Origin of the sequence: Streptomyces sp. PA03-5A (genome assembly GCF_033792725.1) — a bacterium.
GTDB lineage: Bacteria > Actinomycetota > Actinomycetes > Streptomycetales > Streptomycetaceae > Actinacidiphila.
The window spans coordinates 1-57671 of sequence record NZ_JARAVL010000045.1 but is presented as its reverse complement, the minus strand read 5'-3'; the positions used below and the strand labels follow the sequence as shown (position 1 = coordinate 57671).

46 protein-coding genes and 3 pseudogenes are annotated in these 57671 nt (G+C 69.2%); 21 read left to right on the top strand and 28 right to left on the bottom strand.

Annotated elements, in window-relative coordinates; translation table 11 throughout:
* Window positions 1-193: 193 nt before the first annotated feature.
* Both PV410_RS38325 and PV410_RS38320 read right to left on the bottom strand, forming a co-directional pair.
* Complete coding sequence (locus PV410_RS38325; protein WP_500330891.1) at window positions 194-1012, bottom strand: alpha/beta fold hydrolase; 819 nt, start codon at window positions 1010-1012, stop codon at window positions 194-196.
* Window positions 1013-1174: 162 nt separating this feature from the next.
* Complete coding sequence (locus PV410_RS38320; protein WP_500330889.1) at window positions 1175-1840, bottom strand: DUF4097 family beta strand repeat-containing protein; 666 nt, start codon at window positions 1838-1840, stop codon at window positions 1175-1177.
* A 240-nt stretch (window positions 1841-2080) separates the two neighbouring features.
* Between PV410_RS38320 and PV410_RS38315 the strand changes: the two genes are divergently transcribed.
* On the top strand, window positions 2081-2836 hold the full coding sequence (locus PV410_RS38315; RefSeq protein WP_500330887.1) for a helix-turn-helix domain-containing protein: 756 nt from the start codon (window positions 2081-2083) through the stop codon (window positions 2834-2836).
* 136 nt (window positions 2837-2972) lie between these two features.
* Here PV410_RS38315 and PV410_RS38310 read toward each other — a convergent pair whose 3' ends face one another.
* Window positions 2973-3503 carry a hypothetical protein gene (locus tag PV410_RS38310; protein WP_500330885.1) on the bottom strand — a complete coding sequence of 177 codons (531 nt, stop codon included), beginning with the start codon at window positions 3501-3503 and terminating at the stop codon, window positions 2973-2975.
* 297 nt (window positions 3504-3800) lie between these two features.
* On the opposite strand from PV410_RS38310, the gene PV410_RS38305 reads away from it, so the two are divergent.
* Complete coding sequence (locus PV410_RS38305) at window positions 3801-4574, top strand: DUF427 domain-containing protein (RefSeq protein ID WP_500330919.1); 774 nt, start codon at window positions 3801-3803, stop codon at window positions 4572-4574.
* A 194-nt stretch (window positions 4575-4768) separates the two neighbouring features.
* On the opposite strand, the gene PV410_RS38300 is transcribed toward PV410_RS38305, so the two are convergent.
* Window positions 4769-5368 carry a hypothetical protein gene (locus PV410_RS38300; protein WP_500330884.1) on the bottom strand — a complete coding sequence of 200 codons (600 nt, stop codon included), beginning with the start codon at window positions 5366-5368 and terminating at the stop codon, window positions 4769-4771.
* 590 nt (window positions 5369-5958) lie between these two features.
* Window positions 5959-6480 (bottom strand): NUDIX domain-containing protein, encoded by a 522-nt coding sequence (locus PV410_RS38295; RefSeq protein ID WP_500330882.1) that lies wholly within the window; start codon window positions 6478-6480, stop codon window positions 5959-5961.
* 573 nt (window positions 6481-7053) lie between these two features.
* Here PV410_RS38295 and PV410_RS38290 point away from each other — a divergent pair.
* Both PV410_RS38290 and PV410_RS38285 read left to right on the top strand, forming a co-directional pair.
* Complete coding sequence (locus PV410_RS38290) at window positions 7054-11703, top strand: family 78 glycoside hydrolase catalytic domain (RefSeq protein WP_500330881.1); 4650 nt, start codon at window positions 7054-7056, stop codon at window positions 11701-11703.
* 290 nt (window positions 11704-11993) lie between these two features.
* A complete protein-coding gene (locus PV410_RS38285) occupies window positions 11994-12449 on the top strand; it encodes an NUDIX hydrolase (protein WP_500330879.1) in 456 nt (151 codons plus the stop codon).
* 458 nt (window positions 12450-12907) lie between these two features.
* Here the strand turns inward: PV410_RS38285 and PV410_RS38280 are convergent, their stop codons facing one another.
* Window positions 12908-13525, bottom strand: coding sequence for an ABATE domain-containing protein (locus PV410_RS38280; RefSeq protein ID WP_500330878.1), 618 nt, complete (start codon window positions 13523-13525; stop codon window positions 12908-12910).
* Between the two features lie 87 nt (window positions 13526-13612).
* Here PV410_RS38280 and PV410_RS38275 point away from each other — a divergent pair, with 87 nt between their 5' ends.
* On the top strand, window positions 13613-14410 hold the full coding sequence (locus tag PV410_RS38275; RefSeq protein WP_500330876.1) for an MBL fold metallo-hydrolase: 798 nt from the start codon (window positions 13613-13615) through the stop codon (window positions 14408-14410).
* A gap of 445 nt (window positions 14411-14855) precedes the next feature.
* On the opposite strand, the gene PV410_RS38270 is transcribed toward PV410_RS38275, so the two are convergent.
* A complete protein-coding gene (locus tag PV410_RS38270) occupies window positions 14856-15899 on the bottom strand; it encodes a HEAT repeat domain-containing protein (RefSeq protein ID WP_500330875.1) in 1044 nt (347 codons plus the stop codon).
* Between the two features lie 1058 nt (window positions 15900-16957).
* Here PV410_RS38270 and PV410_RS38265 point away from each other — a divergent pair.
* The gene (locus PV410_RS38265) at window positions 16958-17155 is read left to right on the top strand and encodes a hypothetical protein (protein ID WP_500330873.1); all 198 of its coding nucleotides are present in this window, start codon (window positions 16958-16960) and stop codon (window positions 17153-17155) included.
* A gap of 143 nt (window positions 17156-17298) precedes the next feature.
* Here the strand turns inward: PV410_RS38265 and PV410_RS38260 are convergent, their stop codons facing one another.
* The 7 genes from PV410_RS38260 to PV410_RS38230 all read right to left on the bottom strand — a co-directional run bounded on the left by PV410_RS38260 (window position 17299) and on the right by PV410_RS38230 (window position 23049).
* Window positions 17299-17742, bottom strand: a complete 444-nt coding sequence (locus PV410_RS38260; protein WP_500330872.1) for a VOC family protein — start codon at window positions 17740-17742, stop codon at window positions 17299-17301.
* 277 nt (window positions 17743-18019) lie between these two features.
* Window positions 18020-18202, bottom strand: a complete 183-nt coding sequence (locus tag PV410_RS38255; RefSeq protein ID WP_500330870.1) for a hypothetical protein — start codon at window positions 18200-18202, stop codon at window positions 18020-18022.
* Entirely contained in the window at window positions 18199-18621 is a 423-nt protein-coding gene (locus tag PV410_RS38250; RefSeq protein WP_500330868.1) for an MmyB family transcriptional regulator, read from the bottom strand. Before PV410_RS38250 ends, PV410_RS38255 begins: the two co-directional genes overlap by 4 nt.
* Window positions 18622-19116: 495 nt before the next feature.
* Window positions 19117-20319 (bottom strand): hypothetical protein, encoded by a 1203-nt coding sequence (locus PV410_RS38245; RefSeq protein ID WP_500330866.1) that lies wholly within the window; start codon window positions 20317-20319, stop codon window positions 19117-19119.
* A 516-nt stretch (window positions 20320-20835) separates the two neighbouring features.
* Window positions 20836-21915 (bottom strand): hypothetical protein, encoded by a 1080-nt coding sequence (locus tag PV410_RS38240; RefSeq protein ID WP_500330865.1) that lies wholly within the window; start codon window positions 21913-21915, stop codon window positions 20836-20838.
* A 265-nt stretch (window positions 21916-22180) separates the two neighbouring features.
* Window positions 22181-22459 carry a hypothetical protein gene (locus PV410_RS38235; RefSeq protein WP_500330863.1) on the bottom strand — a complete coding sequence of 93 codons (279 nt, stop codon included), beginning with the start codon at window positions 22457-22459 and terminating at the stop codon, window positions 22181-22183.
* 83 nt (window positions 22460-22542) lie between these two features.
* Window positions 22543-23049 carry a GNAT family N-acetyltransferase gene (locus PV410_RS38230; RefSeq protein ID WP_500330917.1) on the bottom strand — a complete coding sequence of 169 codons (507 nt, stop codon included), beginning with the start codon at window positions 23047-23049 and terminating at the stop codon, window positions 22543-22545.
* A 113-nt stretch (window positions 23050-23162) separates the two neighbouring features.
* Between PV410_RS38230 and PV410_RS38225 the strand changes: the two genes are divergently transcribed.
* Window positions 23163-25052, top strand: a complete 1890-nt coding sequence (locus tag PV410_RS38225; protein WP_500330861.1) for an SMI1/KNR4 family protein — start codon at window positions 23163-23165, stop codon at window positions 25050-25052.
* A gap of 631 nt (window positions 25053-25683) precedes the next feature.
* Here the strand turns inward: PV410_RS38225 and PV410_RS38220 are convergent.
* Together PV410_RS38220 and PV410_RS38215 are read right to left on the bottom strand one after the other, a co-directional pair.
* Window positions 25684-26052: a profilin gene (locus PV410_RS38220; RefSeq protein ID WP_500330860.1), complete on the bottom strand. Its 369-nt coding sequence runs from the start codon at window positions 26050-26052 to the stop codon at window positions 25684-25686.
* A gap of 196 nt (window positions 26053-26248) precedes the next feature.
* A complete protein-coding gene (locus PV410_RS38215) occupies window positions 26249-26380 on the bottom strand; it encodes a hypothetical protein (RefSeq protein WP_500330858.1) in 132 nt (43 codons plus the stop codon).
* Between the two features lie 429 nt (window positions 26381-26809).
* Between PV410_RS38215 and PV410_RS38210 the strand changes: the two genes are divergently transcribed.
* Window positions 26810-28009 carry a cysteine desulfurase-like protein gene (locus tag PV410_RS38210; RefSeq protein WP_500330857.1) on the top strand — a complete coding sequence of 400 codons (1200 nt, stop codon included), beginning with the start codon at window positions 26810-26812 and terminating at the stop codon, window positions 28007-28009.
* A 282-nt stretch (window positions 28010-28291) separates the two neighbouring features.
* Complete coding sequence (locus PV410_RS38205) at window positions 28292-29395, top strand: Gfo/Idh/MocA family protein (RefSeq protein WP_500330855.1); 1104 nt, start codon at window positions 28292-28294, stop codon at window positions 29393-29395.
* Window positions 29396-29538: 143 nt separating this feature from the next.
* Here the strand turns inward: PV410_RS38205 and PV410_RS38200 are convergent, their stop codons facing one another.
* Complete coding sequence (locus PV410_RS38200) at window positions 29539-31155, bottom strand: purple acid phosphatase family protein (protein WP_500330853.1); 1617 nt, start codon at window positions 31153-31155, stop codon at window positions 29539-29541.
* A gap of 592 nt (window positions 31156-31747) precedes the next feature.
* Here PV410_RS38200 and PV410_RS38195 point away from each other — a divergent pair.
* Window positions 31748-32127 (top strand): annotated as a pseudogene (locus tag PV410_RS38195) (transposase family protein); the annotation flags it as partial.
* Window positions 32128-32399: 272 nt separating this feature from the next.
* On the opposite strand, the gene PV410_RS38190 reads toward PV410_RS38195, so the two are convergent.
* The 4 genes from PV410_RS38190 to PV410_RS38175 form a co-directional block, all read right to left on the bottom strand.
* Window positions 32400-33218, bottom strand: coding sequence for a hypothetical protein (locus tag PV410_RS38190; RefSeq protein ID WP_500330852.1), 819 nt, complete (start codon window positions 33216-33218; stop codon window positions 32400-32402).
* A complete protein-coding gene (locus PV410_RS38185) occupies window positions 33218-33799 on the bottom strand; it encodes an RNA polymerase sigma factor (RefSeq protein ID WP_500330850.1) in 582 nt (193 codons plus the stop codon). Before PV410_RS38185 ends, PV410_RS38190 begins: the two co-directional genes overlap by 1 nt.
* Window positions 33799-33987: a hypothetical protein gene (locus tag PV410_RS38180; RefSeq protein ID WP_500330848.1), complete on the bottom strand. Its 189-nt coding sequence runs from the start codon at window positions 33985-33987 to the stop codon at window positions 33799-33801. The genes PV410_RS38185 and PV410_RS38180 overlap by 1 nt, the downstream gene beginning before the upstream one ends.
* A 218-nt stretch (window positions 33988-34205) precedes the next feature.
* A complete protein-coding gene (locus PV410_RS38175; protein WP_500330846.1) occupies window positions 34206-34559 on the bottom strand; it encodes a hypothetical protein in 354 nt (117 codons plus the stop codon).
* A gap of 68 nt (window positions 34560-34627) precedes the next feature.
* Here PV410_RS38175 and PV410_RS38170 point away from each other — a divergent pair, with 68 nt between their 5' ends.
* A complete protein-coding gene (locus PV410_RS38170; RefSeq protein ID WP_500330845.1) occupies window positions 34628-34882 on the top strand; it encodes a cupin domain-containing protein in 255 nt (84 codons plus the stop codon).
* A gap of 161 nt (window positions 34883-35043) precedes the next feature.
* On the opposite strand, the gene PV410_RS38165 is transcribed toward PV410_RS38170, so the two are convergent.
* A complete protein-coding gene (locus tag PV410_RS38165) occupies window positions 35044-35778 on the bottom strand; it encodes an alpha/beta hydrolase (RefSeq protein WP_499516426.1) in 735 nt (244 codons plus the stop codon).
* Between the two features lie 1287 nt (window positions 35779-37065).
* Between PV410_RS38165 and PV410_RS38160 the strand changes: the two genes are divergently transcribed.
* The 4 genes from PV410_RS38160 to PV410_RS38145 all read left to right on the top strand — a co-directional run bounded on the left by PV410_RS38160 (window position 37066) and on the right by PV410_RS38145 (window position 43964).
* A complete protein-coding gene (locus PV410_RS38160) occupies window positions 37066-38016 on the top strand; it encodes a hypothetical protein (protein WP_500330843.1) in 951 nt (316 codons plus the stop codon).
* Window positions 38017-38110: 94 nt separating this feature from the next.
* A complete protein-coding gene (locus PV410_RS38155; protein ID WP_500330841.1) occupies window positions 38111-39079 on the top strand; it encodes a sugar phosphate isomerase/epimerase family protein in 969 nt (322 codons plus the stop codon).
* 140 nt (window positions 39080-39219) lie between these two features.
* A complete protein-coding gene (locus PV410_RS38150) occupies window positions 39220-42519 on the top strand; it encodes a PQQ-dependent sugar dehydrogenase (protein WP_500330839.1) in 3300 nt (1099 codons plus the stop codon).
* Window positions 42520-42797: 278 nt separating this feature from the next.
* Window positions 42798-43964: an ROK family protein gene (locus PV410_RS38145; protein ID WP_500330838.1), complete on the top strand. Its 1167-nt coding sequence runs from the start codon at window positions 42798-42800 to the stop codon at window positions 43962-43964.
* Window positions 43965-44096: 132 nt separating this feature from the next.
* Here PV410_RS38145 and PV410_RS38140 read toward each other — a convergent pair whose 3' ends face one another.
* Window positions 44097-44693, bottom strand: coding sequence for a TetR/AcrR family transcriptional regulator (locus PV410_RS38140; RefSeq protein WP_500330836.1), 597 nt, complete (start codon window positions 44691-44693; stop codon window positions 44097-44099).
* A 344-nt stretch (window positions 44694-45037) separates the two neighbouring features.
* Between PV410_RS38140 and PV410_RS38135 the strand changes: the two genes are divergently transcribed.
* On the top strand, window positions 45038-45787 hold the full coding sequence (locus tag PV410_RS38135; RefSeq protein ID WP_500330834.1) for an SDR family oxidoreductase: 750 nt from the start codon (window positions 45038-45040) through the stop codon (window positions 45785-45787).
* Between the two features lie 66 nt (window positions 45788-45853).
* On the opposite strand, the gene PV410_RS38130 is transcribed toward PV410_RS38135, so the two are convergent.
* Window positions 45854-47323, bottom strand: coding sequence for an FAD-dependent monooxygenase (locus PV410_RS38130; RefSeq protein WP_500330833.1), 1470 nt, complete (start codon window positions 47321-47323; stop codon window positions 45854-45856).
* A gap of 709 nt (window positions 47324-48032) precedes the next feature.
* Window positions 48033-48785: a ZIP family metal transporter gene (locus tag PV410_RS38125; protein WP_500330831.1), complete on the bottom strand. Its 753-nt coding sequence runs from the start codon at window positions 48783-48785 to the stop codon at window positions 48033-48035.
* A gap of 109 nt (window positions 48786-48894) precedes the next feature.
* On the opposite strand from PV410_RS38125, the gene PV410_RS38120 reads away from it, so the two are divergent.
* From PV410_RS38120 to PV410_RS38105, 4 genes and pseudogenes are all read left to right on the top strand, one after another.
* Window positions 48895-49059, top strand: a complete 165-nt coding sequence (locus tag PV410_RS38120; RefSeq protein WP_500330829.1) for a hypothetical protein — start codon at window positions 48895-48897, stop codon at window positions 49057-49059.
* Window positions 49060-49559: 500 nt separating this feature from the next.
* A complete protein-coding gene (locus PV410_RS38115) occupies window positions 49560-49832 on the top strand; it encodes a hypothetical protein (RefSeq protein ID WP_500330828.1) in 273 nt (90 codons plus the stop codon).
* Between the two features lie 43 nt (window positions 49833-49875).
* Window positions 49876-50100, top strand: a pseudogene (locus tag PV410_RS38110) (IS701 family transposase); the annotation flags it as partial.
* Between the two features lie 155 nt (window positions 50101-50255).
* The gene (locus PV410_RS38105) at window positions 50256-50972 is read left to right on the top strand and encodes a hypothetical protein (RefSeq protein WP_500330827.1); all 717 of its coding nucleotides are present in this window, start codon (window positions 50256-50258) and stop codon (window positions 50970-50972) included.
* Between the two features lie 232 nt (window positions 50973-51204).
* On the opposite strand, the pseudogene PV410_RS38100 reads toward PV410_RS38105, so the two are convergent.
* The 3 genes and pseudogenes from PV410_RS38100 to PV410_RS38090 form a co-directional block, all read right to left on the bottom strand.
* Window positions 51205-51455, bottom strand: a pseudogene (locus tag PV410_RS38100) (IS110 family transposase); the annotation flags it as partial.
* 27 nt (window positions 51456-51482) lie between these two features.
* On the bottom strand, window positions 51483-52793 hold the full coding sequence (locus PV410_RS38095) for an AfsR/SARP family transcriptional regulator (RefSeq protein WP_500330825.1): 1311 nt from the start codon (window positions 52791-52793) through the stop codon (window positions 51483-51485).
* Between the two features lie 769 nt (window positions 52794-53562).
* A complete protein-coding gene (locus tag PV410_RS38090; RefSeq protein WP_500330824.1) occupies window positions 53563-53976 on the bottom strand; it encodes a hypothetical protein in 414 nt (137 codons plus the stop codon).
* Between the two features lie 1326 nt (window positions 53977-55302).
* Here PV410_RS38090 and PV410_RS38085 point away from each other — a divergent pair.
* Window positions 55303-57671, top strand: a 2369-nt coding sequence (locus tag PV410_RS38085) for a S8 family peptidase (protein WP_500330822.1), incomplete at its 3' end; no start/stop codon positions are given.

The window sequence follows — 57671 nt, the reverse complement described above, 5'->3', positions numbered from 1 at the left end:
AAGGACCGACCCGATCACGCAGGCGCCCGCGTATCCCACACCGACACCCCCGCGGCTACGTCGCGTCGAACGTACCTGTGGCAGGGGGACAGCGAAGCAGGCGCCTGGCTCGCGCCTGCTTCGCTGTCGTCGCCGCGCGGGCCGGTCACCGTGGTGACCGGGTGCCGGTCGCGGCCCTGTCGTGGTGGTGTGGTCAGTGTTCGGCACGGTTCAGGCCGGCGGCTTCGCGTATGGCGTGGGCGATGGCGGGGGCGTCCTTCTTGAGGATGGCACCGTGGTTGCTGGCGACCTTCGCACTGATGCGGATGTTGGGGTTGCGGGTGATGACGGCCTCGAGGCTGGTGCGTATGCGTTCCTGCTCGTCCCCGCGGCTTCCCAGGGAGGTTCCGGAGGCGACGACGTAGCGGACGGGGACGGTGATGGCGTCCAGGACGGGGCCGAGTTCGCGTTCGCGGGAGAGCCGGCCGAGTTCGATGTTGCTGTCGGCCATCTGGTGGGCGGTCATGCGGGGGGTCAGACCGGTGGGGCGCAGTAGCGGGGTGATCCAGCTCATGCGGCGGAACAAGGTGCGGATGCGTTGTTCCATGGCCTCATCCAGCCAGTCGTGGGGGAAGGCGCCGTCGACGAGGACTGCGCCCAGGCTGCGGTCGGGGTTGCGGTGGGCCCAGTGGGCGGCGACGACTGCTCCGTAGGACCAGCCCACCAGCAGTGCCTGGTCCACGTTCCTGGCGGCGAGGACGGCATCCACGTCACGGACGGCGGCTTCGAAGGAGTAGTCCGCCGAGCGCTTCGATCTTCTGCCGCGGGCGCGTTCGTCGTAGGTGATGTGCCGCCACCCGGAGCCCAGTTCGGTGATGACCCGGCGCCAGTAGCCCTGGGTGGCGAACTGGCCGTTGAGGTAGACGACGGGGGTGCCGGGGCCGCCGGTGTCGGTGACGGCCAGGGCGCTGTCGTCGACGGGCACCATGCCGCTCCACGCGGAGCCGGCCGGGGGAGTGCTGTTCTTGGTCATGTCTCTTCCGCCTTGGTGGTGTGAGGGCGTGGTGTGAGGACGTGGGGTGTGGCCAATTGGGGGCCCGCGACGTGGGTCGCAGGGCCCCGAGGGGGGCGGGTTGGTGGCCCGCCGTGCGGGACTTCTTGGTCGGCGCCTGCCCCCCGGGTGGTGCTGCGCCGCTTACAGGCTGCGGGCGGTGATGTTGCCGTGGGGGGTGGTGGCCTGGATGTCGAGGTCGGGGGTTCCGTTGTTCTTCAGGGCGTTGCTGATGCGGCCGTGGCCGGTGCCGGCGTCCAGGGTGGCCGAGACTCCGGCGGCGGCGGCGATGGTGATGTCGCCGGACTGGGTGCGCAGCTCGACGGTGCCGCGCAGGGCCGAGGTGAGGCGGATGTCGCCGCGCTGGGTGCTGATCTTGGCGGAGCCGGTGAGCCGGCCGATCTCGACGTCGCCGTCGGTGGCGGTGAGGCGGACGCCGGCGGCCTCGTCGATCTTGATCTGGCGGTAGGCGCCGTCGAAGTCGATGTCGCCGAGGCGTCCGACGCCGCGCAGTTCGGCGCTTGCGGCCTTGGCCTGGATGCGGGAGCCGGCGGGCAACTGGACGGTGACCTCCAGGGACCCGGAGGGCCCGAAGAGCCGATTGCCGGTCTGGGTGCTGCGGATCTGCAGGACGCCGTCCGCGTAGGTGACGGTGGTCTGCTCGGCGGCCTGGACGTCGCTGTTCTTGGCGGGGTTGGCGGGCAGGACCTCGACGGTGGTGTCGGTGCGGTCGGCGGCGATGAACTGGATGCGTCCGGCGGGGACGTCCAGGACGGCGGAGATGGGGGCGGGGGTGTCGAAGGTGCGCATCGTGGTCTCCCGTGTTCGCTCGTGGTTTCTGACACCGGAAACGCTACGTTGCTTTCCAATTTGTGGCAACAGGATCGTTGCACAACAGCCCTGTTAATGCAGGTAGATGCCAGAAAACTGTTGCAACGGCTCTGTTGAGAACGCAACGCCCATCGCTGCGATCATTGCAATGGCTGTGGCGTGAACGCTATAGTGTCGGGCGTCAGGGACCATCACGCAGGATCACCGAGGGAGACCGCGATGCCGGGCGGCAGGCTCACCCAGACCGAACGTCAGCAGATCGCGCTGGGACTGGCCGACAGCCTCCCCTACGCCGAGATCGCCCGGCGTCTGGACCGTCCGACGTCGACGGTCACGCGGGAGGTGATGCGCAACGGCGGCCCCACCGCCTACCGCGCCGATCTGGCCCACCGGGCGACCGAACGCCGCGCTCACCGGCGCAGGCCCGCCTCGGCGCGGGAGGCGCAGCCGGGTCTTCAGCCGCACGGGCGGGATGCGGAGGCGGTGGCGGAGTACGAGGAGACGTTCACCACCGTGCTGATGGGTTCAGGGCTGAGCAAGATGTCGGCCCGAGTGCTGACGTGTCTGTTCACCACCGATGCGGGCAGCCTGACCGCGTCGGAACTCGCCCAGCGCCTCCAGGTCAGCCCGGCGTCCATCTCCAAGGCGATCGCGTTCCTGGAGAGCCAGAGCCTGGTGCGCCGCGAGCGCGACGAGCGCCGCCGGGACCGCTATGTCGTCGATGACGAGCTGTTCTACCAGGCGACGATCGCCAGCGCCCGGGCCAACGACCAACTGGTGGCGACCGCTCGTCAGGGTGTTGCCGTTCTCGGCGCTGACACGCCTGCCGCCGCCCGGCTGGAGAACATCGCCCGTTTCCTGGACTTCATCAGCGAAAGCATCACCCGCGCTGCCGAGCAGGCCCGCGAAGTCCTCCACACCAGGCCCGGCACCAGCCCCGACGCGACCGCCCCCCCGCGTCCGGACCACGGATAGACAGCCCTCTCGGCGGCGGGGACTGCTGCGGCGGGCGAGCCGGTGGCAGGCGTGCGTGCAGAGCCGGCCCGGCTCTCTGGAAACTGCTCGGGCACGCACGGATGAATGTGCCCAGTCACCAGTACGACAGGCTCGTTCAGGTAGCGTCGAAGCCGCTGCATGCGAGTGCCTGCAGATAGGGGTTCCGTCGTGTCACGGGTTGCTTCGAGAAAATCAGAGCGAGAGCGTCCTTCAGTGACTGCTCCACCAGGCTGTCGAACTCACCCGCGGGGCAGCGCCCCTCTGCTGGGCGGAAGCGCCAGCCCTCCCGGGTGGCGTATCGGGTGCGCAACCCCATGAGTTCCTTGCCCCGTGTGAAGCGCCATTCGCCCTGTCGATCGGACAGTTCGAACACTGCGAGCCCGTCCTCGCGGAGCGTGACCCTCGCGGCGTGAAGCATGAGGACAAAATCCAGAACGCAGACGGAGGCCGCGGCGTCGGAGAAGTCGCCATTGCCGATCCTGAGGCTGACGTCGACCTTGAAGTTGTCCCGGATGAAGGCAGACGGGGTGAGCTCCTCAACCACCGTGGGCTCGCGGAAGGCATCGAGCGGGACCCACTCTGGCCCCCATGACGTGTCTCCAGGGCTGGGAACCAAACCGAGTGAAGGCGTTGCGGGTGTGCTCACCGCTCCAGGATGCCGGACGGGGTGGCGGGATCGGCAGGGTCCCCGCTTCGAGCCAGCCCCTCCGGGGGCTTGTCACGTTTCCCGTGCATCGCCGGTCTGTGCTCGAGAAGACGTGCGTGGCTTCTGCTTGCCTGGTAGGGCGACTGCGCCGCCCGTGGGCGGGTCCGCCTCCGCGACCGTAGAGGATGTGGAGAGGTGCGAGGCGGTGTCACCAGCGCAGGACTCGACCTCGACCACGGGCAGCCTCTGCCGCGGGGCGATGCATGCAAGACGAACGAGAGAACCGAGGTCGGCATTATGGCAAGTGAGAGTGTTGCGCATCCGAGCCTGATTGTCCCGGTGGGGCATGTCGAGCCGGTGCCGCGCAGGGTCCGGGGCGTGGTGGGAAGCCGCGTGGTGTTCGATACGCGTCGTGCGCTGTACGTGTGGGAGTGGCGGGCCTACCCGCAGTTCAGTATCCCGGTGGAGGACCTGGTCGACGGCGTGCTCGTCGATGAGCATCACACGGAGCATCACGGTGCCGGTCCCGCACGCCGGCACGCGCTGCGGGTGGGTTCGCAGGTCCGCGAGGGTGCGGCGTGGGTGTGGGACGAGGGTGCCCCTGGGCCGTTGCGCGGCCAGGTGCGGTTCGAGTGGGAGGCGCTGGACTCCTGGTTCGAGGAGGACGAACCGGTCTTCGTCCACCCGCGGAGTCCGTATTCGCGGGTGGACGCTCTGCGTTCGTCCAGCAGTGTGCGGGTCGAGCTGGACGGGGTGGTGCTGGCCGAGGCGCCCAATTGCGTGAAGTTGTTCGAGACCGGCCTGCCGACCCGCTACTACGTGGAGCGCATGTACGTCGACTGGGCCCGGCTGAAGGCCTCGGAAACGGTATCGCGATGCCCCTACAAGGGGACCACGAGCGCCTACTGGTCCTTCGACAGCGACAGTGACCCGCAGCAGGACATCGCCTGGGCGTACGACTTCCCGACCATTCAGGCCAATCGCATCGCGGGCCTGGTCGCGTTCTACAACGAGCACGTCGACCTGTACGTCGACGGCGTCCTGCTGCCCAGGCCCGCCGCCACCTCCTGAACCCCGGGGCGGCCCGGTCGTCCGGGCCGCCCCACACGGCACGTGCCCCGTTCCCAGCGCGGGCCGGGAGGGCAGGCCCTGGTCCCATCTGAAACCGGGATGGGCGCGGCGCCTGGTGTGTTGGGTGCGGTGGGGCCCCCTCCGGGGTGGAGGGGGCGTGGTGCCGCCGGCGTGCGGGGTGGGCCGTCGCCGGTTCAGATGGTGGGTGTCTCGTCGACGTGTTCCTGGTGGAGTTCGAGGACGAACTTCCAGCCGGCGCTGGCTTCCATGAACCGCACCCGGGTGGGGTAGATATCCAGGGCGCGGCGGTCCCGGTTCTGGCCGGTCGTGCCCTTGCGCCCGCGGGCGGGCTCTTCGAACAGGTCGACCTTGACGTCCGGCACCGCGACGACTTCCTCGTTCCAGCGCTGGACGATTCCCGCGCCGAACGCCTCCCGTGCAGCAGCGTAGAGCGATTCGAGGGATGCGGTGTTGCCGCCGGGCACGAAGAGGGCGAGGTTCAGCAGGACGCCGGCACTGGCCAGGACCTCGATTTCCTCTCCGGCCTCGTCGGCAACCCATATCCCGGGCTGCTCGGCATCGTCGGGGAGGATGTGGACTTCCTCGCCGAAGACCGTCCTTGCGGTGAAGGATCCGCCCTCGAAATTCTTGCCCGACTTCGTGAGGGATGCCGGCGCGTAGCAGCCGAGGGGGAGATCATCCATGGCTGCCGAGACGAAGATCTCGTCCTTGAGGCCCAGTTCTGAGACCTCCTCGGCCGTCAGACGCCGGGCCGTAACCTTGCTGGTGTTCACAGTCTTTCCCTTTCTTCGTGTAGCCCCACCGGGAGTTCGGCGACCTGCTGTTCGCGGCTGGGCCGCGGCCTGTCGGCTGCCCTGGTGGTGACCACGCGTCACGTAGCGTAAGTGGTGGGCGCGTCGTGTGACGTCGCCGCCCCCGGACAAGATCCCAGAAGCCTCCGGCTCCCCACGACCGGGGGATACGGCCTGTTCAGGGATGCGTCGTCTTCCGCGGCAGCGCGGTTTGCAGGGGGAGCCACGCGCGGTGAGTGTAGTGCGGGGACTGACAGCGCAGCGGCGTGGGCGCCGGCCGGCGTCAGCGCGGCAACGGCTGCCGCCGAAGTCCCTGCCGGTGCGGGGGTAGCCGCCCCTTGTCGGCCCGGAGGCGCCGGTGCTTCAGTTTCCCTCCGCGTACCGGGTCTGCCGGCCACGGCCGTCATCCGTGTTCACCCGGTACGTCTGCCTTATGTGGCATCAGACGAGTCTCGTCTACCGTCATGGCCCCCGATCCCGTGGCACAAGTTCCCCATGGTCGCCGAGCATCAACTGGCCTATCGATAGCTGCAGTTCACAGCGAACATCGGTCGGGCTCCCACTGGCCCAGCTCATGAGCACCGTTCCTGCGCAGAAGCCGGTGCGGCACGACAAGCGAGATATCGATCGAGAATCGCCTGGCTATCAGGAGTGAAGGTCCACTGCAGCAGAGCCCGCCGCAGCTCGGACTCAGTCAGCCACCCGTGCCAGGCCACCTCTTCCGGATCAGGGGCGACGATCTCCGGCAGCACGGCGTCACAGACCGCAAGCCAGTGAGGGCTGAGCCCGCCCCGGTTGAGGAACTTGAACCGAAGGCACACTGTCGCCCGCACTCCCAGCTCCTCGCTGAGCTCGCGGGCAGCTGCCTGCTCATAGGACTCGCCGACTCCCGCAGCACCCCCGACCCCGAGTTCATAGTGCCCTGGGAAACGGGACAGGTGCACGGCCCGCCGATGCACGAGAAAACGTCCTTGCCCGTCGCGGCACACCACCACGCCAACCCGGTGCAGCCAGCCCTCCCGAACGGCGTCCCGCCGACTGACCACCCCCAGCACACGGTCCTGAGCGTCAACGCGTTCCACGAGTTCATCCACGACACGCACGATCGCAGAACCCACTGACACCCGCCCGGAACGACCGGACCGCCACACGGTCGGCGAGCACTCAGACCGGCCGCCCCACCCCACCGAACGAAGGATCACGCCCCTGTCTCCATTCTCGATAGCCTGCCGACGGGCAGACCCGGCCGGGCCGCATCGCCACGCCCTCGCCCCCTGCCTCAAGGCACGCCCGGGCGCCGGGCGGTTCGCGGCGGGCACCCAGGATTCTGGCGCTGAGCCCGGGCCGGTCCGCCAAGTGAGGTGGAAGCCTGCCGCACCCGAGTGGCCGGTCGGCGGCCCGCCGGGTTTCCAGGGTGGGCCTGCCGGGACCGGGCTGCCTCCCCGACAGCAGGACTTCGTAGACCCGCCTCGGCATGGGCGACGGCCTCGTGGGCCGGGCCACCGGGCCAACCCGCCGCCACGGGGACGCGATGGTCCCATCGACTTAAACCGATTCATTGATCTCTGGAATCCATCCCATCAAATCTGTCCAACCCGTTGCCATGGAGGGGTGATGGCCGCCAGGGTGTCATTGAAGCGTTTCAGTATCCTTCTTGAGGAGCACCCGTGCGTCAGCAGATCACCGCGGTGGTCGCTGCATCAGTCTTCGTCGTGGCGGCACCCGCGACGGCGACGGCAGCGAGTCCACCCACCGCCTCCACCGCCCCCGCCGCCGCTGCAACGAGCGTCGGCGGTTTGACGGTCAACGCCCTTGACGATCCGCTCGGTATCCCGTTGGCGGCGCCAACCTTGGGCTGGCAGCTCGGCTCCGAGCGCCGCGGCGTCACGCAGCGGGCCTACGAGATACACGTCGCCTCTTCGGCCGACCGCCTCGACAAGCCCGACGTCTGGGACAGCGGCAAGGTCTCCTCCCGCCAGTCGGTCGACGTCCGCTACGGCGGCCCCGCGCTGCAGCCGCACACCGACTACGTCTGGTCCGTCCGCGTATGGGACGACCGCGGCATCGCCTCCAAGTGGAGCGCGCCCGCCACGTTCGGCACCGCTCTGGGCGACCGGCCGTGGACCGCCGCGTGGATCGGTGCGGACACACCGGCGCTGGGCGCCCAGTGGACCGACTACACGATCAAGTTCACCGCCTCCGACATCAACGGGGCGCTCGGCGTCTACTTCCGCGGTCAGGACACCGAGAACGCCTACATGTGGCAGATCAGCGACGCCGATGACGCGCTGCGCCCGCACGTCAAGCGCAGCAGCAACTACTCGGTCCTCAAGGCGACACCGTTCCCGGCCGGGTTCGACTTCGCCGCCGAGCACGACTACGCGATCGCCGTCGACGGCGACACGATCACCACCACCGTCGACGGCAAGCAGCTTGACCAGCGCACCGATGCGACGTTCGGCGGCCCCGGCACGATGGGCTTCCGCACCAGCGGCGCGGAGCGCGGTCTGGTCCGCGACGTCACGGTCACCAGCGACGACGGAACCGTCCTGGTCGACACCGCCTTCCCGGCGGGCGACCGCACCTTCGCGTCCGGCACCGTGACCGCCGGCGGCCTGCGCGTCGACAGCGCGGGCGGCGAGGCCTGGCTGCGCCGCGACGAGCCTGTCCCGCTGCTGCGCAAGGAGTTCGACCTCGGCGGCAAGACGGTCGCCCGGGCACGTGTGTACGCATCGGCGCGCGGCGTGTACGAACTGCGGCTCAACGGCGCCCGGGTGGGCAACGCCGAACTCGCACCCGGCTTGACGGCTTACGACAAGCACATCGACTACCAGACCTACGACGTGACCCGGCAGGTCCGCGCCGGCGCCAACGTGCTCGGCGCCGAGGTCGCACCGGGCTGGTACAGCGGCAAGGTCGCCATGTTCGGCACCGACGTCTACGGCAAGGACAACTCGGTGATCGCCGAGATGCTGGTCGAGTTCACCGACGGCACCAGCACCACCGTGCGTACCGACGGCACCTGGACCACCACCGGCGGTCCGACCCGCGAGGCCGACCTGCTCGACGGCGAGTCCTACGACGCACGGGTGGCCAAGCAGGTCGGCGGCTGGGACAAGCCCGGCTTCGACGACGCGAACTGGGCCACGGCGCACGTCCGCGACGAGCCGACGACCGTGCTCGAACCACAGACCGCGGTCGACGTACGGGTCACCCAGGAGCTCAGGACCGCCAAGCGGATCGACTCGCCGACCGACGGCGTCTACCTCTACGACCTCGGGCAGAACATGGTCGGCCACGTGCGCCTCACCCTCAAGGGCAAGCCGGGACGGACGGTGAAGATCCGGCACGGCGAGGTGCTCAACCCCGACGGCACGCTCTACACCGCGAACCTGCGCACCGCGAAGGCGACCGACCACTACACCTTCGCCACCGACCAGCCGGAGACCTTCGAGCCGTCGTTCACCTTCCACGGCTTCCGGTACGTCGAGATATCCGGCGTCGACGAGGCCCCCGTGGCCAAGGACCTGGTCGGTGTCGTCGTCGGCACCGACGGTGACCTCACCAGCAGCCTCGACACCAACTCCGACCTGGTCGACCAACTGCACAGCAACATCGTCTGGGGCATGCGCGGCAACTTCCTGTCGATCCCCACGGACACCCCGGCGCGCGACGAGCGGATGGGCTGGACCGGTGACATCAACGTCTTCGCCCGCACCGCCGTCTACAACATGGACGCACAGTCCTTCCTGACCAAGTGGCTGCAGGACCTGCGGGACACCCAGCGGCCCAACGGTTCACTGCCCGGCGTCGCCCCCGTGGTCCCCGGCCGCTTCGACGGCGGCTACGAGTCGGCCGGCTGGATGGACTCCGGCGTGCACGTGCCGTGGACGGTGTGGCAGGCGTACGGCGACACCAACGTCATCCGCGAGAACTACGACCTGATGAAGGGTTACGTCGACTTCCTCGACGCCGACTCCACCGGCCACATCCGCTCCGCCGGCGGCTACCTCGACTGGCTCAACCTCGACGACGCGACCCCGGCCGACGTGCTCGACACCGCGTTCGTCGCCAAGAGCACCCGCGAGTTCGCGCAGATGGCGGCCGCGATCGGCCGGGACGGCGACGCGGCGGCGTACCAGCAGCGCTACGAGGCGATCAGGTCGGCGTACCAGTCGGCGTTCATCGGCGCCGACGGCACCGTGAAGGGCGACAGCCAGACCTCGTACATCCTGACCCTGACCAACGACCTCGCCCCCGCCGACCGGCGCGACAAGGTCGTCGCCAAGTTCGTCAAGACCCTCGAGCGCCGCGACTACCACCTGTCGACCGGCTTCCTCGGCGTCGACGGACTGCTGCCGGCACTCACGCAGGCGGGCCGCTCCGACATCGCCTACCGGCTGCTGCAGCACAAGGACTACCCGTCCTGGGGCTACGAGATCGGGAAGGGCGCGACCACCGTCTGGGAACGGTGGAACTCCATCAACCCCGACGGCACCTTCAACGACGTGGGGATGAACTCGTTCAACCACTACGCGTACGGCGCGGTCGGCGAGTGGATGTACGGCACCATGGCGGGCGTCTCGGCGGCCGAGCCGGGCTACCGCAAGGTGCTCATCGCCCCCGAGCCCGGTGAGGGCATCGACCACGTCGACTTCAGCCACCAGACGCCGTACGGCACGGTGCGCAGCGCGTGGAGCACGACCAGCGGGACGATGAAGCTCGACGTCACCGTGCCGGCGAACACCACCGCCCAGGTGCGCATCCCGGCGGCGAACCGCTGGGCGGTCACCGAGGGCGGCACGCCGATCAGCGAGGTCGACGACGTGAGATACGTCGAGCAGGCCGACGGTGACGTGGTGCTGGAGGTCGGCTCGGGGCGCTATGCGTTCGCGGTCGACCCGGTGCTCGGGGACCTGGGGGCGGCCCGGGCGCAGGCAGCGTCGTTCTCCGACGATGTCGACGCGCTGCAGGTGCGTGGTGCCGGCAAGATCGCCAAGGGTCACCTGCAGGTGCGCACCGCCCTGATGCGGACCGAGCTCGCAGCCGCCTGGCGCCTGCAGAGCGAGGGCGCGGACGAGCGGCTGACCGCCGCCGCGGTGCACCGTGCGCTCGCCGGCGTGGCGGACCTCGACCGATGGACGCAGACGTACGCCGAGCAGGGCACGATCGACAAGACAGCGGCCACGGCACTGCGTGATGCGCTGACCGGCATCAAGCAAACCCTGTCCCGGGCATCGTCGCGCCTGGTCGGCGCGGTCGCCACCCTGGAGGTGCCGGCCGACGAGATCCTCCCGGGCGATGTCGTCCGCGTGACCGTGGCGTTGAAGAACACCGGCAAGCGACCGCTGACCGGCGTCGATTCGTCTCTGCAGGCACCCAGCGGCTGGACGGTGAAACCGGTGGGCCGGCACGCGTCCACCACAGGTGCGGGCAGTACGGTCAAGCACGCCTACGACGTCACGGTCGCGACCAACGCGCAGGCGTCCATGGCCGACCTCACCGGCTCGGTGTCCTACCAGTACGCGGGAGGAACGGCGACGCTCCCGGTGTCGGCGGGCCTGCCGGTCGCCCCCGGCGTCGCCATCGACGGTGTGTCCACCACGCCTGACACGGCCGGCCCGGGCCAGGCGGCCACCATCGCCACCGTGCTGACCAACCGCACCGATGTGGTGCAGTCCGGCAAGCTCACGCTCGGCCTCCCTGACGGCTGGTCGACGCCGAACCCGGTCGGCTACCAACTGAACCCGGGGGAGAAGAGGACGGTCCAAACGGTCGTGACGGTGCCGCTCACCGTCGTCGGCCAGGCGGCCACGGTCACCGTGGCGACCGGCTCGACGCCGGCGGAGCAGGCGACCGGCACGATCGCGGTCTCGCTGCCCACCCCGCCCGCGCAGTCCAGCGACCACGTCGACCTCGGCGACGGGCCGTCGGAGTCCGCCCACCGGCTGACCGCGTCGGAGCACTCGGGAACGAACATCGAGGCCGGACTGACGCGGCGCTACACCCACTCCTCCTACCCGGGCGGCTGGCTGGAGTTCGACGCCGCCGTACCCACCAAGGGTCGCTTCGTGGTCCGCATCGTCGAGACCTTCGACGGTGCCCGGCGCAAGACCTATGACGTCCAGGTGGACGGCACGGTGGTGCACAGCGTCGACCTGAGGCGAAGCGAGGGCGGCCAGGGCACCATCACCCACCAGTTCGTGGTCGACCCCTCCGCCGGCACGTCGGACGGCACCGTGCGGCTCCGCTTCCAGGACACCGGCGCCGACTACGACCCCTCGATCGCCGACGTGTGGGTGATGCCAGTCGACTGATGCAGCCCGCGACACCCGTGTGCCTGAGCACCCCCGCGCCGGGGTGCTCAGGCACACGACCCGCGGCACGGGTGATCTCTGGACCCGGTCGAAATGGCTGACCAGGGGGTCTGCCGGGGCGTGGCAGGCCGCTGTCGAGGGGCGCCGTCACGACACCCGCGGCCGGGCCGGGAAGGGGGTCTGCGGCGTACACGGCCGACGTAGCCACGTGTTTGGAAGGCCACCCTTCCATGCGCGATCGTGGCCCTTACGCGGGACGCATCGGCGACCCGGCTCCCGAGAGGCATGGCGTGAAGCGCATCATCGCTGGACTGTGGCGCATCATCCGGGGGCCCCTGCAGTGGCGGGTCCTGTGGCTGACGAACAGCAAATACATGGTCGGCGTGACCGGCGTTGTCCGCGACGCCGAGGGCCGCGTGCTGCTGCTGCGCCACCGCCTGTGGCCCGAAGACCGCCAATGGGGCCTGCCCACCGGCTACGCCAAAGCAGGTGAGGACTTCCGCGACACCGTCGCCCGCGAGGTACGTGAGGAGACCGGCCTGGACGTCAAGGCCGGCGAGGTGGTCCACCTCAAGAGCGGCTACAAGCTGCGCGTGGAGGTGGCGTATGCCGCCGAGCTCGTCGGCGGCTCCCTGAAGCTCGACTCGTTCGAAGTCCTGGAGGCCAAATGGGTATCGCCGAACGACCTGCCGCCGGGATTGCAGGAGTCGCATCGACTCCTGATCCAGGGCCGGCCCCAGGGCTGACTCGCCACGGTCGAGCGCAGCCCGCGATCGCCCGCCCCGTACGAATGCCTGACCGGCACCTGCGATGCGGCCCGGCTGCTCGAACCGCTGACCGTGGGATGTACGACGCCGGAAACCCTCACCGAGCATCAGCCAGCCGTCATGTTCTCCTTTTGCCGCGCGTTCTGCGGCGGGGGAGGCGGCGGGCCTTGACTTTGAGCCCGTCAGGCCCGAGGGGTTGATACGGAGGCTCTTGTTGCGGAGGTCCAGGGTGTCCGAGACCTCAGTCGCTGATGGTCAGACCGGGGCCCGGGGTCGCCAGGCCGGGAGCGACCGAGCCTGCCGCGGTCAGGATCCGGTCCGGGTCGCATGGAGTGGGGTGGCGGCCCGACAGGCCGTGTTCGCGGTCGCGGTGTTGCGCGGGCGGGGGCGGGCATGAGGGTCCGGCATGAGCCCGGGGTGGGGTCCTGGGCGGCGCGTCAGCCCGAGGCGCCGTTGCGCCGGGCGTAGGCACGGGCGGCGCGGGCGCGGTCGCCGCAGCGGATGGAGCACCAGTGGCGCCGGCCGTGGGTGCGCAGGAGGAACCGGTCGCAGGGGGCGGAGCCGCAGGTGGCGAGGATGCCGGCGTCGGGACCGGTGAGCAGGTCGGCGGCGTCGGCGGCGAGGGTCGCCAGTGCGTGGTTGACGGCCTGGTCGGTGGGGTGTGCCTGGATGCGGCGCAGTCCCTGGGCCCCGTCCCAGGCGAGGAGGGGTGCGGTGGGTACGGCCGTGAGTGCCTCGTTCACCGCGCGCAGGGAGTCTTCGGGCGGGGCGGTGCTGTCGACACGGGCGGCGAACAGGGCACGTACGTGTGCGCGAAGCGCGCGCATCCGCTGTGCGCACACCTCGTACAGCTGCACGTCCGGGGTGGTCAGGTCGTGGGCGACGAGCCAGTGCATGGCGGATCCGGGGGTGGCGAGCAGGTCGTAGCTCTGGCCCGCAGGCAAGGTGGCGGCGGTGTTGGCGAAGTCCAGGGAGCGGTGGCGGTCGGCACCCGGAGCTGGAGGCAGAGCGCTCTGCACTGTGTCGGTGGCCAGGGCGTCGTCCATGCTTCTCATGGTAGCGGTTGCATTTTTCCGTGAGCCCTGCCTAGCCTGGTGTCACGTTAAACACAGACCTTTTGCGTGAGGAATGAGGAAGACGTGATGTCCCAGCCCAACGCCGATCAGTTCCCGGTCCGCACGTACGGCGGCCCGACCGCCTTGTTCGAGTACGGCGGGCTGCGGTTCTTGACCGACCCGACGTTCGACGGCCCCGGCGACTACGGCCGGCCCGGCCGCCCGGTCCTGACCAAGACCGCCCCCTCCACCGGCACCCCTGCCGATCTCGGCCCCATCGACGTGGTCCTGCTCTCCCACGACGAGCACCCCGACAACCTGGACACCTCCGGCCGTGCCCTGCTCGCCGACGTCCCCCTCACCCTGACCACCCCCGGCGGAGGCGAGCGCCTCGGGGAGAAGGCCAGGGGCCTGGCCGACTGGGAGACCGTCGAGCTGGAGCGCCCGGGCGGCGGCACTGTCACCGTCACCGGCGTTCCCGCCATCCACGGCCCCGGCCCGCGCGAGGAGGTCGAGCCCTTCACCGGCCAGGTCGTCGGTTTCGTCCTGACCGGAGAGGGCCTTCCCACGGTCTACGTCAGCGGCGACAACGCATCCCTCGACGCCGTCAAGGAGATCGCCGGGCGCTTCGCCCCGGTGGACACCGCCATCCTGTTCGCCGGTGCACCTCGTTTTCCCGTGCTCTTCGACGGCAACCTGATCGTCCTGGACAGCGCGCAGGCTGCTGAGGCCACCCGGATCCTCGACGCCCGCCGTGTCGTCCCGGTCCACCACGACAGCTGGGCCCACTTCACCGAGGGCCGCGAGGACCTGGAGGCCGCCTTCACCGCCGCGGGCCTGGCCGACCGCCTGGACCAGGACTGGGCGCAGCGCTCCTCGGCCTGAACCGCCGCCCGGAACCGAGACTCGCGCGCGTTCGGCGCGTCAGCCCTGGTCCGGCTGCGGCGCGTTCGTGTCGAGGCGGGCGAACAGGTCGGCGACCAGGGGTGCCGCGTGCTGTTCGAGGTAGAAGTGCCCGCCGGGGAAGGAGCGCGTGGCGAAGCCCGACCGGGTCCTCGAGCAGGTGAGCGGGCGCGGTGGCTGCTCCGGCTCACTCCGGCGCCGCGGTTTCGCCGTCCGGCAGACGCTGCCGCGCTGCGACCACGGGTTGTCCGTCTACGCGCCGGCCGAGGGCTTCTTCCCGTTGTCCCGTTGCCGCCGTGGCGCCCGCGCGTGCCTGTTCCGGGTCTTCGCGAAGGTTGAGCGTCCGCGTCATTGCGCAGACGACCCTGACCGCCGGCCCCGAAACCCCAGCGGACGGCACCCTCACGCGCCCGAGTTCCGGCGGGTGCTATTCGAAGGGGCGGAGTGCTTTTGTCGCTGTTTCCCGCACGGTTGGATTTGTGTCGTCGGTCAGTTGGGCCAGTAGCGGACGTGCGGGCGGCCAGTGCCCCACACTGGCGGCGAGGGCACCCGCGACTGCGGCGCGTACCCACCAGTCTGGGTCGTCCGTCCTGGACCGCAGGGCATCGAGCGACACGCCCAGCATGCCGAGGCCGCGGGCCGCCCCGGCCCGCACGGACGGTTCGGAGTCGGCGAGCAGTTCACGCAGGGCGGCAGCCGCGGCCGGGGCGCGATCGGAGTTCGCGGCCCTGCGGCCTACCGCCTCGCCCAGCACCGAACGGACGTACCAGGCGGGATCGGAGGTAAGCGGAACCAGGTGGTCGACTGCCGCCGGAGGGGCGGACCAGGCCAGCAGGAGCACGGCATCGTGCCGCACCCAGGAGTCCGGATCCTGCAAGGCCGTGACCACAAGCGCGTATGCCTGTGCGTTGTTGCTCACGCTCGGCAGTGAGTTGAGGGCGGTTCGCCGGATCGTCGGATCGGGGTCGGCCAGCGCCTCGCGCAGTACCCCCGTGTCGGGCGCCTCGAACACGTCGCGGAGCGCCCACAGCGCGGCTCTGCGCAAGTCGGGGCCATCACCGGCGAGCACCGGGAGGATGACGGCCCGGCACTCGTCCCGATCGGCTCGCATGACGGCGCTCAACGCCATGCCCAGTCGTTCACCGTCATCGTCGTCCTCGCCGCGCAGCGCGTCGGCGAAGACCCGCAGGAGCAGCGGGAACGCTGCGGCCCCGGAGAGGCCGGCCAAGGCATGTGCCATCAGGTCCCGGCCGTACCAGTTGCGCTCGCGCGTGCAGGTTTCCAGCGCGGCCCGTACGGACGCTGCCGCCGAGCGGTCACCGCTCACGGCCAGTTCCCTTACGAGCGGCCAAGGATCACCATCCAGTGTGCCGTCGGCGTACCGGAACAGTTCGGCTGGTGTCACCTGGGCCTCCTGCCCTGAGGTGAGGCGTGGACCGGGGACCTGTTCCCGCCGGTCCAGCGCCCGCATGGCGGGGTCAGCGTACGCTCGAGTCACCGCGCCCGCACAGCACCGCGCTGGGTTTGTGCCTGGCCGGTTCCTCGGAGAACCGGTGCCGTCCTGTCCTGGGTACCGGCAACCGGCCTTGCTCAGGAGTGCAGGGGGGCCGTGTTTCCGTACCGGTTGCCGCGCGGCGGGGCAGTTGTGTGTACGAGTCGGGGGAGTTGTCTTGATGATGTGGCAGTTCGGGGTGTGTTGTGCGGCGTGCGGATACATTGGGGGTCTGCTGTTGGGGCGGGCCGGATGCGGGATCCGGCGGGTTTGAGGAGTTTTTGGTCATGGGGGAGTCCGGGTTCGCTGAGCGCTGGTTGGAGACCGGCTCGGGGCCCGGTGCTGTGGTTCGGGCCCGTGTGGCGCAGGTGAACCAGGCGGTGCAGGCGGCGTACCGGGCGTGGTTGGACCACGCGACCTCGTGCCCGACGTGCCGGGACGGGGCCGCGCGTCAGTGCACGGTTGTGCAGCCGTTGTGGGATGCGTACCAGGCGGCTCAGCAGGCGGCCCGGTGACCCGGTGCCGCCGTGGCCGGGCGGTATCTGGCGTCATGCATTCCGGTGAGGCGATCCCCCGTGCCGCGGTGTGCCGGCGGCCATGACGTGCCAACCGCCCGCCTGCACGCCGACCCCGCCGGATCACCACGAGGGCCTTGACCTTGACCGCGTCGTGATGACGGACGAGACCCACGCCCGGCATGTCCTGGCCGCCTGCTGCTACCCCGGTGACAAGCGGCGCCGCTCCCACCGGGCGGGCCCGCGGCCGTTTACCGCCCGGTGCCGGCTGGCGCGGCCCTTCATCGTGCGCGGGTTCGAAGGCTGCGGAGTCCCGCGCGCCTGCATCCCCGGTGGCGTCCCCAACGGGTGCCGCCGTGGGGTTGACCTGCGACGATGGCTTTCCTGGCTCCCGTGCGGTGGCTGTCCTGGGGTGCACCTGCCCCTGAGGTCGAGGTGCGCATATGAGTGCAATCCGTTCATACTTGCATATAACCTCCAGTCAGGTCACGATTACCCTACGTAACCGAGGCGCGATCTCGTATGAACGCCACGACCAAGTACACACTCGCCGCCGCTGCCGTCGGCTGGACCTTCCTGGCGTCCCAGTGGTCCGGCAAGGGCTGCGACTTCGTCCCTCAGTCCTACGCCCTCGTGCTCTCCCACGGCGTGCCCGCGGGCGCTGAGGGATGCAAGGCCGAGACGGACGGGCCGCAGTACACCGACCAGTACGACCGGTGACACCCATGTGAGGTCCGGAGTGGGTGCCACCGGCTCGAGTTCGGGCTCGTCCGGGGTGGCCGGCGGCGTGCCGCATACGGGCCCGTCGAGGTGGGCAATGTGCCACGTCCGGTGGTGGTGGCCCCCCTTGGTGTGCCGCTGCGCTATGACTGGGCCAGGATTCCCCGGAGCAGGCCGGTGGACTGGCCCACCTCGATGAGGTACCCGTCGGGGTCGCGCAGGTAGCAGCGCAGCTCCGAGCCTCGGTCCACCGGTTCGGTCAGGAATTGGGCGCCCTGGGAGACGGCGTGCGCGTGGAAGGCGGCGAGGTCGGCGACGCGCACGTTCAGGAAACCGGATACACGGTCGCCGGTGTGGGGCGCTTCCAGAGTCACGTCCGGCTTGTCGGGCGTGGGTCCGCCCCCTGGGTTCATGATGAGCCAGCTGTTGGCGATCTTGACGATCGCCGGGTTCTCCTCCATCACGACCTGGCCACCGAAGACGTCGGCGTAGAAGCGGCGCGAGACCGTGACGTCCCGCACGGTCAGGAAGTGCGTGAGGAGCAGACCGTGCTCGGGCACGGGCAGGTCACCGGGAGGTACCGTCATCGTTGGGTCACCCTTCGTCGAAGTGGGGTGGTCCCGGGGTGAAGACCACGACGGAGCAGGGTGGCCAAGAGGCCGTCGCCTCAACCGCGTGCGGCAGACTTGTGCAGTGCACGACGCGGGCGGGCTCTGCCCCGGGCTGCCGACCGCTCCGCAGTAACCGACCAGAGCGGCCGTGGTTGTGTGACACCCCGGGGGGCGGCCTTCTCCCCGGGATGTTCGTGGGCCGGCCAGCAGGGGCGGTCGAATGCGTCTGCCGGCCGATCGAAGGCGGTTGCTGTCACCGTGGTCGTGGGGCCCGCTGGGCGATCTCGGTGCATTCGGTGTGCAGGTCCCAGGAGACCGGCCGGTCGAAGTCGAGATGCAGCCGTACGGCGCGGGTGGTGGTGAGCACCTGGTCGGCGGACAGGCCGAGATGCCCGGTGGTGGGGTTGATGTCGTGGCCTTGGGGGTGCGGGTTCACGGGTGGGGCCTGCTGGTGAGGCCGAGCAGGGTGAGCCGCTCGGCGGTCGAGGTACCGGCGACCGGCGAGAACAGGGCGAGGACCTGGGTGCGGTCCTCGTCGATCAGGGACTGGCAGTCCAGATCGAGCAGGCCGACCTTGGGGTGCAGGATCCGTTTGCGGCGGTACCGCATCACGGCGACGTCGTGGAGATCCCACAACGCGGCGAACCCGGGGCTGCCGCTGCGCAGCCGGTCGACCAGGGTGCGGGCGGGGTCGTCGTCGCGGCGGCCGACGGCGGCCCGCAGGTCGGCGACCAGGGCTCGCGACCCGTTGGCGTGGTCCTCGACCGGATACCCGCAGCGCCTACCGGGGTCGGTGAACCAGCGGTAGATGATGCTCGCCTCGGGGCCGCTGCGGCCGGTGAGGTCACCGAACACGGCGCGGGCGAGGTGTTCTGGGCCAGCGTGTCACCGAGGTCGGTCATCACCTGGGCGGGTACGTCGGAGAGCCGGTCGAGGACGGCCGGCAGGGCCGGGGAGACGTGCCGGTCGCCGCGCCGGCGGTCCGGCACGTTCAGCCCGGCGAGCCGTTAGAGGTGGTCGCGTTCGTGGGGCATCGGATCGGTTCCAGTCGTCTCGCGACGGTCCGCTGACAGCCATACCCAGAACCCCTGGGTCCAGCTGATCCAACGAATGACCAGTTCGAACCGGGGAACCAGAAAGTGGGGCCTCTGCTGGGGCGGAGGCCTCCTCACGACGTCGCAGCCTGGACCCGGGTGAACTCGTGTGGTCGTAGCGCTAGTTGAGCGAGAACGGTTGACGAGCGCCGCCCCGGACAGCGCTGCCCGGGGCGGCCGCAGGACGGACCCCGCCGCAGCCGTACGCGCTGCCGGCTGGCCCCGTACGGACGGTTCACCGTATGGGGCCACCTGCTCATCCGCCGACGAGCACACTGTCGGTGACAGCGTCCTGGAAGCCGTCACCGCCTTCGTAGGCGGCCCGGTAGCGGGCTTCTCCGCTGCCCTCGAGGTCCGCGGAGAAGTAGTACCCGGTGCCGTCCCACCGTGCCTCGACGGTGGTCAGGTCCGACCAGTCCAGGCCGTCGGACGAGCGCTGCACGGTGACCAGGACCGTGCCCGGGGTGAAGCCGTCGGTGAAGTCCATGTGGCCCTCCGCGTGCACGGTCCGCTCGTCGGTCCGCAGCGACGAAAAGTCGGTGAACACCGCGCCGTGGTGAACGTGTACCAGGTCGCTCAGGCCGGTGGACGGCTGAAGGAAGGGGTCTTCCGTGGTGTCCAGCGCGAGCTGGAAGTATCCGCCGTCCCATGGCGTGTAGGTGACCGAGAAGGTTCCGTCGTCTTTGGTCGTGAAGCCCCCTACGGTATCGGTCCTGCCCTCCTTCGGCCCGAAGAGGATGCCACCGGACTCCCCGGCCAGGGGCACCCAGCCCTCCGCCGTGTGCTGTTCGACCTTGGCGGTCAGCGTGACCGCCTCTCCGTCGTCGATGTCCGTGGCGCTGACCTGGGCGACGAACCGCGTGGGAATCTGGTCGACGCCGATCTGGACCAGCTCCGACTCCCCGGACAGGACGAAGGGCTCGCCCCCGGTCGCCCGGAACACGGCCTGAACAGGGGCACCGTTGTCGAGGTGGACCGAGCCGGCGAAGCGTCCAGCAGCATCCGTGGTCACGGAGGACTGGGTCCAGTAGTCGACATCGAGGTCCACCTGGCGTCCCGCGAGCGGGAGCAGTTCCCTGGTGGGCCGGCGCTCGTACAGGGTGCCGCTGACCTCGACGTCGCGGTGGTCCCTGTCGATGGCAGTACGGTCGACGGTCAGTGCGCCGAACTTGGCCACGACGTAGTAGGCGAGTTCGCCGGCCGACGTCTGCGAGACGTGGTCGCCGTCGGCGTCCGTCAGTTCTACGTCGACGCGGTAGGCACCGAACTGGTCCAGCTGCAGCGGCTTCTTGGTGCGCCACACGCCGCTCTTGCGGTCGCCGGAGGAGAGCGTGAAGTCCTTGGGTTTGACCCGGGCGACCTCGTGCCCGGTGGTGTACGAGACGATGTGCGCCGAGACCGCGGTGATGTCACTGCCGGATTCCGCAACGACCTGCAGGGTGCCAAGGTCGTCGTTCACGCTGCCGGCGTACCGCACCTGCAACTGGTCGGACGCGTGAGCGGCCGGGGCGGCTGTCACCACAAGCCCTACGGTGAGACCCAGCGCCGCCACGACGGCACGTAGCTTTCTTGGGCGGCGCCCGCCATTCGTCCGTCTCGCCAATCCATCCATATGCTGTCCCACCCCTTCTGTGCCGAAATCAGCCCGGCGATGCGATTGCGCGGCCGAGCCCGCGAGTAGTTGTAGCGCACCTTGATCATCACTCGCATGCCCATTCGGTGACCGTGGCTTCGGCCACGTGCCTCGGGGGCTGGGGGAGGACCACGGTGACCCGTTATGGCGTGCTCGGCACGATGCGTGCGCGACTTGTCGGCATTTATGGTGATTCACTCCCAATGGATGCCGGAGTGATCGCAGACTGACCGTTGCAGTACGGTCGGCGCTCCGAACTGCCCGTAGGTGTTGGCGTGTGATCACCAGGGGGACCCAGCTTGCACCGCGGAAGCCGCGGTCACGAGCGCGCCCGCCACCGGGTCAGGACGCCGGGCCGGTCCCGGTGCCGGATGAGGTGCGGGCGAACCAGCTCCGCGTCTCCTCGGCGGGGAGGACGCGGGTGAGTTCGGCCGTGCCCGGGAGCAGCGGGAAGAACCGGTCGGCGTTCCAACTGCGCTGGTACATCGGCTCGTCCAGTACGAGCAGGCGGCGCCCCTCCACCACGGGGATGTCGTCGGGCAGCCCCTCGTTCCAGATCCGGTCGCCGTTCGGGGCGAGGAGTTCGAAGGCCCCGGTCGCGACCGCTTCGCTGCGTCCCCGGGCGGGCTTGGGGTCCGTGGCCAGGCGGACGCTCTCGGCCGAAGGCGCGGTGCCGGGCACGTGGCCGCCGCTGACGAGGACGTGGGCGAGCAGCGTGTGCAACTGGAAGTTGTCCGCGATGCCGCCGATGCGCACCTCGAAGCCGGTTCCGGTGGGCCGGTGCAGCACGACCAGGTCCTCGTCGTCCAGGACGGCCAGTGCGTAGGCCAGGCACTTGAGGTCGTGCCGCTCCAGGGCTGCCAGGTCGTTGCAGACGGGGAGGAGCGCGGACGCGTGCCGGCTGCGCACCTCTGCGCTGCGGCACAGCACGGCCAGCGCGGGCGGTTGCCACTCCTCGACCGAGCACCAGGCCAGCGCCAACCGCGTGGCCTCGTGCGCGTCGTCGCCCAGGCGGGCCAGCAGGGCATCGTCGATGATCTTCTGGTCGGGCTCCGGCAGTTCGTCCTCGGCGCCACCGGAGCCCGTCCACCGGCGGGCGAACTCCAGTGCGTCGAGCAGGTCCTGCCGGACGCCGCCGAGGATCGGCTCCGCGCAGGCCGCCGGATCGGCCCCGCTCTCGACGCAGAACCCGGCCGCCATCGCCAGCAGCGGGCGCGGACCGGTGGGCGGGAAGGCGGGAATCAGTGCGGCCAACCGGGGCCCCACTGGCGCGCGTTCGGGGTCGGTCGACTGCTGCAGGCTGTTTATCGCGGCGGTGAAGGCCCGCTCGGTGCGGGCACCGTCACGAGCGTCGACGGCCTCTTCCAGCTCCGACACGACGGCGCCGAGGCCGGCGGACTTCTGCTTCCTCTTGAAGATCACCGGCACACCTTATGCCCGAGGACTGACAACGGGCGGTGGAGCGATCCGAACGCCCGTGCCCGCTGTTCCCCCTCGCCCTCAGCGCCGGGTGGAGATCTGGTTCGCGCCACGCCGGTAGGTGTGGAGGATCAACCCCGCGTGGAATGTGCCCCCCTTGCGTACAGCGCGGGAACCAGGGCGTCTTCCAGCATGTTCCGGTAGAGGCCTGGGGCGTTGTGCTTCTCGGCGTCCCGCGCCACCCACTCGATCATGCCGTCGTCGCACACTACCGCCGGTCTTCGTCCACGAACAGGTCCGTCAGATGGCACTTCCCGGCGTACCTGCCGCCGGCGTGGAACAGGTGGTGCGCGATGCCGACCATCGTGCGGTCCAGCCGGGCCGCGATACCGCGTATCCGCTCGTCGTCGAGCAGACGCCGCCCCGTCCGTTCGCAGGCGTCGTCGTCGCGTTCGACCTCGAAGCAGGAGTCTTTGCCGCGGACCGGTACCTCCCAGCAGGCGCGGCCGGACTCGGCAAGGGAGCAGATCTCCACGATTGCGCCCATCCTGGCGTGGGCAGTGCGGCAACGTCCGCCGGTCTCCCCTGATACGTCCCCACCGCCGGCCCAGCCGTGATGCGTGAGTGCCTTCAGCGCACCAGCTCGGTGGCCAGCAGGTCCATCAGTAGGCCGTCGTGCCAGGTCCCGTCGGGGCCACGCTCGTACTGCCGCATGATGCCGACCGGCCGGAAACCGGCATTCGCGTAGCAGCGGATCGCCGCGGTGTTGTCTGCCGCCGGGTCGATGACCAGACGGTGGTAGCCGAGGTCGTCGATGAGATGGCGGGCCAGCGTGCGTACGGCGTCGGTGCCCAGACCCCTGCCGTGCGCCGCAGGATCGAGGAAGAGGTCGATTCCCGCGTGCCGGTAGTCCGGATCCTCCTCGGAATACCACTGGATCATGCCCACGGTCCGCCGCTGGTGAAGGACCGTCAAACAGGCCGTGTCAGGGTCGTCAAGGTCGGCCGCGATGTCCGCTTCGAGATCATCCCCGCCGTTCCAGCGTGCGCGCACCTCGGGAGTGCCCCGGATCGCGGCCAGAGCGGGGATGTCCTCGGGGGCGGTGGGCTGGAGGACGACGAGGGTGCCATGCAGCACGGTCACGGCAAGCACTCTATGCGACCGCGACCGTGCGCCCTGCGTTGTCCTGCCGGTTGCCGACTGTCCTCCACCGGGCCGCCGTTGTCGGTGCCGGATGACACCATCCGGTCATGAGTGGCGAGGCTTTCAACTGGCACGGGTTCCTCGGACGATGGCAGGAGGAGTGGGTTCCGCGCGCTGACCGGGACGAGGACGGCGGACAGGCCGTGCCCCTGGGCAGGCCCGGGGCGGACGAGACGGCGATCGCCGCGGCCGAGGAGCGGCTGGGGCGGCGGCTGCCGCCCTCGTACCGGGAGTTCCTGGCCGTGAGCAACGGGTGGCACGTGGACGAGACGGCCGGGGTCTACCAACTCGGCGGTGTCGCGGACATCGACTGGTTCGGGGATCCGCACGGCATGACCCCGCTGTACGAGCAGGGTCTGGGCGACGACCCGCGCGAGGAGGACGTCCTGCTGGCCGGGATGTGGCGACGCGCGCTGCGGCTGGAGACGGACTCCGACATGTCGAACGCCCTGCTCGACCCGGGCGACAGCGACCAGGACGGCGAGTGGGCGCTCTACGTGTTCAAGGGCTGGAGCGGTGAATACCCCCGCCGCTACGCGTCGTTCCGCGCGTACATGGAGGCCAAGTACCGCGCCTTCCACGCCGACCGGACGGAGAGACCCGACTTCGTCAACGCGACCACGCGAGCCCAGGACGCCCAAGTGGAGCAGGGCCGCCTGCTGGCCCTGCGCGGGCGGTACGAGGAGGCCCTGCCGCTGCTCGAGGAGGCGCGGTCATTCGGCCGACCACGTAGCGCCGCCCTGCTGGGCCAGCTCCGCCACCTGCTCGCTCCGCACAGCCACCGGGACTACGGCCACCTCGTGGCCGACCCGCGCTACCTGTCCGAGATCCTGTCCGTGGAGGCCATGGCACCGGCGGGCGACCGATGGCGCCAGGGCGGGGACGACCACTGGCTCAAGATGATGACCGCCCGTGGGGCAGACCGGAAGGCCGCCGAGACGCTACTGAGCGCGATGCGGGACGGCACCTATCGCTACGCGCCTCCCGGTGCCTGGGGCCGGGCCGTCGCCGAAGCCCGGGAATTGGCCCGCTGGGGGGCGACCGACGCCGCATGGCGGGTGCTGCGGGACGCGCTGCCGGTTTGGGAGGCGCCCGAGTCCCTGCTGATCGCTCCGATCGGCCTGCTCGCCGATCCGTTCCTGGGCCCGCTGATCACCCCGGACCGTGGGCGGGAAATCCTCGCGACACCGCGGGCCGGGGAGACGGGACCTGCTCCCGAGCCGGTGCCCGATCTCGACCCGCCGGGCCTCGGCTGGCTGACGGAGCCTGCCGTGTACGGGCAGCGGGTGGACGGCTACCGCTGTGTCTGGGTCGAGGGGGTCGACCCGGACCGGCTCCCCGCGCTGATTGGCGAGGAGGGTGCCGAACTGAGCGGGCCCGTGGAGCTGCGCATGTTGCCCTGGCGGGGGCCCAAGCCGCACGAGCGCGAGGGCGTGCAACCCTGGGAGGACCGGGCCGTCGTCGCCGCGGGCCGCACCGCCGAAGCGTGGGCCTTCGCCTTCGACGGCCACTCCCGGCGTTCTCTGAGTGAACGGCTCGCGTCCCCCGCCGTGGCGGCCTCGTCGTCCGGCCGAGCGGTGGTGGTGTGGCGCGACCCGGAGCGCGCGTCTCCCGGTGCCCGCCCCACCGCGTTCCACCTCTCGGTGGCCGAACAGGGCGAGGAGCTCTATGCGTTCACCGTGCGGGGTACGGAGATCGAGCGTTCCGGCGCGATACCCGAAGCCCTGGACCCCGCACGGTTGTTCCGCCCCGAGGACACGGAGCCGGACCGCGAACGCCGTTTGCTGGAAGCCCTCCATGCCGAACTCGGGCTCTCGCTGCCGCGCTTCGCGCTGACCCAAGGCAGGCTCCGCACCTTCATCACACGGTCCTGGACCAGGGCGCCGCGCGAGGGGGAGGCGTACGCCTACCTCGGGTTCGTGCGACACCGGCCCTGAACTCGTTGACGGGAACCCCACATGACCGCCCTCCCCGACCTTCCCCGTCCCGAACGCGTCCGAAAGGGCGGCGGACGAGCTTCTCGCCGAGGCCACCCGCAACGGTCTCCGTCCCAGCGTCCTGACACTCGCCAATCGCGTCGGACTCTCCAACACCAGCTTCCGCCGCCCCGCCCCCGACATCGTCGAGACCATCACGACGGCGCGAAACGCCACAACCGAACCCAGCGCGCCAGCCGGCACCAAGCGCGACACGGACCTCGTCCGGAGAAACGCCAAGCTCCGCAGAGCGAACCGGGAACTCACCGACCAGCTGGGCCTCGCCCTCGCATGGGTCCAGCTCCTGGCCATCGAGAACAAGGACCTGAGAGCTCAAGTCGAAGCATCCTCCCGAGTCACCCACCTGCCGAGGAGCCGGGGAGCGGAACGTTGCTTCCGGTGCTTGATCCTGGAGCCGTCAGGCGCATGAGCCTGATGGAACCCCGTGCCGTGCTCCTCGGTCGCCGAGCAGAGGTGGACGGGCAGGCCGACCGGGTCGAAGCTGACGTAGCAGGTCCAGATCGCGCGCATATCGACGGCATGCAACCCGGGGCGGTCGGACGAGCGGTGGGCTATTCCTTGCCGCTTATCGTCAACTGGCGTTCTCGGCGGCATAGGTCTGGAGCTTGCTCAGGGCCTGAGGAGCGGCGCTCTCGTTGGCGCGGGCGACGATGACGATTTTGCTGGTGGCGACCGCGACGATTGCCTTGTCGTCCTTCTTGCCGATGACGGTGTCGTTTTGCCGGGCAGTCAGCGCGTAGTTCTCGCCCTGAACCGCCAGGCGCGGCGAGGCTTCGGGATCGCGGACCGTCTGCACGATCTCCTTGGTCTCCTGGGGCGAGGGGCGCCATTGCGCCGCGTCGCTGGTTCCATACAGGCTCCCGTTGAGATCAGCGAGGAACACCGCATCTACGCCCGGAGTGCTTCGGACGATGCCTTCGCAGGACGGTTCCCAGCTCATGAACCGCTCCTTTCCGACGGGGAGCCGGCGGCGGCCGGACCTGGGTCCAAGACAACGCGCATACCGCCAGCGTGCCACCCGGGGCGGTTCCCCGCGCGGGGTGCTGCTCCGGGTCAGTGACCGGCGCACGCGCAGGGGAACCACCGATTCCGCCGTCAATGTCCGCGCAGGGCCCTACTGTGCGCCTCGTGGACATTCACTGGAACGCCGGCCTCAGCACCGCGGCAGCCATCTGCAGCGCCATCACCGCCGCTTTTGCCTGACTTGCCGCGCGGCGTGTGAACAAAAGCGCGACGACGGTTGCCGTATCGAGCGCGACCGCTGGCATGCCGACGTGCCCCCAGCTCGACGTGACCCTGGAAGATGCGGGCGGCGACCGCGCAAAACTCAAGGTAGGTGGCCGTCGCAGCAGCCCACCTGGTGCCGGATGTGTCGGTGGCGGCGTACTTGGGATCGTCGGTGCGGGGGTTCTTCTTGCTGCCTCTCCAGGTGCAGCGCTGCCGGCTGTCGTCACCGGGGAAGAGGTCGGGGTTGTGATCGCTGATTCGACTGCTGCGGGACGGCGACCGGTGAGCTCCCCGACGGCGAGGACTTCCTTCGCGCCGAAGGCGGGGCTGACGCCGGAGGGGGTGAGCCCGGCGGCTTGGCCGAGGGTTTCCCGCGTGTGCGGGCGCGGGGTGACGTAGACCCGGCCGCAGGCGGATCCGTCCTGTGTGACCCGGCCCGCGCGGAATCCGCGCTCCGGCAGGATAGGTGCATGCATCTCGATGTCCTGCGCATCCGTGACGACTTCCCCGCGCTGAGGGAAAAGGTGGCCCACTTCGACGGGCCGGGTGGCTCACAGGTGCCCCGCCAGGTCGCCGAGGCGATGGCCGCGGCGATGTGCTCGGGCATCTCCAACCGGGGCGCGGTGACAGCTGCCGAGCGCCGTGCCGAGCACGTCGTGAAGGAGGCGCGGCGGGCCATGGCGGACCTTCTCGGCTGCGAGCCGCGCGGTGTCGTCTTCACCCGGTCGGCGACGCAGGCGGCGTACGACGTCTCCCGTACCCTGGCGCGGCAGTGGACAGCCGGTGACGAGGTGGTCGTCACCCGTCTGGACCACGATGCCAACATCCGGCCGTGGATCCAGGCCGCGGAATCCGCCGGTGCGGCGGTGCGGTGGGCCGCGTTCGATCCCCGGAGTGGTGAGTTGAGCGTCGACGCCATTCGGGAACAGCTGTCCGGCCGGACCAGGCTGGTGGCGGTCACCGGGGCGTCGAACGTGCTGGGCACACGCCCCGACATAGCGGCGATCGCCGCGGCCGTCCACGAGGTCGGAGCCCTGCTGTACGTGGACGGGGTGCACCTGACGCCGCACGCGCCGGTCGACCTGGCCACCCTGGGTGCCGACTTCTTCTCGTGTTCGCCCTACAAGTTCTTCGGCCCCCACCATGGTGTCGTGGTTGCGGATCCGGGACTGTGGGAGGAATTGCGACCGGACAAGCTGCTGCCTTCCACCGACGACGTGCCGGAACGCTTCGAGCTGGGCACCCTGCCGTACGAGATGCTCGCCGGCACCACCGCGGCCGTGGACTACATCGCCGCACTTGTGTCCTCCGCGGGCGACCGGCGCAGCCGGGTACTGGAGGCGATGCGAGCGGTCGAGGCATACGAGGAGAACCAGCTGGGGCGGCTGCTGGAGGGGCTGTCGGGCATCGACAGGGTGCGGCTGTACGGCGTGCCGGCACGCCGTACGCCGACGGTGTTCTTCTCCGTGGAGGGAGTGCCCGGCCGGGAGGTCTACGAGCGGCTGGCGCGGCGCGGTGTGAACGCCCCCGCGGGCAACTTCTACGCGCTGGAGGCATCGAGGCTGCTGGGGCTCGGTGACACCGGTGCGGTGCGTGCCGGGCTCGCCCCGTACGTCGACGGCGAGGACGTGCAGCGGCTGATCGACGGTGTCGCGGAGGTGGCCGAGTGAACCGCGGAGCGCTGGTCACGGGCGCGTCCCGGGGCACTGGCCGGGCCGTCGTCGCGGCGTTCGCGCGGGCCGGCGACCAGGCCGCGGTGCACGGCAACAGGTCTGCACGGGAGGCCGAGCAGGTGGCTGCGTCCGACATGACCCGCTCGGTCATCGACGGCCCGGACGGAGCGAACGCGGCGGCCCCCTTCTGTACGCCTCGGACAGGTGCGCCCTGACGGCGGCGCGTGGTACAGGTCGCCGGGCTAGACTCGCGCCCCGGACGCGGGAAGGAGCGGACACGTGAGCGCAGCACCCATACGGTTCGGCATCGTGGGCAGTGGCTGGCGGGCCGAGTTCTTCGCCCGGCTGGCGAGGGCGCTGCCCGAGCGGCTGGCGGTGGCCGGCGTGGTGACGCGCTCGGCCGATCGAGCCGCCCAGGTGGAGGCGGAGTGGGGGGTGCCCGCCTTCCGGACGGTTGATGAACTGTGCGGCAGTGAACCGGAGTTCGTGATCCCGTCGGTGCCGTGGGAGGTTTCGCCCCAGGTCGTACGGGAACTCGTCGAGCACGAGGTCCCGGTCCTCGCGGAGACACCGCCGGCGCCCGATGTGCGCGGGCTTCGGGAGTTGTGGGATGCCGTGGGAGGCGCGACGCGTGCTGGGGGCGGAGGACTCGTCCAGGTCGCGGAGCAGTACACACTGATGCCCGGCCACGCCGCTCGTATCGCCCTCGTACGGGAAGGGGTGATCGGCGAGGTCACGTCCGTCCAGGTGTCCTCGACCCACATGTATCACGCGATGTCGTTGATCCGGCACACCCTGGGTGTCGGTTGCGGGCCTGTGACGGCGACGGCCCGGGCCTTCACCGCCCCGCTCGCCGATCCGCTGTCCCCCGGCGGCTGGTCGGACGACCTCACGCCCAAGGACGCCGTCACCACTCTCGCTCTCCTGGACTTCGGCGGGGCCCGCACGGGCCTGTACGACTTCACGGACAACCAGTGGTGGAATCCGCTGCGTGCCCGCCGGATCGTGGTGCGCGGCTCGCTCGGCGAGATCGTGGACGACACGGTGGTGCGGATGGCCGATCCGCGCACGCCGGTGGAGTCCCCGCTGGTACGTCGTCGCACCGGCACCGACCTCAACCTCGAAGGGGCGGAGGTGCACCACATCTCGTTCGACGGGCGGGTTGTGTGGCGCAACGGCTATCTGGGCGCGAGCCTGTCCGAGGACGACCTCGCCGTGGTGGACCTGCTGTGCCGTACGGGCGCATGGGTCCGGGACGCCGGCCCGGAACCGTATCCCCTGGCCGAGGGCTGCCAGGACCATCTGCTGGCGTTGGCCATCGAGGAGTCGGCGCTGACGGGGGCGCCGGTGACGACCGCGGCGGAGGCGTGGGCGGCCCGCTGATCCCGCCGGCCGCGCGGCCTTCTTCGTGCCCGCCCGCGGCGCTCCAGCGTCCACACGCCAAGGGCTCCCGGTCGGCAACGCCTGGGGCCGGGACGACGTCCCGGCCCCAGGCGTTGCCGACTGCTGCTGCTGGTCGCGGTGGGTCAGTGCTGGCCGTGGCCGCCGTCACTACGGCGGCGTTGGAGCGTGAACTTCTCGAAGACCGACAGCTCACCTGTGGGCGTGATGATGTTGTAGTAGGTGACGTGGATGCGGGTCATGTCACCGGGGTGACGGCCCGGGTCGACGGCGAACTCGGCGAAGCCGTACGGATGCTCCGCGTCGCGGACGCCGATCCAGACCGCCGTCTCCTTCTCCTTGACCGAGTTGTACTTGCCGACGTGCTCCATCTGGACGTATGCCGAGTGATGGCCATGACCGTCGGCGTCGTCCGTGGTGAAGCTGTTGTTGGTGATGCCGGCCACGCCGCCACCGCCGAGTACCATGTGCGTCGTGCCGTGCGCACTGTCGATCACGTCGAGTGCGGTCTGACTCGGGTTGGGCGTCAGGGTGACGCTGCCGGGGACGACGCCACGCACCGCCAACGAGCGCTCGTAGTCGTGCTCGTGGCCACAGACCACCAGGTCGACGCCGTACTTGTCGAACAGCGGGCCGTACGCCGCGCGCAGCGCGACATCGGGGCCGTTCGCGGCGGTCGCCGAGCTGATCATCACCTGGTGCATGCAGACCACGATCCAGTCGATGTCCTTCGAAGCCCGTGCCGACTTGAGCTCCTTCTCCAGCCAGGCGAGCTGCCGACCGCCGGAGTAGCCCTTGATGTAGATGTCACCGCCCTCCTGCAGGGCGATGTCGTCGTTCTGCAGGGCGATCACCTTCACGCCGCCGACCGTGAAGGAGTACCAGAGGTTGTCGAGCTCGGGCTGGGTCTCGGTCGAGGGCAGCTCGAAGTAGGTCTGGTACGCGTCGAGACCGAGCTTGCCGTTGGCCAGCTCGATCTCATGGTTGCCCGCGCACGGCATCCACGGACGGAATCGCGCCGAGCGGCTGTTGTTGGTGAGGAAGTCGCGCCAGACGCGAATGCGGTCGGGCCCGGTGTTGGCGTAGCAGAGGTCACCGTTGAGGAGGTGGAACAGCGGGCCGACCTTCTCGACGCCGGTGACGATGTCGGCAGCGGCGGGCGTGGCGTTGGGCTCGAAGTCCCGGCCCGAGGCGTCGGCCGGGTTCGCTCCGGTCTTCCACGTCACACTGGGCGCACCCTGGTCGCCGAAGCTGGTGAAGGTGAACGGAGCTCGGCCGGACGGCGCCGTGTGGAAGGTGCCGGCGTCGGGGGTGGCGCCGTCGTGCTGGGCCGCGTACAGGTAGTCGGTGTCGGCCTTGAGCTTGCTGAGCAGCGCGTGATGGACCCAGACGGTCCGCCCGGAGGTGCCGTCCACGTAGGTCTTCGTCCTCGCGTGCACTGTGGAGCCGAAGCCGCCACTCAGCGTGCCGTAAACGACCCGGGGGTTCTTGACGGCCGCGTCGGTGACCCACGAGACGACCATCTGGCTGCGTGGGTCGGCGCCGAAGGTCAGGTGCAGGCCCTGGACGGGGGTGGTGGCCGAGCCGGTGGTGAGACCGGTGACCTCCGACTTCGCCGGGACCGCCTCGGCGGTTCCGGCGCCGAGGACCAGTGGACCGGCGGCTGCACCGGACACCGTCGCGCCGAACAAGCCGAGCGCGTTGCGGCGGGAGATTCTGGTTTGCTTGGGTTCTTTCGACATTCCGGGGGCCTTTCGCGTCGTCGGCTGCAGTCGCACACCGACCGGACAGCAGCGCTCCGAACCTGACAGCGGGCTGCGGCAGGTCAGCGGTGCGCGCACTCTCGGACGCTAGGAAGCACGGTCGACCGGAGCGGTGGGACAGGTATGAACGGCAGATGGCGGTCACCGCAACGGACGGTTGTTCCCGGCGGTTGGGGTGTGCGGGCGCGCTCCTGTGCCGTTTGGAGCCTGCGCCTGGATGGCGGTTGGCGGGGCCACCGGCATCACGGAGGCTGGGGGCACGCCAAGAATGTGTGGAAACTCGGGCGAGGTGAATACAGGGCAATCAGAAGCGGGCGATGGTGGAGATAAGCTGGTCCGGTCGGCGGTACCGTCGGCCGATGGAGCCTGATGTGTCGAATGAGTGCCCGCTTCATGGTGCTGGGGTGAGCGCGCAGAGCTTGGTGGGTCGTCGGCTCGCGGAGGTCGTCGGCTCGTGGCACCTGTACGGCCGTGATGCCCCCACGGGCCCGCTGGAGGTGTGGCTGATCGATGACCTGGGTGCCGCCATGCACCTCCCGACCGCAGCGGATTGGTGTCTGATCGTTGAGGCGTCCGCAGGGCCCGGCCGTGGAGCCGTCCGCTCGAGGACAGGGCACTGCTGGTCGCCACCTACTGGCGAACGAACCTGACCATGCGCCAGCTCGGCCCGCTGTTCGGGGTGTCCACCTCGGCAGCGGACCGCATCATCGACCTCCTCGGGCCGATGCTCGCGCTCCACTCGCGCGAACGGTTCGCCAAGGGGAGGCCGTGCTCATCGTGGACGGCACCCTCGTGCCCACTCGCGATCACACCGTGGCCGAGCGGTCGAAGAACTGCCGGTACTCCATGAACCACCGGGTTGTGATCGACGCCGACACCCGCATGGTCGTGGTCGTCGGCCAGCCGCTTGCCGGCGACCGCAACGACTGCAAGGTGTGGGAAGTCCTCGGCGTCCCGAGCCGACTGCCGCTGGAACCGATACGTCAATGCCACTCCGAGCAGCGTTCCCCCGACAGGGATCGCAGCTGACAAAGCCTGGTCCATGCTTCAGGACCATGCCGGGCCCCGGCCTGCCAGAGCACCGACACCCGTCTTCGGCCGCTTCCTTCACCACCCGCGGCGCAAGATGTCCGGGGGCATCCTCGAGCCCGACCGCCGCTCACCACAGGCGGGCTCCGGAGGCGAGCGGCCCGCTGCCACTGCTCTGAAGACGGAGGCGCTCGTCATGAAGCCGCACGGTCCACGAGCTCGGCCGCGAGCTCGGGGTCGGGCTTGGGGATGGTGCCGAAGTCCTCATCGGGCTGCGCCTCAAGGCGCTGGACGGCCTTGGTGATCGAGTGCGACAGCGGCAGGGACGAGGCGGGCCGGCACGCACGGTGAACGACATCGACGGTGACCACCTGGGGCACCATCGCCGTCCGGGACGGCGACGGTCCCCACAGCCAATGCGTCAGTGCCCGATCGGTCGTCGCCTGCGACCACGCGGCGTGCGCCAGAGGGTCCTGACCCAGGTTCCGCAGCAGAAGAGCTTGCTTGCGCCAGTGCTGCGCGTCGCGTAGTTCGCTGTGCTGCAGATGGTGCAGGAACAGGCAGTGGGCCGCGGTGGGGGAGTCGGCGCCGGCGGCGAACTGCCACCAGAACTGCGCCGCCTCGTGCCGGTCGGCCAGGTACAGCAGGCACGCGAACGCGAGGGCGCCGGTGGGTTCGATGGTGGCCCGGTCGTCGACGAGCAATGCCATGGCCGCGATCGCCTGCGGGTCCCGGACCACCTGGGAGGACAGCAGGCCCAGTTCGGTGGCGGCCTGCTCGTGCAGAGCGGCCGGCAGGCCGTCCCGTGCGTCGGCCTGGCGGGTGTATGCGCCGGATGCGGTGCGGATCCACCGGGCGCGGCTTTCCATCGACTCGGCCCTGTGCCACACCACCCGCCGCGCGATGCGGTCCAGAGCCGCTCGCTCATCGAAGTCGGCGTACTCATCGGCCAGGACCTCCGCGCCGGCCAGCACCTGGTCGATGCGATCGGTGCGCTTGTTCCCCCGGTTCATCAATCCTCCTCGTTCATCTCTTCAGCGGCCCAGTCGATCCCCAGATCCCGGGCCAGCCGTCGGCGGGCACCGCGCACGTGGCTGCGGACCGTTCCGTACGTGATGCCCATCAGCTCGGCCACCTGCCGCATCGGGTAACCGAGCACGAACCGCAGCACGATCACGTCGTACTGGCGCTCCGGCAACCGGGCGATCGCCGTGTACAGCCCGAGGCTGGACTCCAGCACGGCGAAGGTCCTACGGCTCCTGCGCCGGATCTGCTCGAACGCGGCGGTCTCCACCAAGGCGGGGGCACGGCCTTGTATCTCCAGGCGCCGGGCGACCTCTTCCTTCAGCGCCGCCCAGGCATAGCTGTCCACGTTCGGCTGCTTCAGCACGTGCGGCCACATCGTGGCCAGCTGAACGAACACGTCCTCAACGACCTGCTCGGCTGCGGGCCGGCTGTCCAGCTGCAGGTGGGCGTACCGCAGGTAGGCCTTGTGGTGCAGGCAGTAGAAAGCGGTGAAGGTGTCCGGCAGCACCGCGGTCAGATCGTCGCGCACGGCCTGATCGGCCCACGGATCCGGTTGCTGGCGGCTCATCAGTCGCGCTCCAGCGGCTGAACGTCGGTGCCTTCGTTCGGGGCAGCCGCCTCGCCGCGCCGGTGCTGCGCGGCCAGTTGGGCGGCGCCGACCCGCACGCCGGCGCTGAGCATGCGCGTTCCCAGGGCGCGGATGTCTCCCGCGAAGACCCGGAGCGCCACCGCTCCGGTCACCACGTGAGCAGCCATATCGAGATCCACTGGCTGGAGTCCTTTCGTCGGCCGATGCAGCCCCCGCCCGGCACCGAGCGCTTTTGCCTTGCTCCTAGCCAAGCGAACGAGACCCGCAAGTGTGCACGCCGAACGCCACCAATTTCACCGAGCGTGCGCACGCTGTCACGCGCGCGCCCCCCTTGCGCGCTTCGCGCTCCGTAGTGCCTCCCCTGCGACCTCAACGCCCTTCCGTGTTACTTGAGCGCGGGTTCTTCGGCGCGGCGGTAGGTGTGGGCGCCGAAGTAGTCGCGCTGGGCCTGGATGAACGCTGCGGGGAGCCGGGGTATGCGCAGGGTGTCGTGCGGGTGCGGGTGCGGGTGCGGGTGTGCGGGTGCGGGGGCGCCGCCGTCGGCGGCGTGGGCCACGACCAGGCGCCAGGGGAGTTGGGCGTCGCCGACTTCCCTGGCGGTGTAGGAGATGACCTTGGATGCGTACAGGGCCTGTTCGCCCTGGTCGGTGAAGCGGGCGGCGTCGCGTGCGCCGAGGACGGTCGGCGCCGGGCCGGGCAGGGTGGCGCCGGTGGCGCGCAGTGTGGAGTGTCCGGACAAGGAGCGGCCGAAGACGGCCTCGGCGATGCCAGGCAGAAGGTGGGTCAGCTGGGTGGGTGTGCGGTGGTGTGGCGAGGGACGAGGGTGGGGGAGAACGTGATCTGGGCGGTGGGGCGGGCCAGCCCCGCGGCGGGCCCGTCGAGGTCATCCGCCCCGGCGACCGCGTCCTGTGCGAGGCCGACGAGGAACACTGGCACGGCGCAGCGCCGAAGCGGCTGGTGGTCCACCTGGCCATCAACGAGAGCGACACCGAGCACGACGTCGTGCACTGGCTGACTCCGGTCGCCGATCAGGAATACGCCGCCGCGCACGCCACCGACTGACGCGGGTCCTGAACCGACCCTCCCCACAGTCTGAAGAATCGAACAGTTCCTGGCTTCGGGCGACACGGGCCCCTGCCGAGAGTTCAGCAGGGGCCACGCTGTGGCGAACTGCATGCCGGCCGACCTCAGCTACCGTCTGTTGCCGGTCTGACGGCTCGGCCTCACTTCAGATGCCGGGTGAAGAACTGGGCCGCGGCGTCTCCCGCGAACTGCGGGACGCCGGTGTGCCCGCCCATGTTGGCCTGCAAGGACTTCTCCTTGGAACTGAAGGCGTCGAACAGGTCCAGGGCTGCCTGCCGGTCGTTCCCCTCGTCGTCCCACTGCAGGAGGACGTGCAGCGGAATGGTGACCTGGCGGGCCTCCTCGAACATGGCGCGAGGCACGAAACTCCCGGCGAAGAGACCGGCGGCCACGATGCGCGGCTCGACCACCGCCAGCCGGATGCCGATGGAGATGACTCCCCCCGAGTACCCGACCGGACCGCCGATCTCGGGCAGCGACAGGAGGGCGTCCAGGGCGGCCTGCCATTCCGGGACCGCCTTGTCGACCAGCGGGAGGATGAGGGCGTCGACGATCTCGTCGCTGACCCGCTCGCCGGCCTCCATCGCCCGGCGCAGGTCGGCGCGGGCCTGCTCGGCGGCGGGCCAACGGGGCCGGTCACCGCTCCCGGGGAGCTCGATGGTGGCCGTCGCGAAGCCCTCCGCCGCGGAGTGCCGGGCCCGGTCCACCAGACGGGGGTACATCTTGCGCAGCCCAAGGGGAGGGTGGCCGAGCAGGATCAGCGGCACCGGTGCGGATGCGGATGCGGGTGTCCACAGGATGCCGGGGATCTCGCCGAGGGTGAATTCGCGTTCGAGGACGCCGTCGTCGAGGCGCTGCTCGGAAGTGAAATGCATGGTCGTGCCTTTCGGGAGTGCGCTGGAACGGCGCTCCCGGACGACCTGCTCTACCGTCCGACCGTGACCCCGGAGGGGAGCACCCATGTCGATACTGCGTTCACGGGTACCACCTCCTCGATCTCTCGCACGGCCTCCGGAAATGTAGCAGTGGGCTCCTCGTCCGCCTAACGGTTTTTTGCGGAGTCTCCACACGGTCCTGCTGCCGTACCATCCGAGGCTCACGGCAACGGCGCGGGCGGCGACGACGAGGACGAGCCGCGCGGGTCAGCGGGTCAGGAACGGGATCATCTGCCGGCCGTACCGAATGTCGTGGGCCGCGCCCGACAGGCGGCCTCGCCGAGGCTGGTCAGGCGCTACGGCAGCCCTGAGACGGTCAGGGGAAGGGAAGTTGCCGCCGTCGCCCACGTCGATGTGAGCAGCCCCGCCTTCCGGCGCAGAGGGAGATCGTATACATCGCAGTTGCCCACGGCCGAGGTGGACCGGCCGGGAAGGCCTGCGTGGGGGAGCGGCCACTAGGTCGTGTCGTCAAATGAGCGCCGGCCGCCCGAAGGGCGGGCCCAGCGGCGTCTGGTGCGGTGCATCGCAAGGCGGAGAGTCGTCCTCGTAGTGGGCTACTCGGTCGATTCGACAACGCAGCGTGGGGGCACCCCCGGCCGAAGGCTGGGGGAGTGCCGTGCCAGGCGCCGCGGGGCAGGCGGGCATTTGACGACACGGCCTAGGTCACACGTCCGGTGGGTTCGGCCGGTTCGGCCCGCAGGGCGAGCAGTCCGGGAGGTGCCGCGGCGGCGACAGAGCCACGGGCGCCGGTGATCCACGATCCGGTCGGCATGAGCGCTCCTGTCAGGGATGACGATGGTGCCCGGAACCGCTGACTGGGTGGCGAAGCGTCACGAGCGTGCGGCAGAGCGTCACCCCTGTCAAGGTGCTATCCAACATTTGGGCGGATTCAATTCGCGTATGACGGCGATCTTTTGACGGTTTGCCCAAAAGATTTTGATGACTCCGTCCAAAGCTCTGGACACCACTGGGGACCCCGATTAGCGTTCCAGCCGATCGACGCGATGTTGCGTCGACGTAACGCCAGTGCGGCCTTGCAACCCACCCCGCATGCCGGGGCCGTATGTGACGCGTCCTCACCGCCGACGAGAAGCCGAGCTCCCGCCCGCCGCACGTAGCGGGTTTCCGTCGTAACAGTTGTCCCGCACTCCGCAGCACCCCGCCGTGGCGGGGGTTCCCGGCCGCGGCATGTCGCCGTGGCCGTAACAGCAGCAGAAGGGAAGCTCCATGAAGATCCGTTACTACCTTGTTGCAGCTTCGTTGGTGGCCTCGGGAGGGCTGGTCACGATTGCGGCGCCCGCGCAGGCGGCGCTGACGACCACCTGTGTGGGAGAAGGCGGAGCCGTCACCGTGAGCGGCGCCCTCGTGGTGCCGGCGGGCGCGTCGTGCACGCTGACCGGTACGAAGGTCAAGGGCACGGTGACGATCGAGGCCGGCGCCGACCTCGTGGCGAAGGGCGTCACCTTCAGCAGCACCGTCGCCGTCGGGGACAACGCCTACCTGGACATCACCGACAGCAGCGTCAAGGGCGCGGTGACCGAGCAGGGGGCCTTCGGCGTACATGTGCAGAACACCACGGCCAGTGGCGGCATCTCGGCCGTCGAAGGATTCCTGTACAGCGTCGACGCCACGGTCAAGGGAGACATAAGAGCCTCCTCAGGCGAGCTGTACATCTCCGGCACCACCGTCTCCGGCGCCGTCTCCGGCGACGCGAACCTCTACACCGACGTGTACGACAGCATGGTCTCCAAGACGCTCACCGTGAGCGCCAACACGCTCGGCGGTGTCCTGTGCGCCAGCGAAGTCCAGGGCGACACGGCGTACCAGAACAACTCCGACACCCTCCAGCTCGGCGGCGACGGCCCGCTCAGTTCCTGCGCGCAGGCCACCTACCTCGGCGGCGACCTCGCGGTCACCGGCAACAACGCGAACGCCGTCCTGGACAACACCATCGTCCGCGGCAAGCTCACCGCCACGGACAACAGCCCCGCCCTCCAGGTGGGCGAACTGGCCCGCGTGCGCGGCGGCATCGCCGCGACGACCACCGCCCCCTCGGCGTCGCTCGCCCGGGCCGCCAAGGCGGCCCCGCAGGATCGCGGTGCTGACCTCGCCGCGAAGGTGGCGGCGCGTACCGCGCAGGCGGAGGCCGAAGCGGCTGCCGAGGGCACCGGTCTGTGATCGCAGCCCGTCCACGGGCGAAGAGCGCTTCGCGCCGTCAGCACCACACACCTCACACCCCACTCTTCTTTGCCCCACCCATCAAGGAGTGACCGTGGGCCACCTGGACAAATCCTTCGACCGCAGAGACTTCCTGCGGGCCACCGCCGCCAGCACCGTGGCGGTCGCCGCCGCCTCGATCGTCGGCGCCGCGACGGCGCCGTCCGCCTCCGCCGCGACCAGCATCCTGTCCATCCCGAAGGACCGCATCTCCCTGCAGCTCTACAGCGTCCGCGACAAGGTCAGCTCGCTCGGCTTCCGGGTCGTCCTGGAGGAGATGGCACGCATCGGGTACAAGGAGGTCGAGTTCGCGGGCTACACGCAGAACACCTCGATCCTCGGCCGGCAGATCACGCTCCAGGAGATCCGCCAACTGCTGGACGACAACGGCCTGAAGGCGATCGGCAGCCACGTCGGCATCGGGGACTTCCGCTCCAACCTCCAGGGCCAGCTCGACGCGGCGGAGATCCTGGGCATGCCGCACGTCGGCACCGCCAACGCACCGTCGAACTCCAACACGGTCGCCGGCTACCTCGCCGCCGCGGAGGAGTTCAACGCCTGGGGGCAGGCCGCGGCCGCCCGCGGTCTGAAGCTCTACCAGCACAACCACGCCGGAGAGTTCGCCTTCGCCTCCGACCAGCCGTCGGTCCGGCTGTACGACGTCTTCCTGCGCAACACCGACCCGCGCTACGTCTACCTGGAGCTGGACGTGTACTGGGCGTACGTGGGCCAGCACCGCTGGCCGGGCTTCGACCCCGCTGCCTACGTGCGCAACCAGCCCTACCGGTACCCGCTGTTCCACATGAAGGACGGCGCCGCCAGCTCGGGGGCGGACGGCTACTCCATCGTCGAGTTCGGCGCCGGCGTCCTGCCGTACCAGCAGTTCATCCGGGACATCGGGGCCCGCGGCAGCCACGTCGGCATCTGGGAGCAGGACACCGCGCCCAACACCCAGCCCAACCCGCCGGGTTCGTTCGGCGCCGCGCAGCGCAGCTTCACGGCCCTGAAGGGGCTGCTGGCCTGATCGCAGGCACTCCACTGGGCACAGCCCGCCGTTTGCGTACCGCTGCCACGGCGCAACCGGCGGGCCGGCCCGGCTGCGCACCTCCTGACCGGCACAGACCAAGGAGACGCATCACTGTGTACCGTACCCTGAGAGGCCTCATGGCCGGGGTGCTCCTGGCGTCGCTGCCCGTGCTGGGCGGTCTCGCCTTGGCACCGGCGGCGCAGGCGCACCCGGACGACGCACTTGCGGCGCAGGCGAGCGCCGACCCCGCCGTGGACTGGTCGAACTACGAGAAGGCCACGCTCAGCAAGGACACCGGCGAGCCGATCGACCTCGCCGTGCTGCCCGATCTGCGCGTCCTGCACACCGCCCGCAACGGCGATCTGCGGATGACCGACCCCGGCACCGGGATCACCAAGGTCGTGAACCACCTCGACGTCTACCAGAACTCAGAGATGGGTCTGCAGACCGTCACCCTCGACCCGGACTTCGCGACCAACCACTGGGTCTACCTCTACTACTCGCCGCCGCTGAGCACTCCCGCCGGTGCGGCCCCCGAGCGGCTGCCGGCCGGGCAGACCGACGCGTACTGGAAGCAGTGGGAGGGCTACGACACCCTCACCCGCTTCAAGTGGACGGGGGACAAGCTCGACCTGTCCACCGCCCAGGAGATCATCCGCGTCACCACCAACCGCGGTCAGTGCTGCCACGTCGCCGGCGACGTCGACTTCGACGCGCAGGGCAACCTCTACCTGGCCACCGGCGGCAACACGCCTGCGTCGGGCCCCAACGTCAACGGGTACACCCCGATCAACGACGCGGCCACCTACAACCCCGGCCTTGACGAGCGCCGCGGCTCCGGGAACACCAACGACCTACGCGGCAAGATCCTGCGCATCCACGTCCAGGACGACGGGACGTACACCATCCCGCCGGGCAACCTGTTCCCCGTCGGCACGGACAAGACCCGTCCCGAGATCTTCGTGATGGGCCTGCGCAACCCCTACCGGATGACGGTGGACAAGGCCACGGGCGCGGTGATGTGGGGCGACTACGGCCCCGACGCCGGGAACGCCGACCCCAACCGCGGACCGATGGGCTACGTCGAGTGGGACACCACCACCACCGCCATGAACAGCGGCTGGCCGTTCTGCACCGGTGACAACACCCGTCCCTACCGGGACTTCGACTTCGCCACCCTCACCCCCGGCCCCGCCTTCGACTGCGCCGCGCCGGTCAACGACTCCCGCTGGAACACCGGCCTCACCCAGCTGCCCCCCTCGAGGGCGGCCACCTTGTGGTACGGCGACCGCGACACCGACCAGCCCTGGCCGGAACTGACCGCCTTCCGCGGTCCTGGCGGCCCCGGCGGCCAGGCCCCGATGGGCGGCCCGGTCTACCACTACGACGCGTCCAACCCCGCCCCGGGCAAGTTCCCCGCCTACTGGGACGGCAAGGCCTTCTTCGGGGAGTTCTCCCAGGACTACGTCGCCGCCCTGACCCTGGCCGGCCCGGACGGACCGGTCACCAACCTGGAGAACGTGCTCCCCAACAGCCAGCGTTCCGAGAACGGCATCCCGCCGTGGGACAACCCGATGGACCTGGAGTTCGGCCCCGACGGCGCGCTCTACGTCCTCGACTACGGCGACGGCTTCTTCCGGCAGAACCCCGACGCGGGCCTGTACCGGATCGACTACGCCGAAGGCAACAAGGCCCCCACCGCGGTGATCAGCGCCAGCCCCTCCTCGGGCCAGGCACCGCTCACGGTCTCCTTCAGTGCCACCGGTTCCACCGACCCGGAAGGCTCCGCCCTCACCTACCAGTGGGACCTCGACGGCGACGGCACTTTCGAGACCACCGGCCCCACGGCCACCCGCACCTATGCCGACAACGGCCAGCTCCGTGCCCGCCTCAAGGTCACCGACCCCGAGGGCAAGACCGGCCTGACCAGCAAGCAGATCACCGTGGGCAACACCGCTCCGACGGTGGCGTTCACCTCCCCGCCCAACGGTGGCTTCTTCACCTGGGGCGACGTGGTGCCGTACGCCACCCGGATCGACGATCCGGAGGACGGCACCAACGTCGACTGCACCAAGGCCGCCTGGACCCTCGGCCTCGGCCACAACCAGCACGGCCACCCGGTGAGCAGCGGGACCGGCTGCTCGGGGGCGATCACCACCCCGGCCGACGCGGGCCACGGTGACACGGAGAACGTCTTCGGTGTCCTCGGTCTCACCTACACCGACCGGGGCGCCGGCTCCGTGCCGCCCGCCACGAGCGACGCTCAGGTCGTCCTCAACCCCGCCCTCATGCAGGCCGAACACTACGACTCCTCCCAGGGCGTCGTGATCACCGATGACGCCACCGCGTCCGGACAGCGCAAACTGACCGCTTTCGACAACGGCGACTGGATCGGCTACGACCCGGTGTCCTTCGCCGGCATCACCGGGGTGCAGACCCGTGCCACCGGCGCCGGCACTCTGTCGCTGCGCTGGGGCACACCCAGGTCCGACCCGTTCGCCACGATCACCGTCCCGGCGGGTGAGGGCTGGCAGACGATCAACACGGCGCTGAGCACGGCTCCCTCCGGCACTGGGCAGCTCTACGTCACGTCCTCCGGCGGCGTCGATGTGGACTCCTTCACCTTCCAGGGGTCCGGTATCGCCGACAGGACCCCGCCGACGGCGACGGCAGCGCTCAACCCGGCGCAGCCCACCGGGAGCAACGGCTGGTACACCGGTAATGTGTCGCTGACCGTCAACGCCACCGACAACGGCGCCGTCAGGAGCCGGGAGTACTCGCTCAACGGCGGCACGACCTGGCTGAGCGCGAACAGCGCGGTCACCCTCTCCACGGAGGGGATGAGTTCCATCCGGTACCGGGCGACGGACACGGCCAACAACATCTCCGCGGTCGGCACCATCGCCGTTCGGATCGACCGGACCGGACCCACGGTGACGGTCACGGGCGTGACGGCTGACACCGCCTACGGGGACTCCCAGCGCCCGACGCCGGTGGTATCGGTCACGGACGCCGTCTCCGGAGGGGCGACCGCGACCGCGACGCTGGACGGTACGCCCGTCACGCCGGGGCAGCCATTGCTGCTGTGGCGGTTGCCGCTGGGTGAGCACGACTTGGCGGTCACGGGTCGTGACGCGGCGGGCAACACCACCACGCGCACGGTGCACTTCACCACCCGTACCTCCTTCGACGAGATGGACTCCCTGATCACCCAACTGCGTGCGGAGAACCGGCTGACCGAGCAGGGCCGGCAGCGGCTGACGGTCCGGCTCGGCCAGGCCCGGGCGCACGCCGACGCAGGGCGTACCAACCAGGCGGCCGCGGTCCTGGACCAGGTCGCGCAACTGGCCAAGGACACCGGACTGGTGACCGACGCGACCGCGCGGACCGCACTTGCCCGCGATGCCCTCGCCGTGAAGGGAGGCTTGGCCGGCTGATGCGAAGGGTGCTGCCCGCCGTCACGGCCGGCAGCACCCTGCCGGCGGCTCTAGGGCCCACCAGCGGCCGTCACCGGACGGCGGCCGCCGGGCCCTCAAGTGTGTCCACATGCCGTCAGTTCCGGACCGGGATTCGGGGCGGGTAACTTCTCGGCACACCGATGCTTTTTTTGTTTCCGATTTAACTTTCGGTGATCCGTGCGAAAGCCATTGACGCTTATGACGTAACGCCCCTAACGTTTTGTCACACATGCGGCTGATACCCAGGAAGTGAGCCTGTGACCATCCAGTACCGCGCGCTGAGCCTGTTGCGCGACCTCGGGCCGCTGTCGCGCGCACAGCTGTCCGACCAGCTGGAAGTGGCGAGGCCGAGGCTGCTCGCTGAACTCGACCGCTTGATCGCCGCCGGGAAGGTGCTCGAGGCGGGTCCGGCCACCTCTCGAGGCGGGCGCCCCTCCACTCTCGTCCAACTCGATCCCGAAATCCGATTCGCGGCGGTGGACCTCGGGGCCAGCTCGATCGACATCGAGATCACCGACGGAGGGCTGGAACCGATCGCATCCTATGCCGAGCCGGCCGATATCCGCAAAGGTCCGCGCGCGGTCCTGGAGAGGGTCAACGAACTCCTGAACAAAATGGCGGACCAGGCCGGGTGCGCGCGGTTCAACTCCATAGGCATCGGCCTGCCGGGGCCGGTCAGCTTCAAGGAGGGGATCTCGGTCTCCCCGCCGATCATGCCGGGGTGGGACCGCTTCCCCGTCCGGGACACCCTCACCCGCGCGCACGGCTGCCCGGTCGTGGTGGACAACGACGTGAACGTGATGGCCCTCGGCGAGCGGTACGCGGGGGTCGCCAAGACCGTCGACAACCTGCTGTTCGTCAAGATCGGCAGCGGAATAGGCTGCGGTGTCCAGGTCAACGGCCAGATCTACCGCGGGTCGGAGGGATCCGCAGGCGACATCGGCCACATTCAGGTCGAGGCTGAGGGACCGGCCTGCTCGTGCGGCAGAACCGGCTGCCTGGAGGCCCTCTTCGGCGGTGTGGCCCTCGCCAGGGACGCCACCGAGGCCGCCCGTTCGGGGCAGTCGCCGGCGCTGGCCGAACGCCTCGCCGCGGAGGGCCTCCTCACCGCCGTGGACGTGGCGGAGTGCGCGGCCGGCGGCGACGTCACGTGCGTCAACCTGATCCGGGACGGCGGCCACCGGGTGGGGCAAGTCCTCGCCACGCTGGTCAGCTTCATCAACCCGTCGATGATCGTGATCGGCGGCGGCGTCTCCGGCCTCGGCCACCTGCTGCTCGCCGAGATCCGCAGCGTCGTGTACAAGGGCTCGCTGCCGCTCGCCACCGGGAACCTGCAGATCGTGCTGTCAGAACTCGGCCCGCGCGCCGGAGTTGCCGGCGCGGCACTGCTGGCCAGCGAACTCGACTTCCAGCGACATCTCTGACGGAGCGGTCGCCCCCGGGGCTGGGGGGCCGTGCTGCCCGGATCTGGGCTGTACAACGAACGGCACATCTCTGTGTCAGGCGTGGGCGACAAGAGAAGCACCCTCTATGCCTCCGGCTGTTCCACGCGCCCGTCAGTTCACGGAGCGAGGCAGTACGGCGAGGGCAGTCTGGGCGATGTCTGTCAGCGTCTCCGTGTCGGCCCCGGCCTTGCCCAGCGCTTCTATACCGCGCAGTACGGCGAGCACCAGCGCGGCCAGCTTTTCGGGATCCACGTTCGCGGCGATATCGCCGTTGCGCTGGCAGGCGGCGATATCGTCCTCGAGCAGCGTACGCAGTGCCTCGATGGTCGCGTGCGCCCGCTTGGCCACCGTCTCGTCGTGTTCGGCCAGCTCGGCGGCACCCTTGGCCAGCAGGCATCCGCGGTGCACGGTGTCCGCGGCCGTGGCGGCCGCCACGAAGTGGACGTGGGCGGACAGCCGCGCGTACGCGTCCTTGTCGTCGCCGCGCAACTGCTGGCCCGTGGCATCGACCACAGAGGCGCAGTAATCGTCGAACACTCGACGGAACAGCTCCTGCTTTCCGCCGAACGCGCCGTACAGGCTGCCTTTGCCAAGGCCTGTTGCCGCGGCGAGGTCTTCCATGCGCGTGGCGGCGAACCCACCGGACCAGAACAGATCACGGGCGATGTCCAGTACCTGCTGCTCGTCGAACTTCCGGGGTCGCGCCATGGCGAGCAGCCTACACGTTTCTTGACTCTCCCGTCCATAACGGTCAGCTTTGTGGACGGAGGAGTCAAGAACTGAGGGTGGGGATGTCGTGACGGCAGTGCTCGTGGGCAAGGTGGCGGTCGCCGCCGAGGTCAACAGTGGCATCGGAAAGCGTCCGCGCCCTGCGGGTGCGATCGCGACGGCGATGCGCGCCGGAGGGTGGGCCGGGTCACAGTTTTTGACCTCTTCGTCCAGTACTAAGTTTTTTACCGTACCGTCCATAACGAGCCCGCCGGATCGGACGCGGGACTGACGCAGAGCAACGGCCGCGGAGCGCAGAGCTCCGCCGAACAGGAGCCTTGACCATGGGACAGCTCGACGGTAAGACAGCCATCATCACTGGGGGTAACAGCGGGATCGGGCTGGCCACCGCCAAGCGGTTCGCCGCCGAGGGCGCGTACGTGTTCATCACGGGTCGACGCCAGGAGGCGCTCGACGCCGCGCTGGCTGAGATCGGTCCGAATGCCACTGCCGTTCGGGGCGACGTCGCCGATCTTGACGACATCGACCGTCTCTACGCCGCTGTCGCCGAGCAGGGCCGTCGCATCGACGTCCTGTTTGCCAACGCCGGCGGCGGCGAATTCTCCACCTTGGAAGACGTTACAGAGAAGCATTTCGACTCGACCTTCGCTATCAACGTGAGGGGTACGCTCTTCACGGTCCAAAAGGCGCTTCCCCTGCTGAACGAGGCCGCTTCGGTCATCCTCACGGGATCCACCGCCGCCACCTCGGGCGGCGAGGCCTTCGGCGTCTACGCCGCATCCAAGGCCGCCATCCGTAGCTTCTCCCGCACGTGGGCCAACGAGCTCAAGAGCCGGAAGATCCGAGTGAACACCCTCGTCCCGGGCCCGATCGAGACGCCCGGCAACTCCGGACTGGCTCCTGACGCGGCAGAGGCCGCCAAACTCTGGGACTTCTTCGCCAGCCAGGTGCCGCTTGGCCGGATGGGTCACCCGGAGGAGGCCGCCGCGGCGGCACTCTTCCTCGCCGGCGATCAGAGCAGCTTCATCACCGGAACCGAGCTCTTCGTCGACGGTGGTCTCAACCAGGTCTGATTGCCCTCGTCGGGACAGCATTTCCGGCCCGGGGCGGAAACCGCGGTTCACCGTGCCGAACCAGGTCTAAGCAGGGTCCACGCCCTGCCCGCAGTGGGTGGCCAGTGCCTGCCTGATCTGGTCGGCTCGGCGGTGCGGGGACTGCTCGTCCGAGGCCCACGCAATGTAGGCGTCCGGTCTGACCAGTACGGACTTGCTGGTCAGGCCGGATGGGGTGACGCACTCCACCACGTCGGCCCAGCCTTCGGTCACCGAAGAAGGGAGTGCTGTGTCGGCCGGTGTGACCAGTACAAACCGCCGGCCGCGCAGCGCCTCGTACAGGCGCCGCCCGTCGCTGAGGAGAACATCCGGTGCCCGCTTGCCCGTGAGCGGGTGAGCGCCGGCCGGGGCGCCGTAGGCGATGTCGATTCCGGACATCGCCCGCCCCAGCCGCAAGGCCACCGGCGGGAGACGCAGGACGGTCCGGGCGGTGATGTCGCGGACGCCACGAAGCGCCCGAGGTGTGGTCAGTACACCACGCAGCAGCGCACCGCTCATGCGCAGCACTCTGCGCCCGACAGGATGTCTTTCGGCCTCGTAGGTATCGAGCAGAACTTCGCCTGCACGGCCGTGCAGTACGGCAGCCAGTTTCCAGCCCAAGTTCGAAGAATCTTGAATGCTGGTGTTCATGCCCATGCCCCCGGCGGGGGAGTGCACGTGCGCCGCATCACCGACGAGGAAGACCCTGCCTACGCGGTAGTGCGGCGCCTGCCGCTCATCGCTGTGGAACCGTGATATCCAGCGCGGGTCGTGCATGCCGAAATCGCTGCCGAGCGCCCTGCGGGCGACGGTCCGGATCTCCTCCAGATCGACCGGTGCGCTGTCCGGCATCTCGTGCTGGCGATTCCACGCCATGATGCGGAACCATCCGTCGCCGAACGGTACGAGTATCGCGAAGGCGTCGCCCACTGCCCCCACGGTCGGGGGCTTTTTCGGGGGATCGGCCAGCCGGACATCGGCGAGCATCATCGACCGCACCGCGGAGCGGCCGGGGAACGGCAGGCCGAGCGATCGGCGTACCAAGCTGCTTCTTCCATCGGCGCCCACGACGTAGGCCGCGCGCAAGGTCTGGGGGGAGCCATCCGCCGCCCGGACCTGGACGTCAACGCCGGTCGCATCTTGCGCAAGCCCGACAGCTTCCCAGCCTTCCCGAATGTCGGCACCTCGGGAAAGGGCCCGCGCCCGGAGTACTTGTTCGGTATTGTACTGCGGCGTCACCAGTACATGCGGGAACCTGGTTGGTAACCGCGACAGATCGATCCGCAAGAACTGGAGAACCGGGTTGCGGATACCGGTCGCAAGCAACTGGTCGGCAACACCACGGGCGTCCAGTTGTTCCATTGTCCGGGCGTGGACTGCGAACGCCCGGGTGAGCCGGGATTCCTGTACGCGGCGCTCGACGACGGTGCACCTGACGCCGGCCTCCGCCAGATCGCCCGCCAGCAACAGCCCCGATGGGCCTGCTCCTACGATCAATACCTGATTGTCGGAGCTCATGTGATCCCCTCCAGGGTTGCCGGGGCCACCGTGGTGAGCGGGTCGGATAGCTGGTTTTGGGGTCTTTGCCCGGCCGTCCGGCAGATAACCGAAAGCGCTGCCCCGGACCAGCCCCAGCCACAAGACCAGCCTACATACCGTACCGCTGGCCTGGGGCCTGCGCGCGGCGTCCTGGCGAGGCTTGCCCTCGTCTCCGTAAGCCTGCGATTCCCAAGGGAATACCGAAGAATGTGACAGGTATGCGCGGCACGGTCATCGGCCCGATTTCCCTGACCTCTCGCAGATGCCGGCCATCGAGATGGGGCCCGCATCCATGGCAGGCGTCGCCTGCTTCGCTGAGCCCGAGGTTCACGCCTGGCTTCTGGGCCTTCACCGTCTCCTGGGCGACGGTGGCGATCACCGCGCGGCACGGGATCAACCGCAGTCGCCCTCCCTGCGGTGTCATCGCGTCCTACCTCGTCCTGACCGGTGCGACCGTGCGCGTAGGGGCCATGGCGATTCGCACCCTCATCGCCATGGCGCGGCATCAGTTGCTGCCCCCACCAACTGCACCACCGTCGTCAGCCGAGCCGTCCAGGCGCTCTGGCACAGCCGGACAGGGTCGAACAGGACGAGCGGCCATCGTCCAACGCACTGCGAAAACCCGGCTACTGAGCGGTCCCCCGCGCGGGCCGTAGGCTAGAGGGCGCCACCAGCGACCTACTCACGGTCAGCTCGCAAGCCCAATCACCAGCCACATCAGCAGTGCCCCGGTCACCGTGAATAAAAGAGTGGCCTTGGAGGGATGCGGACTGTGAGCCTCCGGCAATATGTCGGACGTCGCAAGGTAAAGCAAGAAGCCGGCGAAGAATCCGAGATACAGACCCAGCAACCCCGTCGGAATCGTGAACCCCAACGTGATCGCTGCCCCGACCACCGGGGCGACTGCGTCCGCCACGAGCAGCAGTTGAGCCCGGCGCCGGGCATTTCCGTACAGCCTGGTGATCGTGTAGGTGTTGAAGCCGTCGGCGAAATCATGAGAGATCACCGCGATGGCAACGACGATGCCCAGCGTATTTCCGGCCTGATAAGCGGCGCCGATGGCGAACCCGTCGATCACGCTGTGCCCCACAAGCGCCGAGGCGGCGGCCAGACCGATTCCCCCTGCCGATTCCTGAGCATGCCCGAAAGCGTGGGAGTGCGGGGCGTACTCGCTCTCGTGGGCGCGATGGATGGCGACCCCTCGCTCCACCACGTGCAGAGTCAGGAATCCCGCAACGAACATCAGCAATGCTGCAGGAACCCCGAAAACGTGCCGTGGCTGAGCGGTTAGTGCATCGGGAAGCAGGTCGAAGCCGATGACGCCGAGCATGAGACCGGCGGCCAGGCCGAGCACCAGATGGCGGCGGTCGCCAACTCGTTGTGCGACGACTCCACCGATAAGAGTCATGATCATGGCGCACGCGGCTATCAGAACCGGCATAAAACAATCTTGCGCGACGTCGTGAGGGGTTGCTACTCGGTCCTTGGCCCCTGATCTTGTACGCACGAGACACTCGATCCTGAGGATCTTAGAACACACACTCGTGGCCATGAAGGACCATCGGCCGCCCTTGAAGGCGGACGCGGTCGCGCTGCACCGGTCGCGGCCCGAGGCGACGATCCGGCAGGTCGTGCTGTCAGAACTCGGCCCGCGCGCCGGAGTTGCCGGCGCGGCACTGCTGGCCAGCGAAGTCGACTTCCAGCGACACCTCTGACGGACAGGCCGGATGCGCCGGCCGCCCGGCCCCGGTACGCAGCCCCGGCGGCGTGGCCAGAGCCTGCATCGGCGTGGGTCCCCGGTCCTCGCCCGATCGGGCCGACCCAGGAGCACGCCACCGTGCCGTGCAGGCTTCCGCGCAGGCGAGCGATTGCCGCGGAGCTTCCGGCCGTGTTGCCCGGATCCGCCGGGGATTGCTGCCGGGTGCGGGTCGCCGAGGTACGGGAACCGGCCCGGAGTGTCCGTATTGACCGCCGGCCGGGGAACCGTCGCCTGCTCCATCGCTGGTGGTGCAATCGGCAACGCGGTCTCGTACCGCTACTCCACGCCCCGACGGAAGCGCGGCACGGGGGGCGGCTACTACGCCACCGCATGGCGGGGTGCGGTCTGGCGAGGACTCGGCCACGGAGCCGGCCGGTACGGCCACTACTTCGGTCGTCCTGCTTCGCGGTGGGGCCGGAACGGTTGGAGCACGGTCCGGCGCGCATACCGGAACGGATGCAGAAGCGGCTGGCACCGCTACAGCAGATGGAACCGGTGGTGACCATGGGTGTTTCCCCACGTCGTGACGCTGCGAACCGTTGGTCCGCACGCCACCCCATCCTCGTGGGACTGGTGGCGGGAACACTGGTGACACTGGCGTTCCTCGTACTGCACGGTGGCCTTACCGCCAGCGAGACGCTGATCGCGTTCATGCCCTTCTCAGTCCTCGCCACGCTCACTGCCCTCAGTGAGCGACACCGCCGAAAGAAGCACCACCTGCCGCTCTGACGAGTACCGGCGCGGTGCGGGGGCCGACCTCGGCCCCCGCACCGCGCTTGTGCGGCACGTCGTCAGCCGCTGGCCATGGACCACCCCGTCCACGACCTGTTCAAGGCCTGCCCAGGCAGAAGTGGGAACGCCGCTCGTGCAGCGCCGGCGCCCACGGCCCGCGCGTCTTGGACTGGGCAGCGTGGAGGTCCGCCCCTGGCACCGCGAGGACCGCCGGCACTGGGTGATCGCCCGCCGCAGCGTAAGCCGGCCCCAGGAGATCTCCTGGACTCGTGGTTGCAGCCATGAACGGCGATGTCTCCCCATCCTTGCCGCGATGCAGATAGGAGCATATGCTCCTAAAAAGGGGTTCACGGTCGCCTGCTGTCCGCTGGAGGCGTGCGGCCCGGTCGAGCGGCATCAATAGACGAAGGAGTGTTCGATATGTGTGATCTTGTCGCCATTGCCACTGAGGCGCATGGGGGACTGGCACGCTACAACCAGTTCAGCTCAGCGACCGCGCATCTCCGCGTCGGAGGCTCGCTGTGGGGACTGAAGGGGCAGGAGGGGATATTGAGTCATACGGCTGTCTCGATCGACCTGTACCGGCAGAGTGTCAGCCACTATCCGTATACCGCGCCCCATCTGCGGACGTCCTTCACCCCGCACCGAGTGGCCGTCGAGACCTCCACGGGGGAGGTGACGGCCGAGCGATTCGACCCTCGTGCTTCGTTCCCGGCCGACGTGCGTGCTGCTTGGGACGATCTGCACGTTGCCTACTTCGCCGGTTATGCAATGTGGACGTACCTCACGTCTCCGTTCACGTTCACCTCGCCGGGATTCAGGGCTGTGGAACTGTCTCCTGTCACGGAACAGGGAGAGGAGTGGAGGCGTCTGAAGGTCACTTTCCCGGACCACATTGCCACGCACAGCCGGCAGCAGGTCTTCTACTTCGACTCGGACGGGTTGCTGCGCAGGCATGATTACACGCCTGAGGTCATCAACGCCGGACATGCCGCACACTACGTCGGCGAGTACAGGAAGTTCGACGGGATCATGATTCCAACCCAGCGGCGCGTCTACCGCCGCGGAGAGAACGGCACTGTGTTCCGTGACGTGGAACTCGTCACCATCGACATCGAGAGCGTCCTGTTCATCTGACACGCACCCCACGGCGCTCGTCTATGGACGTGCCGCGCAGGTCAGCCGTAACCGGACAGATGATTGAGCCGTTCGTGAGAGCGTGAGCGTCAAGCTGGGGGGCGTAGGCGACGAGTTGTGGGTAATGCTCGGGCCGATCCTGCCACCCTGGTCCGAGCGTCAGGCCAGTGCCCGACCGGTTGTGCCTGCAGGGCATCCTGTTCGTGCTTTACACGGGGATCGCGTGGCAGCACCGGTCGGAGGTGCGGGTGGCCTCGGCCGTCAGGTCCTGGTCGATGCCGACCAGGGCGGTGAGTTCCGGCGAGCGCGGCGTCCGCGATGAGAGCGGCATCGTTCTGGCCTCGCCGGGCTAGAGGTCGGCGATCCAACCCATGGCGACCCGTCAGCCCCCATCGCGGCAACGGTCAGCGAGAGGAATCCTGTCGGGGCAGACTTGTCTACGACCACCGGCACAGTGCCGAACTTCGCGGTGAGTTTGTCGAACTCTCATGTGAACCGATGCGCCGGAGATCATCCGCTGGTGACGACCACCAGCGCACTCGACGTACGGGGCAGCAAGGGGCGTATCTGTTCCGCGTCACGGACATTGTCGAGTACCAGCAACATCCGCCGGCCGGAGAGCAGACTGCGATAAAGCGCTGTCCGACCCTCCAGGTCGGATGGGAGCAGCGGCGAGGCAACTCCGAGTGACCGGAGAATCGATCCGGATGCCTCGATCGGAGTCATGGCCGGGCTGGATGAATCAGATCCGCGCAAATCGAGGTATATGTGCCCATCGGGAAAGCGATGCCCGATCCGGTGTGCCCAGTGCACGGCAGGGGTGGTCATGCCCACTCCGGCCATGACGACGATCACGCCGCTCGCTGTGGCGGTGGCGCCTTGTGTATCGGCAGTCAGCAGGGCGTCGAGCACGGCTAGTTCGTTGTCGTAGCCGACACACGTCGCCACGTCGGCGGGCGGCGGGGGCGTCTGGGGTGGCGACGCCTCGGGGGCGGTGTCGGCCGTGTATTCCGGGATGGCAGAGCCGACTGCGGGATCGGGAAATATGTCCGACACCAGCAATTCAGCGTCAGCTTTTAGGACACGTTCGTGGAGAATTTGCAGCCGGGGATCGGGATCTATGCCCAGGTCCTCCGAGAGGAGATTCCGTACCTCTCGGTACACCGCAAGCGCCTCGGCCTGCCGCCCGGTTTTGCAGAGGGAGAACATGAGCATCTCCCTGAATCTTTCGTTCAGGGGGTCTTTGGCGACTAGATCGTAGAGCTCTGCGGTGGCCTCACCGAATCGGCCGAGCTCGTATTCCGCGTTGATGCGTCGCTCAACTGCGACAAGGCGCAACGCCTCGAGGCGGTTGCGCTGCGACATGGCGTACGTTCCGGGAATTCCGGCCAGCGGTTCTCCGTGCCACAGGTCGAGAGCATCGCGGAGATGGGCTATGGCTCTGGTGTGGTGTCCTGTTTTGGCGGCCTCATCCGCCATTGCAACCCGTTGACGGAACACACTTAGATCCAGTCGGCTGGGGGAGACTCGCAGTGCGTAGCCATTACCCGTGGAGACGATGACCGAGGCTCCCGCGTCGTGTGCCGGTCTCAGAATCTTCCGCAAACGGTGTATGTAGGTACGAATTGTCTGCCTAGCCGTGCGTGGCGGAACTTTTCCCCATACCGCCTCGACCAGCTGGGAGACCGAGGCATGGCCATTTTCTCGCAGTAGAAGCGCCGCAAGGACCGTGCGTTGCTGACGGGATCCCAGTTCGATCTCTGTTGAGCCGTGTTGGGCGCGCACTGGGCCCAACACGGTGAACCAGAAGTGTTCGCTCACGTCGGCACTGTTCCCTTTCGAAGTGGTGCGGCCCACCCCGGACCGGTGGCATACCGAATCGGATGTCGGCGGATGGCAACAGTCGTGTGTTGTCGGTCTGAGTGAAGCTTTCCGGCGCTCGGCTCAGTGTGTCGTTCGGCGAAGCTGCTCACGATACGAGCAGCCGAGGCGGATGGCGTCTGCCATGGCGCGGCACGGCCCAGCCGCGCCATAGGCTGGGCGGGCGAGCGCACCTGCAGCCACGGCAGTGCGAGCGTCCCATTGGGTTCCCATGTTCACGCCAGGTAGACGATGTGACCGGTGCGGATGTGACGACTCGATGGTGGCGGATCGAGGTGAATCCCTCCGGTTGGCGTACTGCTGCCTCGGGTAGCCGCCGCAGTTCTGCGCTCCGAAGCGGTCAACGTTCCGTTCGCTGTCGGGCAGCTTGATCGAACTGCAGCCGCCGAAGGAGCGTGGATCTCCGCGATCGCGCGGGTGACAGCGGAGCGGTCCCGGAGGCCTCTCAAGGAGGCGATGGTGCAGCCGTGGGGGAGCATGCGCAGGTGGAGATCGGCACGTATCTCGTAGCGGATCCGGGGCCACTTGAACTGGTGGGGCAGGCGAAGGTCTGCTCGACGACCCAGCGGGGCCTGCTCAGGCCGTCCGTGGGCCGAACCCTTTTGGACCCCAACGGGCAGAGTTCGGGTTGCTTCGCAGCCGACCGTGCCGGACGGCCCAGGAGACGGCGCCTGGGCTGGGCGCTGAGACCCGCCGGGCGATCGTCGTCTCAGGACTCGTCGGCGAGGAAGTGTTCGGCGAGGGGGGTGCCGGCGAACTTCTTGTTCATCTCGCGGGAGAAGAGCAGCAGTGTGTTGCGCGGCCGATGGAGCACGGCGAGTTCCTGGGCCTGGCCGTCGGCGTTGCAGGTGACCGTAACGACGACCTTCATGGGCTCGCCGAGGACCGCGGCGTCGTAGATCTCGAGGAAGCCGTTGTCACCGAAGTCTCCGGTGAAGCTGAAGTCCTGGAACTCGTACAGTTCGCGGGCCTTGACCACGATGGCGCGAACCGCTTCCGCGCCACGCGCGGTGCCGTTCATGGCGGCGCCTTCCAGGGTGACGTCGTCGGCCAGGTTGTCCAGCCACCACGGGTAGTAGCTGAGTCCCTGGCGGTCGGTGTCACTGCTTTCCGCGTTCGCCATGTCGTGTCTCCTTCGAAGATCAGGCCGGGGCCGGCTTGCGTATCGATCGGTTGCCGGTGATTCCGGCGAACGGTTACGAGCATATGCTCCTATTTCTTCGGAGGCAAACCTGTGATGCGAACGGCGCGGCACCTGTCGGGCTCGGAGAGTCATCGCTGCAGGTGGCGGTGGGGCGGGTTCGGCCGGCGTCACATGCGAGTGATCGTTTCGCTGCGTGACAAGGTGACCCGCAAGCTGTCAGTCCCCGGGGTGCTGCTGGGCATCGACGTCGCGGGCCTCCGAGGTGCTCGCGCTGCGAGGTGTGTTCGGCGGTGATGCGCATGGGCGAGTGGGCTTGTCTGTGGGTTTCGTCGGCCTTGAGGCGCGCTGATCTTGTTCGCCTTCCTCGGTGGGGTGGTCCCCCGGCCGAGGTGATCGCGACTGAGGTCGAGGTCGCCGTCGTCCGGCAACTCTTTCACATGGGAGATGTGCGGGAAGCAGGCGTCGATGCCTCGTTGCACGTGGCGGTCGCATCCATGCGCCAGCCCAGGTCGCCGGGCGCCAGTCCGTAGCGTGCACTTCTTCTTGCCGCAGGTGAACGGCATCGCCCGCCGATGACTTCCTGCGGCTCAGGTCGCGTGTGCATTCGGTCAGTTGGGAGGCGGTGTGCCAGTCGGCGTTACCGATGATGAATTCGCTTGGCGGCCTTGCCTGGTGCGAGCGGACGTTGTCTGTCCGGACGCGGAATTACTGGGGCGGGTGCTCGCCCAATGGCGTCTTCACATCCGGTCGAAGCGAATGGGGCGGGCGGTGAAATGGTGAATTCCGGATGGATTCCTTCGTGGAGGAGGAATGGGGCTGTCGGCCGTCGTGCGATATCACCGCAGGTGGTGCGTGGTTTGCGCCTGCCTTGCCGGACGGTGGGCGGGTTGGGGTGGAAAGGTGGCTTCATGCCGGAGATAACTTGCTGTTTGACGACCCGTTTACCATTCGTCTATCCAAGATCAACCCGTTGACACCCACTCGGGGCGGGTGCTTCGCTGTGCGGCGCACCTCAAGTCCGCCGTGAAATCCACGCTTTGGCGCGGGGTGAATGAGTGAGAGGAAACTGTGAAATTCACGTCCAAGAGACCCGCGATTGGCGCGGTCTTGGGAATCAGCATGCTGCTGGTCGCCGCTTCCCCGTCGGTGTCCGTGGCACTCTCCGCGCCCACCGGCACGGCATCGTCGGCCACGCCGTTCTTGGCCCCGACTTCGGCCCCGGCCCTCGGAACGGGCCGCGGAACCAGGGAGGCTGGTACCGGGTCACATCGGTGGATTCCGCTGATCACCGGTGACCGGATCGCGGTGAACGCGAAGGGCGAGATCGTCGCCGCGCGTCCCGCCAAGGGCCGCGAGGACATACCCATCCGGGTGGAGACCCGTGACGGCCACACCTACGCGGTGCCCGACGACGCGCGGAGCCTGGTCCAGAACGGTCGGGTGGACCGGCGTCTGTTCGACGTCACCACGCTGAGCGGGCCGGCCTATGAACAGCGTCATGACCTGCGGCTCATCGTGATGTACGACGCGGCCCGTCCGGCGGCCAGGACGGCCCTGCGCTCCACCGGCGGCGCCGAGGTCCGGCGCACCCTGTCGAGCGTCAACGCCGACGCCGTCACCGCGCCCGCGAACGGCACCGCGGAACTGTGGTCCGCGGTCACCAGCGGGTCCGCCGACGCGATGAAGCGCACCGTCGCACCGGGTATCGCCTCGGTGTGGCTGGACAGCGTCGTCCAGGCGAGCCTGGACAAGAGCGTCCCGCAGATCGGCGGCCCCGAGGCGTGGGCGGCCGGTTTCGACGGCACCGGTACGCGTATCGCCGTCCTCGACACGGGTGTCGACACCACGCATCCCGATCTGGCCGGGCAGGTCGTCGAGGAGCGGAACTTCTCCGACTCGCCGGACACCGAGGACCGGTTCGGTCACGGCACGCATGTCGCATCCATCACGGCCGGCACCGGAGCCAAGTCCGGTGGCACGTACAAGGGTGTGGCGCCAGGGGCCCGCATCCTCAGCGGCAAGGTCCTCGGCGACAGCGGCAGCGGCAGCATGTCGCAGATCATCGCGGGCATGGAGTGGGCCGTCGGCGAGAAGGCCGACGTCGTCAACCTCAGCCTCGGCGCCTACGACTCCCCGGAGATCGATCCGGCGGAGGAGGCGGTCAACAGGCTGTCGGCCGAGAGCGGAACCCTCTTCGTCATCGCGGCGGGCAACAACGGCGAGCAGGGGGCCGCCACGATCAACTCCCCGGGCAGCGCCGACGCCGCCCTCACCGTCGGCGCGGTCGACAAGCAGGACAAGCTGGCCCCGTTCTCCAGCACCGGCCCGCGCGTCGGTGACGGCGGCATCAAGCCGGATCTGACGGCGCCCGGCGTGGCCATCGGGGCCGCGGCCGCGCACGACAGCTACCTGGCCAGCGTCGCCCCCTCCGTCGCAGACGGCTACATCGCCCTCAATGGCACGTCCATGGCCACCCCGCACGTCGCCGGCGCCGCCGCCATCCTCATCCAGCAGCACCCCGACTGGAGCGGCGACGACATCAAGGACGCGCTGGTCTCCTCGACGACTCCTCTCGGCTACACGCCCTTTGAGCAGGGCTCGGGCCGGGTCGACCTGCGGAAGGCGATCAAGCAGACCGTCGTCGCCCGCGAGACGTCGCTCTCGTACGGTGTCGCGCAGTGGCCGCACACCGACGACCAGCCGCTCACGAAGAACCTCACCTACCGGAACACGGGCAGTGCCCCGGTCACCCTGAAGCTGACCGTGGACGCCACCGGGCCGGACGGAAGCGCCGCGCCCGGCGGGATGTTCACCGCGGACGACCAGGTCACCGTCCCGGCGCACGGCGAGGCGACGGTGAAGGTCACCGCCGACACCCGCCTCGGCGGCGACACGACCGGTGCCTTCACCGGACGCGTCACGGCCACCGGCGACGGGCAGACCGTCGGCACCGCGCTGGCCGTGGACCGCGAGTCGGAGATGTACACCGTCACGGTGAAGCCGCTGGACCGCAAGGGCGAGCCCGCGCCCGCCCCCGCCTGGGACGCCCAGCTGCAGGGCCTGTCAGGACCCGCGATGGGAGTCGGCGCCGTGCTGTACGGCGACACGTACTCGGTGCGTGTCCCCAAGGGCCGGTACTTCCTCAACAGCATGGTCCGGGTCGACCCGGCGGGTTCGTACGACCTCGGCGGTGACTGGTTCAACCAGCCCGACCTCGACGTCACCCAGGACACCACGGTGACGGTGGACGCGCGCACCGCCAAGCCGCTCGACATCACCGTCCCCGACCGTTCCGCCCAGCAGGTATTCGGCTTCTTCGGCGCAGGCGTCGAGCTGCCGGACGGATCCGGTACCTACTTCGGGGTCTTGACCAGCACCCTCGCGAAGTACCGCACCGGCCACCTGGGCCCCAAGGTGGCCGCGGACGACAAGCTGAGCCAGAAGCTCGTCGCCAGCTTCTCCACCGGCGTCAACGGGCACGACGAGTACCACCTGGTGTACCAGCCGACCGGCGACAGGTACCTCACCGGCTTCACCCACCACGCCAAGTCCAGGGAGTTCGCCAAGGTCCAGGTGAAGCTCGGAGCACCCGCCAAGGGCAAGTTCGGATTCATCACGCCGATCACCGAGGGCGGCGCCGGACTCGGGACCGTGCACGCCCTGCCCTACACCGG

Excerpts from the sequence above, each read along its gene's own strand:
- PV410_RS38115 (WP_500330828.1), top strand. The coding sequence starts at position 49,560 with ATGCAGAAGCGGCTGGCACCGCTACAGCAGATGGAACCGGTGGTGACC.
- PV410_RS38165 (WP_499516426.1), bottom strand. The coding sequence starts at position 35,778 with ATGCATTTCACTTCCGAGCAGCGCCTCGACGACGGCGTCCTCGAACGC.
- PV410_RS38280 (WP_500330878.1), bottom strand. The coding sequence starts at position 13,525 with ATGAGAAGCATGGACGACGCCCTGGCCACCGACACAGTGCAGAGCGCT.
- PV410_RS38200 (WP_500330853.1), bottom strand. The coding sequence starts at position 31,155 with ATGTCGAAAGAACCCAAGCAAACCAGAATCTCCCGCCGCAACGCGCTC.
- PV410_RS38190 (WP_500330852.1), bottom strand. The coding sequence starts at position 33,218 with ATGAACCGGGGGAACAAGCGCACCGATCGCATCGACCAGGTGCTGGCC.
- PV410_RS38105 (WP_500330827.1), top strand. The coding sequence starts at position 50,256 with ATGTGTGATCTTGTCGCCATTGCCACTGAGGCGCATGGGGGACTGGCA.
- PV410_RS38090 (WP_500330824.1), bottom strand. The coding sequence starts at position 53,976 with ATGGCGAACGCGGAAAGCAGTGACACCGACCGCCAGGGACTCAGCTAC.
- PV410_RS38235 (WP_500330863.1), bottom strand. The coding sequence starts at position 22,459 with ATGGGCGCAATCGTGGAGATCTGCTCCCTTGCCGAGTCCGGCCGCGCC.
- PV410_RS38275 (WP_500330876.1), top strand. The coding sequence starts at position 13,613 with ATGTCCCAGCCCAACGCCGATCAGTTCCCGGTCCGCACGTACGGCGGC.
- PV410_RS38120 (WP_500330829.1), top strand. The coding sequence starts at position 48,895 with ATGAAGGACCATCGGCCGCCCTTGAAGGCGGACGCGGTCGCGCTGCAC.
- PV410_RS38180 (WP_500330848.1), bottom strand. The coding sequence starts at position 33,987 with ATGGCTGCTCACGTGGTGACCGGAGCGGTGGCGCTCCGGGTCTTCGCG.
- PV410_RS38130 (WP_500330833.1), bottom strand. The coding sequence starts at position 47,323 with ATGAGCTCCGACAATCAGGTATTGATCGTAGGAGCAGGCCCATCGGGG.
- PV410_RS38140 (WP_500330836.1), bottom strand. The coding sequence starts at position 44,693 with ATGGCGCGACCCCGGAAGTTCGACGAGCAGCAGGTACTGGACATCGCC.
- PV410_RS38305 (WP_500330919.1), top strand. The coding sequence starts at position 3,801 with ATGGCAAGTGAGAGTGTTGCGCATCCGAGCCTGATTGTCCCGGTGGGG.
- PV410_RS38150 (WP_500330839.1), top strand. The coding sequence starts at position 39,220 with ATGGCCGGGGTGCTCCTGGCGTCGCTGCCCGTGCTGGGCGGTCTCGCC.
- PV410_RS38210 (WP_500330857.1), top strand. The coding sequence starts at position 26,810 with ATGCATCTCGATGTCCTGCGCATCCGTGACGACTTCCCCGCGCTGAGG.
- PV410_RS38320 (WP_500330889.1), bottom strand. The coding sequence starts at position 1,840 with ATGCGCACCTTCGACACCCCCGCCCCCATCTCCGCCGTCCTGGACGTC.
- PV410_RS38315 (WP_500330887.1), top strand. The coding sequence starts at position 2,081 with ATGCCGGGCGGCAGGCTCACCCAGACCGAACGTCAGCAGATCGCGCTG.
- PV410_RS38270 (WP_500330875.1), bottom strand. The coding sequence starts at position 15,899 with ATGCGGGCGCTGGACCGGCGGGAACAGGTCCCCGGTCCACGCCTCACC.
- PV410_RS38125 (WP_500330831.1), bottom strand. The coding sequence starts at position 48,785 with ATGCCGGTTCTGATAGCCGCGTGCGCCATGATCATGACTCTTATCGGT.
- PV410_RS38225 (WP_500330861.1), top strand. The coding sequence starts at position 23,163 with ATGAGTGGCGAGGCTTTCAACTGGCACGGGTTCCTCGGACGATGGCAG.
- PV410_RS38325 (WP_500330891.1), bottom strand. The coding sequence starts at position 1,012 with ATGACCAAGAACAGCACTCCCCCGGCCGGCTCCGCGTGGAGCGGCATG.
- PV410_RS38135 (WP_500330834.1), top strand. The coding sequence starts at position 45,038 with ATGGGACAGCTCGACGGTAAGACAGCCATCATCACTGGGGGTAACAGC.
- PV410_RS38260 (WP_500330872.1), bottom strand. The coding sequence starts at position 17,742 with ATGACGGTACCTCCCGGTGACCTGCCCGTGCCCGAGCACGGTCTGCTC.
- PV410_RS38265 (WP_500330873.1), top strand. The coding sequence starts at position 16,958 with ATGAACGCCACGACCAAGTACACACTCGCCGCCGCTGCCGTCGGCTGG.
- PV410_RS38215 (WP_500330858.1), bottom strand. The coding sequence starts at position 26,380 with ATGCCAGCGGTCGCGCTCGATACGGCAACCGTCGTCGCGCTTTTGTTC.
- PV410_RS38185 (WP_500330850.1), bottom strand. The coding sequence starts at position 33,799 with ATGAGCCGCCAGCAACCGGATCCGTGGGCCGATCAGGCCGTGCGCGAC.
- PV410_RS38160 (WP_500330843.1), top strand. The coding sequence starts at position 37,066 with ATGAAGATCCGTTACTACCTTGTTGCAGCTTCGTTGGTGGCCTCGGGA.
- PV410_RS38220 (WP_500330860.1), bottom strand. The coding sequence starts at position 26,052 with ATGAGCTGGGAACCGTCCTGCGAAGGCATCGTCCGAAGCACTCCGGGC.